The following is a 52,984-nucleotide window of genomic DNA, read 5'->3' on the forward strand; positions in this document are numbered from 1 at the left end:
TGCACGATGCGCTGCAACAGGCGCGTTTACAGATCGAGCGCTTCATCGAGTGCTACGAGCCTCGCCTGAGCCAGGTGCGGGTGAGTGCGCTGCCGCATGAGCATGACCCTCTGACCCTGAGCTTCGCCATCGACGGGTTGTTGCGCGTCGCGGACATCCACCGCCAGGTGAGCTTCCACGCGCGCCTGGATGGGCGTGGACGGGTCAAGGTCATCTAGGTCGCCGTCTGATGACTTTCAACCGGATGCACCTGCTTTGGCCGCATTACATGCGGCCGCTGCCGGCCTTCGCCATGCTCCAGTTCGAGCCGCTGCAGCGGGCTGGCGCCGTCGCCTGCGTGGCCCGTGGCACGCCGGTGGAAGCCCGTCCGCGGGACGGCGGAGCCAGGTCCTATATCGAGCGACACGGAGTCCCCCATGGTTCTTGGTAAATCACCCACGGTCCATGCCTGCCTGGCACTGTTCGCCATGACGCTGGCCGCCTGCACCAGCACGCCCTCACCACCTCGCGAGTTGGCCGGTCACTACGAACTGGCCGGTGTGATGGAGATGGGCTCGCAACTGCTGCTCCATGAGGAGGGATCGTTCGAGGCGGTGCTCTACTACGGCAGCCTCGACATCCATGCACGGGGACGCTGGTCCATGGTGGACGGGCAGATCGAGCTGGCCGTCAGGCCAAAACCCTCGCTGCCCAGGGAGACGCTGGAGCTTGGCGTCAACCGCTCCCCGGAACCTTCGGCGGCGCAGGACGATGGGCTCTACCGGCTCGACAGCTTCTCGATGTCCTTCGACGCCATCGACAGCCCTCTCGAGGTGCGTTGGGTACTCGATGACGGCAGCGAACAGCAGACGGTATGGAGCGGTAGCCTGTTCGAGGATCTGATTCTGCCGGTGCACCCTGGCAGCACCTTGAAAAGGCTCGGCGTGCGCGCCGCCGGCTCCGATGCCCGTTTCGAGTGGCTACCGGTACGGCCAGGCGAACGGCGCTTCTCGGTAGTGCGCACGCTCCAGCAGGAAGGTGAGCCGAGGGCGTTGTTCCACGGGATGAGGCTGACGCCAAGCGGCAACTGCCTGCTCGTGAGCATAGGGGCCGACAGGGCATGCTACCGCCGCCTCGCAGGCGCTGGACACGCAACGACAGGGATCGGCCACTAACGATGTCCTTCAACCGTTACTACCAGAGCGAGCTCACCGCGCTGCGCGAATTGGGCAAGCGTTTCGCCGAGCGCAACCCGGCACTTGCGCCGTTTCTCGGACAGAGCGGCAGCGATCCGGACGTGGAGCGCCTGCTCGAAGGCTTCGCCTTTCTCACCGGACGCCTGCGGCAGAAGCTGGACGACGAACTGCCGGAGCTCACCCATTCCTTGATGCACCTGCTTTGGCCGCATTACATGCGGCCGCTGCCGGCCTTCGCCATGCTCCAGTTCGAGCCGCTGCAGCGGGCTGGCGCCGCCGCCTGCGTGGCCCGTGGCACGCCGGTGGAAGCCCGCCCGCTGGACGGCGCTAGTTGCCGGTTCCAGACCACCAGTGAGATCGAGGTGCTGCCGCTGGCATTGCGCAACCTGGACTACTCGGTACGTGGCGCCGGTGCCCGTCTGGTGCTGGACCTGGCGATGACGGTGGACGGCCATCTCGGCGAGGTCGACCTGCGCCGACTGCGCCTGCACCTGTCCGGGGAGCGCTACATCAGCAGCCAGTTGCAGGTGGCGCTGCTGCGTTACCTGCAACAAATCCAGTTGCAGCCGCTGGATGATCAGGGCCAGGCGCTGCTGCTCGATGGCGAACCCGTGGCGCCGCTGCGCCTGGCCCCGGACCGCTTGCAGCCCGAGGGCTTCGCTGACGACCAGGCGCTTCTGGACTATCCGCCGAACAGTCTCAGCGGCTACCGACTGTTGCAGGAGTACTTCGCCTTCCAGGAGAAATTCCTCTTCGTTCAGTTGACCGGGCTGGAGGCGTTGCGCCAGTGGCCGGAGACGCTGCTGCAGCGCGCCCGAGGCCTGCGTTTAAGTTTCGAGCTGGAGAAATCCACGCTGCAGGGCACCCGGCCAACCCGGGACAACCTGCGCCTGTACTGCACGCCGGTGGCGAACCTGTTTCGCCACGACGCCTTGCCTATCCGCCTGGACGGCACCCAGGATGCCTACCTGCTGCGTCCCGGAGAATACGCGGCCGGGCACTGCGAGGTGTTCAGCGTGGAGCGCGTCACCGGTTGGCGCCCGGGGGTGCGCGGCTATCGCAACTACGTGCCCTTCGAGTCCTTCGAGCACGCCGACAGCGAGAGCGCGCAACCCTTCTACAGCCTCCACCAGCAGGCGTCGCCGGTCGATGGTCATCTGGAGAGCTGGCTGCGTTTCCCCCGTGGCGGCACCGAGGTCCAGGAAACCCTCTCCATCGAGCTCACCTGCAGCAACGGCAACCTGGCGCAGCGCCTGCGCGCGGGAGACATCTGCCTGCCCGCTGAGAAGACCCCCGGCTACCTGCGTTTCCGCAACATCGGCAGGGTCACCCCGAGCTACGCACCGCCGCTGCAGCATGACGTGCTCTGGCGACTGATCAGCAACATGTCTCTCAACTACCTCTCGCTGAGCGATATCGCGTCGCTGCGCCTGGTGTTGCAGACCTACGACCTGCCACGCCATCACGACCGCCAGGCGGAGCGGGTCAGCAAGCGTCTGCTCGGCGGCCTGCAGCAGTTGAGCAGCCAGCGAGCGGATCGTCTGCACCGTGGCCTGCCGATGCGCGGCATCCGGACCGAACTGGTGATGGATGCCGACGCCTACCTGGGCGAGGGCGATCTGCACCTGTTCGCCTCGGTCATCAACGAGTTCCTGGCGCTCTACGCCAGTCTGAACTCCTTCCACCAACTGCACGTTCGCACGCTCCAGGGGGAGCACTACCCGTGGAAACCGCGCATGGGCCAGCAGCCGTTGCTGTAGATCCGCCGATCGTTCGCCACAGCCTGTTCCAGGGTGTGCTGCTAGCGCTGGCCGCGCTGCGCGAGCACGACGCCGAGGCGGACGAGGAACAGCTCTACGCGCGCCTGGAGTTTCGTGCCAGTCCGGGCCTGGGTTTCCCCGGGCGCGAGTTGGAGGCGCTGGAGCTCTTCGAACACGAGGGGCATCGTCACGCGAGGCTGTGGCTAAACCCACTGGGGCTGCACGGTGTGGGCTCGCCCCTGCCGGCGTTCTACGTCGAGCAGGCACTCGGCGATGGGCCGCAAGGCAACCCGACGCGGGACTTCCTCGACCTGTTCAACGATCGCCTGCAACGCCTGCTGTTGCCGACCTGGCGCAAATATCGCTACTACGCTCGTTTTCGCAGCGACGGGCACGACAGCCTGTCGATGCAACTGCTTTCCCTCGCCGGTCTGGGAGGCCAGAACCTGCGCGCTGCGTCGGCGCTGGACTTCCGTCGCTTGCTGCCCTACCTCGGCCTGTTGGGTGTGCGCGTGCATTCTGCCGCGCTTATCGAGGCGGTGCTGCGTTACTACTTCAGGCATCCCCCGCTGCACATCGAGCAGTGCCGCGAGCGCTGGATGCGGATTCCCGAGGACCAGCTGGGACGCCTTGGCGGCGAGCAGGCACGGCTGGGCGAAAGCCTGGCCCTGGGCCGACGGGTGCGTGACCGCAGCGGTCGCTTTCGCCTCTGCCTGCGCCAGCTGGACTGGTCGCGCTTCCATGACTTCCTGCGCATCGGCAAGGACTCGGAGGTGCTGCGCGAATTGCTGCAACTGCTGCTGCGCGATCCGCTCGACTACGACATCCGCCTGGAACTGCGCGCTGACCAGTTGCGGCCCTTGCATCTTGGACGAGACAACCCCTGCCGGCTGGGCTGGACCAGCTGGCTGACCCCGGAACGGGCCGACGGCGTGGTGCTGCTCGGCCCTGGCGAAAAGGACTGAGCCATGATCCCCGTCGATTTACAACGACTGATAGGTAGCCTCGATGGCGAGGCCCGGCAATTGCTCGAAGAGGCCGCACGCCGCTGTGTGGCGCGTGGTGGTCAGCAGGTGCTGCCGGAGGACCTGCTGGGTTGCATGCTCGAGGTAACCGATGGCGTGCTGTCCCGGGCCCTGCAGGATGCTGGCATCGAGCTTACACAACTGGCCGCGTTGCTGCAGGCGCGGGGCGAACCCGGCGAATCGCGCAATCCGGTGTTTTCCCGGTCGCTGTTGCAGTGGTTGCAGGATGCGCTGTTGCTCGCTGGGTTGCAGACGGGCATTGCCCGAGTCGATCAGGCGGCGCTCTTGCTGGCGCTGCTCGCCGATCCGCAGGCCTACGTCGGCGGCGCCTGCGTGGCCCTGATGTCGCGCATCGATGCGCAGCGGCTGCGCGAATATGCCGACAGTCGCCGTCCTGCGCGAAGCGTGGAGGAAGGGCCCGCGACAGGCGCGGAGTCCGCCCTGCGGCGCTTCACCCATGACTTCACCGAGCAGGCCGCCAGCGGACAACTGGACCCGGTGCTGTGCCGCGACGAAGAGATTGCCCAGGTGATCGACATCCTCGCCCGCCGGCGCAAGAACAACCCCATCGTGGTCGGCGAAGCGGGCGTCGGCAAGACCGCCCTGGTGGAGGGCCTGGCGCTGCGCATCGCGGCTGGCGAGGTGCCCGAGGCGCTACGTGGTGTGCGCCTGCTGGGCCTGGACCTGGGCCAGCTGCAGGCGGGCGCGAGTATCAAGGGCGAGTTCGAGCGGCGCCTGCAGGGCGTGCTCGAAGAGGTGCGCAGCAGTGCGCGGCCCATCGTGCTGTTCATCGATGAGGCGCACAGCCTGATCGGTGCCGGTGGCCAGGCGGGTGGCAGCGACGCCGCCAACCTGCTCAAGCCGGCCCTGGCGCGTGGCGCCTTGCGCTGCATCGCCGCCACCACCTGGAGCGAATACCGGCGCTATTTCGAGAAGGACCCGGCCCTGGCTCGGCGCTTCCAGCCGGTGCAGGTGGCCGAGCCGAGCGTCGGCCAGGCGGTGAGCATCCTGCGTGGCTTGGCCGAGCGCTACGCGCGCAGTCATGGTGTCTACCTGCGCGATGACGCGGTGTGCGCCGCCGCCGAATTGTCCGCACGCTATCTCTCCGGGCGGCAGTTGCCGGACAAGGCGGTGGACCTGCTGGACACCGCCTGCGCGCGGGTGCGTATCGGCCTCGCCAGTCCACCGCCGGTCTTGCAACGGCTGCGCGCGCAGCGCGCCGAGCTGCAGCGCGAGTGCGCCGCCTTGCGTCGAGACCTGGGGGCCGGTGCGTTGTCGGATGGCAGCACCCTGGATGCTGGCGAGACCCGACTCGCCGCGCTGGAGGCGGAACACGAGGTCTGCGAACGGCGCTGGATGCAGCAGCGCGAGTTGGCCATGCAGGTGCTGCAGTTGCGCGATGAGGCGCCGCCCGGCGAGCCGCCAAGCCCGGCCTTGCTCGCCGCCCAGGAGGCACTGGCCAGCGCCCAGGCCGAGCAGCGGCTGGTCAGCCATGAGGTGTGCCCGCGGCTGATCGCCGAAGTGGTCAGCCAGTGGACCGGCATCCCGCTGAGCCAGCTGGCGCGCGAGCACAGCCTGCGCGTCGCCGATTTCCCCCAGGCGATACGCCAGCGAATTCGTGGCCAGGACGCGGCGCTGCAGGTGCTCGAGCGCACCCTGCGCGCCTCGGCGGCCGGCCTGCTGCGCAGCGATGCGCCGGTGGGCGTGTTCCTGCTGGCGGGCCCCAGTGGGGTGGGCAAGACCGAGACGGCGCGAGCGCTGGCCGAGCTGCTGTATGGCGGCGAGCGCTTCCTCACGGTGATCAACATGTCCGAGTTCCAGGAGCGCCACAGCCTCTCCCGGCTGATCGGCGCGCCACCGGGGTACGTGGGCTACGGGGAGGGCGGCATGCTCACCGAGGCGGTGCGCCAGCGGCCTTATCAGGTGGTGCTGCTCGACGAGGTGGAAAAGGCCGACCCGCAGGTGCTCGGCCTGTTCTACCAGATCTTCGACAAGGGCTTGGCGAACGATGGCGAAGGACGCGAGATCGACTTTCGCAATACCCTCATCCTGCTCACCAGCAACCTCGGCGATGCCATCATCGAGGCGCTCTGCAGCAGCGGCGAGCCCTCGGCGGAGGCTTTGGAAACGGCGATACGTCCGGCGTTGCTCGGCCACTTCAAGCCGGCGCTGCTGGCACGCCTGCGCGTCCTGCCCTATCGCCCCCTGCTGGGCGAGGCGCTCAATGAGCTGGTACGCCTGAAGCTGCAGCGCTTTGCCGAGCGCCTGGCGCAGCGGCAGGTGGCGTTCACCTACGACGACGAACTGGTCGCGCACTTGCGCCAAGCCTGCCAGCAGGGCGAGGGCGGTGCGCGTCAGCTCGATCGGCTGATCGACGAACAACTGCAACCGCCGCTGGTGGATCGGCTGCTGGCCGCGATGGCCGGTGGCGAGCCGGTGCGTCAGCTGCGGGCACGGCTGGATGCGAGCGGGAGCGTGCATTGTGACTTCGCCTGAGATCGACGTCGCGGCGGGCAGGTTGCTGGCCTGCTACGAGCGTCTCGCCACGATCACGGACGCCGAACGGCTGCGCGGTGAGTGGGTGCGCGCGACGGCGCAGTTGGCCGGGGTCGAACTGGTCCAGCTGTACTTGCTGGATGCGGGGGGCAGTTGTCTGCAGCGGGTGGTCCAGAGTCTCGATGGACACCTCGATGAGCCTTCCCTGAACCCCACCGGTCACGACCACAGTGCGCAGCCGCTGCTGCAGTTCAGTCTCTGCCAGGGACGTCCCTTGAGCATCGTCGAGCTCGATGAGCAACTGCATGAAGCCGGTTTCCTGCCGCCGGCGCTCCCGGCCTGGTGCAGCCTGCTGTGCCTGCCCTTGCAGGAGGGGGAGCGCACCGCGGGCCTGCTGGTCTGTGCCAGCCGCCAGCGCCGCGAACTGGCGTTGTTGCAGACCGCCCTGCACCGGCTGGGAGCGTTTGCCTTGGCACAATTGGCGCTGCGCCGCACAGCCATGCCAATGGCCAGCGACGAGCGTGCGCCCGTGCCCGTGACCGCGCTTCCGGGCCACTATGGTCTGATTGGCGACGGCCCGGCGATGCAGACGCTTTACCGGCTGCTGGCGCGGGTGCTGCACAATGATGTCTGCGTGCTGCTCAGTGGTGAGACCGGCACCGGCAAGGAACTGGTGGCGCGCGCCATCCATGAACGCGGCGCGCGTCGGCAGGGTCGCTTCGTCGCGCAGAATTGCGCGGCGTTGCCCGAAGCCTTGCTGGAAAGCGAGCTGTTCGGTTATCGCAAGGGCGCCTTCACCGGAGCCCAGCAGGATCGCCCCGGCTTGTTCGATGCCGCGGATGGCGGCACGCTGTTCCTCGATGAGGTGGGCGACATGCCGCTCGCCTTGCAGGCCAAGTTGCTGCGCGTATTGCAGGAAGGCGAGGTACGCCCGCTGGGCAGTCTGGAAGCGCACCGGGTGGATGTGCGCATCGTCGCGGCGACTCACCACGACCTGCGTCAGGCGGTGGAGCAGGGGCGCTTTCGCGCCGACCTTTTCTACCGGCTGGCGCATTTCCCCATCGCCCTGCCGCCGTTGCGTGAGCGTGGCGCCGACGTGCTGCGCCTGGCGCGATATTTCGCCGAGCAGGCCGCGCGACTGCTGCAGCGCGCTAGCTGCCGCTGGTCGGACGCGGCGCTGGAGCAGCTCTGCGGCTACGCCTTTCCCGGCAACGTGCGCGAGCTCAAGGGTCTGGTAGAGCGCGCCGTACTGCTCTGCGACGGCGGTGAACTGCTGCCCGAGCACCTCGGCCTGGTGGTCGACGGCGATGCCCAGGACAGCACCCTGAACCTGCGCCAGCGCATGGAGCGGGTGGAGCGCGGCCTGCTGCTGGACAGCCTGCGCCGCAACCAGGGCAACCAGAGCCGTGCGGCGCGCGAGCTGGGGTTGCCGCGGCGGACGCTGTTGTATCGCATGCAGCGCCTGTGTATCCGCGCGGCCGACGTCTGAGGCGCACGGTACCCACACAGGCCGTAGGGGCGTAGAATTCGCGCCCCGCCCGCCATCCGCCGACTGTCGCCATGAGTCTCCACCGCCCCGAACTGCTGTGCCCCGCCGGCACCCTCAAGTCCATGCGCTACGCCTTCGCCTACGGTGCCGATGCCGTGTACGCCGGCCAGCCGCGCTACAGCCTGCGGGTGCGTAACAACGAGTTCGACCACGCCAACCTGGCGCTGGGCATCGAGGAAGCGCACGCCGCCGGCAAGCACTTCTACGTGGTGGTCAACATCGCCCCGCACAACAGCAAGCTGAAGACCTTCCTCAAGGATCTCGAGCCGGTGGTGGCGATGGGCCCGGACGCGTTGATCATGTCCGATCCGGGGCTGATCATGCTGGTGCGCGACGCCTTCCCGGACATGCCGATCCACCTCTCGGTGCAGGCCAACGCGGTGAACTGGGCCTCGGTGGCGTTCTGGAAGCGCATGGGCCTGACCCGGGTGATCCTCTCCCGTGAGCTGTCGCTGGAGGAGATCGAGGAAATCCGCCGCGAAGTGCCGGACATGGAGCTCGAAGTGTTCGTCCACGGCGCGCTGTGCATGGCGTATTCGGGGCGCTGCCTGTTGTCCGGCTACATCAACAAGCGCGACCCCAACCAGGGCACCTGCACCAACGCCTGCCGTTGGGAGTACAAGGCCCACGAGGCCAAGGAAAACGAGCTGGGCGAGGTGGTGCGCCAGTACGAACCGATCGCCGTGCAGGCGGCCGAGCCGGCGCTGGGCGTCGGCGCCCCGAGCGCCGAGCTGCTGCTGCTCGAGGACCCGACCCGTCCCGGCGAGCTGATGACCGCCCACGAGGACGAGCACGGCACCTACATCATGAACTCCAAGGACCTGCGCGCGGTGCAGCACGTGGGCCGGCTGACGGCCATGGGCGTGCACTCGCTGAAGATCGAGGGGCGCACCAAATCGCACTTCTACGTGGCCCGCGCCGCGCAGGTCTACCGCCGCGCCATCGACGACGCCGTGGCCGGCAAGCCGTTCGATCCCGACCTGCTGCTGGAGCTGGAGTCGCTGGCCAACCGCGGCTACACCGAAGGCTTCCTGCGCCGCCACACCCATGACGAATACCAGAACTACCAGCGCGGCAACTCGCAGTCCGAGCGCCAGCAGTTCGTCGGTGAATTCAGCGGCGAGCGCCAGGGCGAGCGCGTGCAGGTGATCGTCAAGAACCGCTTCGCGGTGGGCGACGGTCTTGAGCTGATGACCCCGGCGGGCAACCTGCGCTTCACCCTGGAACAGCTGTTCGACAAGCACGGCCAGCCCACCGAGGTCGCCCCCGGCGACGGCCACCGGGTGTGGATGCCGCTGCCCGAGGGCGTTGAGCTGGACTACGCGCTGCTGATGCGCGATCTCTAGGGCCTGTTGACGTTTCGTTCACGGTCGCACCCAAACAGGCACCGACCCTCCGGGTTGTGCCAGTCCCTGTTTTGGCAGTGGTGCGGCGCTCCGCATGCGCCAGCGTGGAGCCCGGTTGTGCGGCGGGATCAGGCGTAAAACGGCTCTGGGGGAGGCGGAATCCTGGCGAGTTCTTCGGCTCGCGGGTTGTCGCCCCAAGCGCGCCACTCAGCGACCAGCGCCTGCAGTCGTGGTGTGTCACTCAGGTCGCCGAATACATCCTGCAGCGCCAGCGTTCGCTGGGCTTCGTTCTGCGTCCCGCACGGCCAGCGTGTTCCTTCCCAGCACCTGAGATGCCCTCAAGCACGCGGCCGGCGCGGCAGGGAAGGGAACGGCGAGAACCTAGCGGATCAGGCGGACCTCGCCGAGTGGCGCGCCCTGTGGGCCGAAGCTGAGTTCAGTGAGCTCGCGGCGGCCGTCGGCGTGCCAGCGCAGCAGGGTGCTGGCGCGGGTGCCGTAGCCTTCGCCGAGGATGAACGGCGCCGACAGCAGGCGTTCGAGGGCCAGGTCGACGCCGGTGTCCGGCAGGGTGTCGTCCTCGGCCTCGCGGGTATCCCTGAGCAGGCCCAGCAGCGTGGCGTCGTCCGCCGACAGCTGCGCGGCCAATGCGCTGCGACAGCGCACCAGCTTCGGCCAGGGGCTGTCCAGGCTGTCGTTGGACAAGCCGTAGACGCCCTCCGCCAGGCGCCGCGGGCGTCCTTCGCGGGCGTTGAAATGCCATAGCGTCTGACCGTCACCGAGCAATAGGTTGAAGCCGCCATAGTCCGCCGCGCGCGTTGCCAGTTGCTGCAGAAAGGCCTGCGGCGTCTGCTCGTCCCGCAGGAAGTCCAGGGCTAACTCGCCCCGCGAGCGCTTGCCGAGCGGCTGGCGCGGGTCACGGATGTTGGTCAGCGCGGCGAAGCGCTGGCCGCGCAGGCCGAGCCAAGTGCCGCCGGCCTGCAGGTCGCGCCCGGCAAGGAGTCCAGGCTCATCCGCCCATTCGCCAAGGGCGGCGCTGGGGCGGGTGTGGAATTCATCGCGGTTGGCCAGCAGCAACAGCGGTTGCGCTGCCTGCGGGCGCCAGGCGAAGACGATCAGGCACATGCACGGGATCCTTCGGGCGGGCGTTCCAGCTTATCCGCTAGCGGTACGCGCTTGAAGTTCGGCCTGCCGATTCACGCGGGCGCCGCGCGAACGGTTACCATGTCCGCCCGAGTTTGCCGGAAGCTTCCATGGAATTCGCTCTCTACTTGCTGGTTGGCGCCTGTGCCGGCGTGCTCGCCGGGCTGTTCGGTGTCGGCGGCGGGCTGATTATCGTCCCGGTGCTGGTCTACACCTTCACCGCCCACGGTTTTCCCACCGAGGTGCTGACGCAAATGGCCGTCGGTACCGCGCTGGCGACCATCGTCTTCACCTCGATCAATGCCATCCGCGAGCACCACCGACACGGCGCGGTGCGCTGGCAGGTGTTCGTCTGGCTGACCTGCGGCATCGTCTTCGGCAGCGCGCTGGGCGCGCTCACCGCGGCGCAGATCCAGGGGCCGCTGCTGCAGAAGATCATCGGCATCTTCGCCCTGGTGGTCTCCGCGCAGATGGCCCTGGACCTGCGTCCCAAGGCCAGCCGCGAGCTGCCCGGCAAGCCCGGCCTCGGTGTGGCCGGGGTGGTGATCGGCTGGGCTTCGGCGATCTTCGGCATCGGCGGCGGTTCACTGACCGTGCCCTACCTGACCTGGCGCAGCGTGCCCATGCAGCAAGCCGTGGCGACCTCCTCGGCGTGCGGCTTCCCGCTGGCGTTGTCCGGCGCGCTGTCGTTCATCGTCGTGGGCTGGGGGCGTGCCGGTTTGCCGGAATACAGCCTCGGCTTCGTCTACCTGCCGGCACTGCTCGGCATCGCCGCCGCCAGCATGCTTTTCGCGCGTTTCGGTGCACGTCTGGCGCATCGCCTGTCGCCGCGCCTGCTCAAGCGCCTGTTCGCCGTACTGCTGTTCGGCGTCGGTCTGAATTTCCTGCTCTAGGAGCCTTTACCCGCCATGCTCACCTATCCACGAATCGACCCGGTCGCCGTTTCCATCGGCCCGCTGGATATCCACTGGTACGGCCTGATGTACCTGATCGGCATCGGCGCCGCCTGGTGGCTGGCCAGCCGCCGGCTCGCGCGCTTCGATCCGACCTGGAGCAACGAAAAGCTCTCCGACCTGGTGTTCTGGGCAGCCATGGGGGTGATCCTCGGCGGTCGCCTGGGCTACGTGCTGTTCTACGATCTGGAGGCCTACATCGCCCATCCGTTGCTGATCTTCGAGGTGTGGAAGGGCGGCATGTCGTTCCATGGCGGCATGCTCGGGGTGATGATCGCCACCTGGTGGTTCGGCAAGCGCAACGGCAAGGGCTTCTTCGAACTGATGGACTTCATGGCGCCGATGGTGCCGATCGGTCTGGGCGCGGGGCGCATCGGCAACTTCATCAACGCCGAGCTGTGGGGCAAGCCCACCGACCTGCCCTGGGCGATGGTCTTCCCGCCGTTCAGCGATCCGGCGCAGCTGCCGCGGCATCCGTCGCAGCTCTACCAGTTCGCCCTGGAGGGTGTGGCACTGTTCCTGATCCTCTGGATCTACTCGCGCAAACCGCGGCCCACCATGGCGGTGTCGGGGATGTTCGCCCTGTGCTACGGCTGCTTCCGCTTCCTCGTCGAGTTCGTCCGCGTGCCGGATGCGCAGCTCGGCTACCTGGCCTTCGGCTGGCTGACCATGGGCCAGGTGCTCTGCCTGCCGATGATCCTCGGTGGCGCCGCGCTGATCGCCTACGCCTACCGTCGCGCCGCCACGCAACCCGCCTGATCCCTACGTCGCCCCGGCCTTGAGCCGGGGCCCGGACGCCTCGTACCATTCTCTTCTTTGCCCGCCGGCGCGTCCGGCCCGCACGAGTCCCGCGATGAAACAGTACCTCGACCTGATGCGCCTGGTGCGCGAGCACGGCACCTTCAAGAGCGACCGCACCGGCACCGGCACCTATAGCCTGTTCGGCCACCAGATGCGTTTCGACCTGGCCGAGGGCTTCCCCCTGGTGACCACCAAGAAGTGCCACCTGCGCTCGATCATCCATGAACTGCTGTGGTTCCTGCAGGGCGATACCAACATCCAGTACCTGAAGGACAACGGCGTCAGCATCTGGGACGAATGGGCCGACGAGAACGGCGACCTCGGGCCGGTGTACGGCTACCAGTGGCGCAGCTGGCCGGCACCGAATGGCGAGTCGATCGACCAGATCGCCAAGCTGATCGAGATGATCAGGAAGAACCCAGATTCGCGCCGGCTGATCGTCTCGGCGTGGAACCCCGCGCTGGTCGAGCAGATGGCGCTGCCGCCGTGCCACGCGCTGTTCCAGTTCTACGTCGCCGACGGCAAGCTGTCCTGCCAGCTGTACCAGCGCTCGGCGGACATCTTCCTCGGCGTGCCTTTCAACATCGCCAGCTACGCGCTGCTGACGCTGATGGTCGCGCAGGTCTGCGACCTGCAACCGGGCGAGTTCATCTGGACCGGCGGCGACTGCCACCTCTATGCCAACCACATCGAGCAGGCCGACCTGCAGCTCACCCGCGAGCCGCTGCCGCTGCCGACCATGAAGCTCAACCCGGCGGTGAAGGACCTGCTGGCCTTCAAGTTCGAGGACTTCGAGCTGGTCGGCTACGAAGCCCACCCGCACATCAAGGCGCCCGTGGCGGTCTGATCCCTCAGAGCAGCGCGCTCGACGCGATGCGCTGCACACCGGCGTCGAGCATCTGCCGCCAGGCCGCGTCCAGCGAACCGTCGAGGTCGATGGCGCGGCAGGCGTCCTCCACCAGGTAGGTGGAAAACCCCGCCGCACGGGCGTCCAGGGCCGACCAGGCGACGCAGAAGTCCAAGGCCAGTCCGCAGAGGAACAGGGTGTCGATACCGCGTTCGCGCAGGTAACTGGCGAGCCCGGTGGGCGTCTTCCGGTCGGCTTCGAGAAACGCCGAGTAGCTGTCGATCTGCGGATTGCAGCCCTTGCGCAGGATCAGTTGTGCGTGTTCCAGCGCCAGTTGCGGATGCAGCGCGGCACCGACGCTGCCCTGCACGCAATGCACCGGCCAGAGGGTCTGTTCACCGTAGTCCAGGGCGATACGCTCGAAAGGCTGGCGCCCCGGATGATTGCTGGCGAAGGACACGTGCTGTGGCGGATGCCAGTCCTGGGTCACGATCACCTGTGCGAAACGCTCGCCCAGTCGGTTGATCAGCGGCACCAGGGCCTCGCCGTCACTGACCGCCAGGGCGCCACCGGGAATGAAGTCGTTTTGCATGTCGATCACCAGCAGCGCGCTGCTGTGATGGGTGGCGAGAGCGGCGAGGTGGGCTGTGCTGGACATCGGGACTCCTGGCTAGGTCTTGGCACGCGGCGGGCTGCCCGGAATGCCGGGGGGGGCGATCCGACGCTCCCTTGCGGCCCCGACAATGTCAGCGTGACGCCAGGCCCGCAAGGGGACGTTACCTCGACGGCCTGGCCATGGCTCGCCATTACCGAGACGCACGTAACAGTCTGTGTGTAACCCGGTAACGAATCGCTCCCCCTCGAGCGGTGCGAAAAGCAGCGTAAAAATATAACTCATTGAAATATAAGTGTTTTTATAAATTGGCACGCAGAATGCTTTATCAAGCCGCACAAGAACAACAACAAATCGCAAAACCCATAACAAGAATCAGACGTAACGGCTCTAGCACAACAACGACAAGAACGCAGAGACGCAGCTAACTGATTTCTTTGGAGAGGATTGCCGGCGGGCATGCCCGCGGTGTTTCGGAGAAAAACAAGACTGCTCCAGCAGTGACACGAGACGCGATACGGCAGCATCAGCATCCAAACAAATCCGTTCGCTATTGGCTCCCGACTTGGGAGCGCCGGTCGACAAACACAAGAACAGACCGGTGCGAAGAAGAACAATACGTTCCGTTCGAAGGGGAGCCCCAGGGCTCCCCTTCTCTTTTCTAGCGCCCCGCCAGACATTCCACCAGATAGTCGATCAGCACGCGCATGCGCGGCGGCACCTGTCTGCCCGGTCGCCACAGCAGCCAGGCCGTGCCCTGGTAGGCGCCACCATAGCGCCAGTCGGCAAGCACCTCCACGACCGTTCCCGCAGCCAGTGCCGCAGCGGCGGTGAACTGTGGCAGACAGGTGATGCCCAGACCGGCCTCGGCCATCGCCAGGCGGGCTTCGCTGTGATTGCTGGCATAGCGCCCGCGTACCTCGACCATCGCCTGCTCGCTGTCGCGCGCGAAGTGCCAGTGGTTATCGTGGGCCTGTTCGGCGAGGTATAGGCAGCTGTGTCGGCGCAGTTCCTCCGGGTGGCGCGGCAGGCCGGCGCGCGCCAGGTAGGCGGGACTCGCGCAGAGCAGCTGGCGAACCTGCATCAGCGGTCGTCCGACCAGTGCCGGCGGCGGCGTGTCGGTGACCTGGATACGCAGGTCGAAACCATCGGCGATCAGGTCCGCCGGGCGGTCGTTGAGCTCCAGGTGAAGGTCCAGTTGTGGATATCGCGCGAGAAAAGCCGGCACCAGTGGGTTGATCACGAAGCGCCCGAAGGCCTTGGGCGTGCTCAAGTGCAGCAGGCCGCGCGGGGTGCCCGCCAGGTCCTCGCCCAGGGTCAGCACTGCCTCGCCGGCGGCGAGCAGGTCGCGGGCCTTGGCATAGACTTCCTCGCCGGCAGCGGTCGGGCGCAGGCGGCGGGTGGTGCGTTCGAGCAGGCGCAGCGCCAGGGCCTGCTCCAGGCGGGCGATCTGGCGACTCAGCGCGGAGGGCGTCTGGCCCACTTGGCGCGCCGCGGCGGCGAAGCTCCCGGCCTCCACCACGCGGACGAAGGTGAGCAGCAACGGCAGCAGTTGGGTGAGCTCATTCGTGCGCATGGGGAATCAATCCAGTGTCTTGGGGAGGGATTATCGCGCCCGAGCTGCCCGCCGACAATCTCGTCTCCCTTGAAATGACGGGTGTGCGAGATGCGAGGCAAAGGCGAACTCTGGGCAGACCTGGGGCTGCTGATGGTGGCGATGATCTGGGGCAGCAGCTATGCGCTGACCAAGCAGGCGCTGGTGTTCTACCCGGTGCTGGGCTTCATCGCCCTGCGCTTCGGCATCACCTTCGTCCTGCTGCTGCCGGTGCTGCTGCGCGAGTGGCGCGAGGTGGCCCCTTTAGCGTTGCCCCTGGGTGTCGGTCTGTTGGGCATCTTCCTCTGCGAGATCAACGGCGTGGCACTGACCTCGGCGAGCAACGCCGGCTTTCTGATCGCGCTGTTCGTGTTGTTCACGCCCTTCGCCGAGTGGCTGCTGCTCGGCGAGCAGCCCCGCGCGCAGGTGCTGGCCGCGTGCGCGGTCTCGCTGCTGGGTGTCTGGCTGCTGTGCGGGGGCATCGATCTGCGCCTGGGGCTGGGCGATGCGCTGATGATCGCCGCCGCACTGCTGCGCGCCGGACTGGTCTGCCTCACCCGTCGCCTGTGCCAGCGCCGCCAGGCATCCGCGCTGGCGATCACCGCTGCGCAGAGTGGCGTGGTGACGGTGGGTTGTGTGGCGCTGGCGCAGTTCGGCGGCGGCCTGCCGGCATTGCCGGTGGCGCCGGCGTTCTGGGCGGCGACGCTGTTCCTGGTGCTGTTCGCCACGCTGTTGGCCTTCGTCGTGCAGAACCATGCGCTGCGCCGCGCCAGCCCGACACGGGTGATGTTGCTGATGGGCAGCGAGCCGCTGTTCGGTGCGCTGTTCGCCACGCTGCTACTCGGCGAGCGACTCACCCCCTTGGCGTGGCTTGGCGGCCTGCTGATCGTTGTCGCCGCGCTATGGGCCTCACTCGGCCCGCTGCGGATGACCGACAAGGCCGTTGCCACCGCGTGAGCGAACCGTGGCGCAACTCTGGCGTCCTATGCCTTGCGGCCTCGTCGAGGCCTTCAAAGGAGGAGTGACCCATGCGTCGCGTTCTGTTCGTGCTCTCGCTGTCGGTGGCCACATCGCTGTCGGCGGCGCCCAAACCGTGCGAGGAGCTCAAGGAAGAAATCGAGGCGAAGATCCAGGCCAACGGGGTGCCCAGCTACACCCTGGAGATCGTCGCCAACAGTGAGGTGAGCGACCCGTCGATGGTCGTCGGCAGTTGCGACGGCGGCACCCGCAAGATCCTCTACCAGCGAAACGATGACTGAGTTCCGGGTGGTTTGAAGAAGGCACGGTGCAAGCCGTGCCTTTTTCATTTTCCGCGGGGCGCGATGGGTATCGCTGCGCTAGACCTCATCCTACTTGTTGCGCTCCCGGCAAGCTCTAGCGCAGCGCCGCGGCGAGCTGGTCGAGACGCTCGAAGTGATAGGCCGGCCGCTCGGCCTGGAGTTCTTCCTGGCTGCCGAAGCCCCAGCCCGCCGCCGCCGCCTGCAAGCCGTTGCGGTGGGCGCCGATCAGGTCGTGCTTGCGGTCACCGATCATCAGCGTGCGCTCAGGAGCCAGGCGCTCTTCGCGCAGCAGGTGAGCGATCAGTTCGACCTTGTCGGTGCGGGTGCCGTCCAGTTCGCTGCCATAGATCATGCGGAAATGCCGCTCGAAGGCGAAGTGCTCGGCGATACGCCGGGCGAATACGTGCGGCTTGGAGGTGGCGATGTACAGCGTGCGGCCCTGGGCGACGAGATGCTCGAGCAGCTCCAGCACGCCGTCGAACAGTTCGTTCTCGTAGAGGCCGGTCACCGCGAAGCGCTCCCGGTAGTGTTCGACGGCCAGGCGTGCGGTGGCTTCGTTCATGCCGTAGGCGTGCATGAACTGCTGCAACAGCGGCGGGCCGATGAAGTGCTCGAGGGCCGTCAGGTCCGGTTCGTCGATGCCCAGACGGGCGAGGGCGAACTGGATGGAGCGGGTGATGCCCTGGCGCGGGTCGGTGAGGGTGCCGTCGAGGTCGAAGAGAATGTGGGCGTGTTGCATGGCGGCCTCGCTACGGAAGGGGACTCATTCTAGCAACCCGCCGATGGTCGATTGAAATACCGCTCGGGAGCAAAGGCGCGCTGCATCGGGTCCCAAGGGTAATGCCTTCCTGCGAGGAGCCGCCTGTGCATTGTTCCCTGGAGTGTGCCGTCGATGAAGTGCTGGCACGCATCGACGGTCCCATCCTGCTCGCCATGCCGTTGGGCCTGGGCAAGCCGAATCGCTTCGTCAACGCCCTCTATCGACGGATCAAGGCGCTGCCCGAGCGGCGCCTGGTGATCCATACGGCGCTGTCGCTGGGGCGTCCCCAGGCGGCCAGCGATCTGGAGCGGCGCCTGCTGGAGCCGTTCGTCGAGCGGGTGTTCGGTGACTATCCGGAGCTGGACTACCTGCTCGATCTGCGGGCGGGCGCGCTGCCGGCCAACGTCAGCGTCGAGGAGTTCTACCTGCAGCCGGGCGCCATGCTGGGCAATGAGCAGGTGCAACAGGACTACGTCAGTCTCAACTACAGCCAGGTCGCCCGCGAACTGCAGCGCAAGGGCATCAACCTGGTCGCGCAGTTGGTGGCGCGGCGGACGTGCGAACCCGGTCGCCTTAGCCTGTCGTGCAATACCGACGTCAGCGTCGATCTGCTGCCGCTGCTGGCCAAGCGCCGCCGGCGCGGTGAGACGCTGCTCAGCGTTGCCCAGGTCCACAGCCGGCTGCCTTACATGCCTGGCGACGCCGAGCTTGCGGAAGACGCCTTCGACCTGTTGATCGACGAAGAGGAGGACAGCACCCTGTTCTCCACGCCGAACCTGCCGGTCTCGGTGCAGGACCACTGCATCGGCCTGCACGCCAGCGCGCTGGTGCGCGATGGCGGCACCCTGCAGATCGGCATCGGTGCAATGGGCGATGCGGTGGCTGCGGCTCTGCTCGCCCGCCACGCAAGCAACGACAGTTACCGCGCCGCCCTGGAGGCGCTCGGCAGCAGTTGGCAGCAGGCCGGGTTGATCGATGCGGAAGGCGGCTTGGGGCGCTTCGACCAGGGTCTGTATGGCTGCTCGGAGATGTTCATTCTCGGCATGCTGGTGCTCATGGAGCGGGGCGTGCTGCGCCGCCGCGTCTATCCCAGCGCACTGCTGCAGCGCCTGGCGAATGCCGGTGCCCTGGACGAGGAGGGGCGGCCACGCAGCCTGACCGCGCTGCTCGTCGCCGGCTTGCCGGTGCGGCCCGATGCGCAGAGCCTGCAGGCATTGCAACGGGGCGGCCTGCTCGCCGCCTCGGTGCGCCTGGAGGATGGTTGGCTGCGCGATGGTGACGAGGCCCAGCTCGCGCAACTGGACGATCCCGAAGTGGCTGGGTGGTTCGAAAGGCGCCTGAGCCAGGCCCGGGGCGTGCAGGTGCATGGCGGTTTCTTTCTCGGTCCGCAGGATTTCTACGCCCGCCTGCTGGCCATGGACGAGACCGAGCGGGAGCGTATCGCCATGACCGGCGTCGGCTACATCAATCGCCTGTACGGCGACGAGTCGCTCAAGCGCCTGCAGCGCCGCGATGCGCGTTTCATCAACAGCGCCTTCATCGTCACCTTGCTCGGTGCCGGCGTCGCCGATCAGTTGGAGGACGGCCGGATGGTCAGCGGCGTCGGTGGCCAGCACGATTTCGTCACCCAGGCCCATGAACTGGAGGGCGGGCGCTCGATCATCATGCTGCGCAGTTGGCGTGAGTCGGCCGGCGAGGTGCAGTCCAACCTGCGCTGGCAGTACGGCCATGTGACCATTCCGCGCCATCTGCGCGATATCGTCGTCACCGAGTACGGCATCGCCGATCTGCGCGGGCGCTCCGACGCCGAGGTGATCGAGGCGCTGCTGCGCATCGCCGACTCGCGCTTCCAGGACGCGCTGATCGAAGAGGCCACCGCGGCGGGCAAGCTACCGGCGGATTTCGTGCTGCCCGACGCCTTCCGCCAGAACACCCCGCAGCGGCTGGCCGAGGTTGCCCGCCGCCAGCCGGCGTTGTTCGATCCGTTCCCGCTGGGCAGCGATTTCAGTGCCGTCGAGCGCGACCTGCTGGCCGCGTTGAAATGGCTCAAGGGCAAGCTGCGCCTGGCCGAGATCGCCGATCTCGGGCGCGCCGCGCTGTTCGAGCCGGGGGATGCCGAGCGCTACGCCGAGCACCTGGCGCGGATGGACCTGGCCGATGCCGAGGGCCTGCGCGAGCAACTCTACCGGCGCCTGCTGCTCACCGGCCTGGCGGCCACCGAGGAGGATCTGCGTTGATGCCCAGTACTGCTCCCGAGCCCGAGTGTCTGTACCCTGCCGGCGACGCGGCGCTGCCGCACAGTGCGCTGCCGGTGCTGGTGTATCGCCAGCTGTCGCTCAGCGGCCCCCTGGATGAGGCGTTTCCAGCCCTGTTCGCCGCCAACCTGTGGCCGCCACGCTGGCGTGATCAGGTGTACGACTTCGCCCACTATCATGCCGATGCCCACGAGGCGCTCGGGGTGCTGCGTGGCCGCGCGCGACTCTGGCTGGGCGGGGAGGGCGGTTGCGAGCTCCAGGTGCAGGCGGGCGATGCGCTGGTGCTACCCGCCGGCACCGCGCACCGGGAAGTCGAGGCCAGCGAGGACTTCCTGCTGGTCGGCGCCTACCCGCCCGAGCAGTCGCCGGACCTGCAGCGCGCCGATCCCGAGGCATGCGCGGCAAACCAGTCACGGATCGCCCAGGTCGCGGCGCCGCTCACCGATCCGGTGGGCGGCAGCCAGGGCGCGCTGGTACGCCTGTGGCGTCAGTCCAGGAAGGCCACCTGACCGTCCGCCAGCGAGGCGACACGGGCCAGTGACTCGACGCGATAACCCTGCTGCTCCAGCAGGCCGCGGCCTTCCTGGAAGGATTTCTCGATGACGATGCCCAGGCCCGCGACGCTCGCGCCGGCCTGCTGGATCAGGTCGATCAACGCCTTGGCGGCATGCCCGTTGGCGAGGAAGTCGTCGATCACCAGCACATGGTCGCTGGCCGACAGGTGCCGCGCGGAGATGGCGATGGTGCTCTCGGTCTGCTTGGTGAAGGAGAACACCTTGGAGATCAGCAGGTCGTTCTTCAGCGTCAGCGACTGGAACTTGCGCGCGAAGATCACCGGAATGCCCAGCTCCAGGCCGGCCATCACCGCCGGGGCGATGCCCGAGGCCTCGATGGTGACGATCTTGGTGATGCCCTGGTCGCGGAAGCGCTCGGCGAACTCGTGGCCGATGTGCTGCATCAGTTGCGGATCGATCTGATGGTTGAGGAAGGCGTCGACCTTCAGCACCTGCTCGGAGAGGACGATGCCCTCGTCCCGAATCTTCTGTTTCAGCAGTTCCACGAATTCGGCCCTCTGGCGCCGGATAAAGCCGCGCATTTTCGCGCAAAGCTGCCCTGTTGGCCAAGTTCCTCTGAGCGGGAACCATTCGGAAGGTCATGGGAATCCCTCCCCCGGACGCGGGGTCAGCTTAGGCAGACCGCCAAACTCTGCAACGGGAGAAGCCCCCATGAGCATGACCGTATCGGATTTCATCGTCGAACGCCTGCACCAGTGGGGCATCCGGCGCATGTATGGTTACCCCGGCGATGGCATCAACGGCGTGTTCGGCGCGCTCAATCGCGCCGAGGGCAAGATCCGCTTCATCCAGGCCCGTCACGAGGAAATGGCTGCCTTCATGGCCAGTGCCGATGCCAAGTTCAGTGGCGAGCTGGGGGTGTGCATAGCCACCTCCGGGCCGGGTGCCTCGCACCTGGTCACCGGCCTTTACGACGCGCGCATGGACCACATGCCGGTACTCGCCATCGTCGGCCAGCAGGCGCGCACTGCCCTGGGCGGGCACTACCAGCAGGAGCTGGACCTGGTGTCGATGTTCAAGGACGTCGCCGGGGCTTTCGTTCAACAAGCCAGCGCTCCGGCGCAGGTGCGCCACCTGATCGACCGCGCCATCCGCACCGCGCTGGGCGAGCGCAAGCCGGTGGCGATCATCCTGCCCAACGATCTCCAGGAGCTGCCCTACGAGGAGCCGTCGCGCGCCCATGGCACGTTGCACTCGGGCATCGGCTACAGCGTGCCGCAGGTGCTGCCCTACGACGAGGATCTGCAGCGCGCGGCGGAGGTACTCAATGCCGGCGAGAAGGTAGCGATGCTGGTCGGTGCCGGTTGCCTGGGCGCCACCGAAGAACTCATCGCGGTGGCCGAGACGCTGGGCGCGGGCGTCGCCAAGGCGTTGCTCGGCAAGGCCGTGCTGCCTGACGAACTGCCCTGGGTCACGGGTTCCATCGGCCTGCTCGGCACCGAGCCGAGCTACAAGCTGATGAGCGAGTGCGACACCCTGCTGATGATCGGCTCGGGCTTTCCCTATGCCGAATTCCTGCCCGAGGAAGGCCAGGCGCGTGGCGTGCAGATCGATCTCAAGGCCGACATGCTCGGCTTGCGCTACCCCATGGAGGTAAACCTGCAGGGCGATGCGGTGAGTACCCTGCGTGCCTTGCTGCCGTTGCTCGAGCGCAAGGACGAACGCCGCTGGCGCCAGCGCATCGAGCGCTGGCGCGCCGACTGGGACGCGACCTTGCGCGAGCGTGCCCTGGCCTCGGCGGAGCCGATCAACCCGCAGCGGGTGGTCTACGAGCTGTCGCCGCAGTTGCCGGAGCGGGCCATCGTCACCAGCGATTCCGGCTCCTGCGCCAACTGGTACGCGCGCGACCTGATGATCCGCCGCGGCATGCTCTGCTCGCTGTCCGGCGGCCTGGCCTCGATGGGCGCCGCCGTGCCTTATGCGCTGGCCGCCAAGTTCGCCCATCCCGGCCGGCCGGTCGTCGCGCTGGTCGGCGATGGCGCCATGCAGATGAACAACATGGCCGAGCTGATCACCGTCGCCAAGTACTGGAAGACCTGGGACAACCCGCACTGGGTCTGCGCGGTGTTCAATAACCAGGATCTCAACCAGGTCACCTGGGAACAGCGGGTGATGGAAGGCGACCCGAAGTTCGAGGCCTCGCAGAACATCCCCGACGTGCCTTACCACCGCTTCGCCGAGTCCATCGGCCTGCTTGGCATCCTCGTCGAGCGCGAGGAGGACGTCGCCGACGCCTGGGCCCGCGCGCTGGCATCCGAGCGCCCGGTCCTGCTGGAATTCCGCACCGACCCGAACGTGCCGCCGCTGCCGCCGCACATCAAGCTGGAGCAGGCCCGGCAGTTCGCCAGCACCCTGTTGCAGGGCGACCCCGACCAGGCCGGCATCGTCACTCAGACCGCCAAGCAGGTGCTCGGCTCGGTGCTGCACCGTAAGCGCTGAGCGCAGCGGGCACCGTCAGGCGCGAAACGCCCACAGCGGCGGTGCTACCTGGCGGTTCGGGTAGTAGAAGGAGAGCGGGAGGCCGGGAACAGCACGCACGCGGAGCGTCTGTACTGCACAGCGGCGGGGTCTCGGCGCACCTGGGTGCGGCGCTGGCCAGCGCCGACGACGGCGGACTGACGATGCATTGACGCCACACGGGTATTCCTGGCGTGTGCATCGCGCTAGACTCGGGGCAACTTCATCCTCCTGCATCCACTCATGCCGCGCTCGCTCTGTCTGCTGCTGATCGCCTTGCTGCTCGCCCTCTCGGCCGGGCGTGGCATGGCCATGGCCGCGATGCAGCCGTGCGCGACGCCCGCGAGCGTTTCAGCACATCAGAGCGCGATGTCCGAGCACGCCATGCCGCACACGGTCGTTGCCGTGCAGTGCGAGGCGCCGCAGCAGATGGCCATGGATCATCACGTCCAGGGCCTCTGCTGCCTGGCCTGCGTGGCCTTGCCGTTGTTGCCGAGCCTGCCGCAACTGCAGGCTGCGCCGGGTGATGCCGGACCGCTGCTGTCGGCGACGGCGCTTTACCTCGACCCCTTCAGCGACCCCCTGCGCCGACCTCCCCGCGCCCTTTCCTGATCGATCCCGAACCCCCTTCGAGTTCCCGCGGACGCCTTTGCGCGCCCGCACGATTAGGACACATCCATGAACGCATCCCATCCGGCGCTCTCCCGGCGTCGTTTCGTCCAGGGCCTGGGCGTCTGCGGCGCGCTGGCCGCCAGCGGCCTGGCCCGTGGCCAGAGCCAGTCCAACCCGCTTCCTCCCGCCGATCCGGCACAGCTCAGCGGTCGTCAGTTCGACCTTTCGATCGGCGAACTACCGGTCAACTTCACCGGCCAGCCGGCCGTGGCCACGGTGGTCAACGGCAGCCTGCCGGCACCGACCCTGCGCTGGAAGCAGGGCCATGACCTGACCCTGCGGGTCACCAACCAACTGCCCGTGCCGACCTCGATCCACTGGCACGGCATCCTGCTGCCGGCGGCGATGGACGGCGTGCCGGGTCTGAGCTTCGCCGGCATCGCGCCCGCTGAAACCTTCACCTACCGCTTCCCGGCGCTGCAGGCCGGCACCTACTGGTATCACAGCCACAGCGGCTTCCAGGAGCAGACCGGGCTGTATGGCGCGTTGGTCATCGAGCCCGAAGGCGGCGAGCCGTTCACCGTGCAGCGTGACTACACGCTGATGCTCAGCGACTGGACCGACGAAGACCCGATGCGGGTCTTCACCCGCCTGAAACAGGACGCGGAGTACTTCAATCGGCAGAAACCCACGGTGCCGGGTTTTCTCGACGACGTCGCACAACGCGGGCTCGCCGCCGCCTGGCGCGAGCGCGAGATGTGGAACCGCATGCGCATGAGCCCCACGGACTTCCACGACATCTCCGCCACCACCTACACCTACCTGGTCAACGGTGCCACGCCGGCGGCCAACTGGACCGCCGTGGCGCAGCCCGGCGAGCGCGTGCGCCTGCGCTTCATCAACGCCGGCACCGCGACCTTCTTCGACGTGCGCATCCCCGGCCTGGGGCTGACGGTGATCGGCAGCGACGGGCAACTGCTCGACCCGGTGGCGGTGGACGAGCTGCGCATCGCCCCCGGCGAGACCTACGACGTCCTGGTGACCATGCCCGACGCCCAGGCCTACACCATCTTCTGCCAGTCGATGGATCGCAGCGGCTACGCCCGTGCCACCCTGGCGCCCGCCAAGGGCATGCAGGGCGCGGTGCCGCCGATGGACCCGAAGACCTGGCTGAGCATGGCCGACATGGGCATGGGCCACGACATGCCCGGCATGGCCCGCGGCGACATGCAGCATGGGATGGCCGGCAGTACGCCAGCCGAGGCGCATGCGGGTATGGTTGGAATGGCGGGAATGAGTCATGACAGGTCCGCCATGGACCACGCGGGGATGGCTCATGACATTCCCACGAGCATGGAGCCCGGCGCGCTGCCGCCGACGCAGACCAGCGCCGCCGTCGACATGCGCGTCGCCCAGCCGTCCAGCGCCCTCGACGATCCGGGCCCGCGCCTGCGCGACAATGGTCGCCGCGTTCTGACCTACGCCGACCTGCGCACGCCCGGGCCTGCGCTCGACCCGCGGGCGCCCGGCCGCGAGCTGGTGCTACGCCTGACCGGCAGCATGGAGCGCTTCGTCTGGGGCTTCGACGGGCAGAAGTTCAACGAGGCCGAGCCCCTGCGCCTGGCCTACGGCGAGCGCCTGCGCATCCGTCTGGTCAACGACACCATGATGAACCACCCGATCCACCTGCACGGCATGTTCCTCGAACTGGAACACCCCGACGGCGGCCAACTGGCGCGCAAGCACACCGTCAACGTCCAGCCCGGCAAGCAGGTCAGCCTGCTGCTGAGTGCGGATGCCCTCGGCGAATGGGCCTTCCATTGCCATCTGCTGTATCACATGGAAGCGGGCATGTTCCGCAAGGTGGTGGTCGCATGAAACGCCTGATCCCGACACTCCTGACGCTGGCCGTGGCCGGCACCGTCCAGGCCCAGGGCATGGATATGCCCATGGATATGCCGATGAGCATGCCCATGGACCACTCGCGCATGGATCACGCCGGTATGCATGCCCCCGCGCCTGCGGCGACGGCGGACGCCAGCGCCGTGCAGGCGGCCAATCGCATCCTGCCGCGCGGGGAGCAACCCGTGCCGCCGCAATTGGACATGCCGAGCATGCACCGGCATGGCGAGGGCACCCGCGCCAAGCTGCTGTTCGACAAGTTCGAGTACCAGAACGGCCGCGACGACAATGGCCTGGCCTGGGACATGGACGCCTGGTGGGGCGGCGACTTCGACAAGCTCTGGCTGCAGAGCGAAGGCGAGCACCGCGACGGCAAGGGCGAGGGTCGCCTCGAAGCGCTCTGGTCGCATGCACTGGACGCCTTCTGGGACGGCCGCCTGGGCGTGCGCCACGACTACGGCGAAGGCCCGGACCGGCAGTGGCTGGCGTTCGGCGTCTCCGGCACCACGCCCTGGTGGTTCGAGACCGAGGCGATGCTCTACCTCGGTGACGACGGCCGCAGCGCGCTGCGCCTGGACGTGGAGCGCGAGCTGCGGCTGACGCAGAAGCTGGTGCTGGTGCCGGAGCTGGAGGCCAGCGCCTACGGCAAGGACGATCCGGGCCGTGGTATCGGCAGCGGCCTGTCCGATGCCAGCTTCGGCCTGCGCCTGCGCTATGAGGTCAGCCGTCAGTTCGCGCCCTACGTGGGCGTGGAGTGGAGCCGCAGTTTCGGCGATACCGCCGACATGGCCCGCGAGGAGGGCGGTTCGCGCAGCGACCGGCAACTGGTGGCCGGCGTACGCTTCTGGTTCTGAACCAGGCGCCGCTCCGCTTCGGCTGGCGCGGCGCACTTCCCGGCGAAATGGGGCCCTAGCGCCCCATTTCGCCGTTCAGATCGGGCTGGACGATCTCGATCCAGTATTCGTCCGGGTCGCGGATGAAGGCGACGTTCTTCATCTTGCCGTCCTGGGGGCGTTTGACGAAGGGCACACCGAGCGCCTCGAAACGTGCGCAGGCGGCCATCAGGTCGGGTACCGCGAAGCAGATGTGGCCGAAGCCGCGCGGGTCCGAATTGCCGTTGTGGTAGCGGGTTTCATCGTTCTCGCTGCCCCAATTGTGGGTCAGCTCCAGCACGCTCTGGCGGCCGAAGGTGTAGCGCTGGCGCTCGCCGACGTCCTCGGGCACCTGTTCGCCACGGGTCATTGCCAGGAAGTACAGGGAGAACTCGCCCTCGGCGAAATCCAGCCGACGCAGCAGGCGCATGCCCAGTACGCGCGTGTAGAAGTCCAGCGAGCGCTGCGGATCCTTGACCCTCAGCATGCTGTGGTTGAACACGTAGTCCTGGGTGACCGCGTCCGGTTCCAGGCAGACACCGGCTTGCGTTTCGCTGTTGAAGGCCATGGGCTTTTCCCCTCGATGATGATGCCGCGCAGTCTAGGCAGCGAAGCCCGCGCGACGGTAATACCGGGGTACTACGCGCCTTGCCTCAGGCGCTCCGCCGCGCGCGCTCGCCGGGATGCGCCAGCGCCAGCAGTTGCACCGGGTCCGCGGACTGGCGGCCGTTGCCCAGGTATACGGTGCACACCACGCGCAGCAACGAGGCGAGGTTGTGCACCTCGCCGCGACGGCGCAGCACTTCGTCGTACAGCTGGTTGATGAACTGCGGTACGCCGTAGCCCTCGCCGGTGGCGATCTCCTCGAGAATCGACCAGAACTCCTGCTCCAGGCGCACGCTGGTGACCATGCCCTGGATGCGTACCGAGCGGGTCTGGCTCTCGTAGCGCTGCGGATCGGTGGAGACGTAGATGTTGCACATGACGGACCTCCTGTCGGGCGGTATGGCGCCCGCAATGCCGGCCTCTCGCGCTGCCGGTGCGGCGGCGAGGCCTGTTATTCGCTGTGGCAGCTCGCCACAGGTCTACAGACCATAACGGTGCTGCTTCGATCCGCCAAGCCTGGCGACGTAGTAACTCGCTGTTACCCATCGCCTGCCCAGCCCGCCTAGGATGGGCGCATGGCTCCCCGGTGGGCCGCATAACAAGAACAAGAGGAGAGAGTCATGAGCGATCCCGTGATCGATCGTCGTCGCTTCCTGAAGGGAACCGGCGGCCTGCTGATGGGCACCCTGCTGTTCGCCTCGGGCCCGGTGGCGCTGCTGGCGCCGAGCCAGAGCTGGGCGCTGCCGCTGAGCACGCTGGACGACGCCACCGGCCAGGGCCTGCTGGCGATGCTGCGGCGCCTGTACCCCCACGCGAACATGGAGGACGCGGTCTACGCCCTGGTGGTCAAGGACCTGGATGCCAAGGCGTCTGCCGACCCCGCGGTGGCCGAGCGCCTGACCAGCGGCATGGCCGACTTGCAGCGGCGCGCCGGCGGCGATTTCGCCGCGCAGGACGAGACCCGCCAGCAGGCTCTGCTCGAAGCCATCGAGGGCACCCCCTTCTTCGCGCTGGTGCGCTCCACCGCGGTGGTTTCGCTGTACAGCAACGAGCTGGCCTACCACCACTTCGGCTACGAGGGCGCGTCCTTCCCCAAGGGCGGCTACCTGCATCGGGGCTTCAACGACCTCTCCTGGTTGCCCGACCCGCCCGCATCCGCCAGCCCCGCGCCCTTCGCCTGAGGACTCCAGCATGACGACGACCTATTCCCACGACGACGATTCGGTGGTGGTGATCATCGGTTCCGGTGCCGGCGGTGGCACCCTGGCCAACGAGCTGTGCCAGAAGGGCATCCCCGTGGTGCTGCTCGAAGCCGGTGCGCGGCAGTCCCCGGCGACCTTCATCAACGACGAATGGCCCTCCTTCCAGCAACTGTCCTGGAGCGATACCCGCACCACCTCGGGCAGTTGGCGCATCGCCAAGGACTTTCCCAACCTGCCGGCGTGGATCTGCAAGACCGTCGGCGGCACCACCACCCACTGGGCCGGTGCCAGCCTGCGCTTCCAGGAACACGAGTTCCGCGCCCGCGACACCTACGGGCAGCTCGACGATGCCGCGCTGCTCGACTGGCCGCTGACCCTCGCCGAGCTGGAACCCTACTACGCCCGCGCCGAGGACAAGATGGGCGTGACGCGCACCAACGACATTCCCGGTCTGCCCGGCAACAACAACTTCAAGGTGATGTACGCCGGCGCGCAGAAGCTTGGCTACCAGCAATGCTCCACCGGGCGCATGGCGATCAACAGCCGGCCGCGCGCCGGGCGCGCCTCCTGCCAGCAACTGGGCTTCTGCTTCCAGGGCTGCAAGATGGGCGCGAAGTGGTCGACGCTGTACACCGAGATTCCCGCCGCCGAGGCCACCGGCAAGCTGGAGCTGCGCCCGCAGAGCCAGGCGATCCGCATCGAACACGATGCCCGCGGACGCGCCAGCGCGGTGGTCTACGCGGACGCGGCGGGTAACCTGCAGCGCCAGCGGGCGCGCATCGTTGCGGTGGCCGGCAACGCCATCGAGACACCGCGCCTGCTGCTCAACTCCGAGAGCGCGCAGTTCGCCCACGGCCTGGGCAATGGCGCGGGGATGGTCGGTCGCCACTACATGCGCCACACCACCGGCTCGGTATTCGCCGACTTCGAGGACGAGGTGCACTTCTACCGCGGCACCATCATGGCCGGTATCGTCAGCGACGAGAACCGCCACGACCCCTCGCGCGGCTTCGCCGGCGGCTACGAGATGGAGACGATCTCCCTCGGCCTGCCGTTCATGGCGGCGTTCTTCGATCCCGGCGCCTGGGGCCGCGATTTCGCCTCGGTGATGGACCGCTACACGCACCTCGCCGGCATGTGGCTGGTCGGCGAGGACATGCCGCGGGCGAGCAACCGCATCACCCTCAACGGCGCGGTGAAGGATGCCTTCGGCATGCCGGTGGCCAACGTCCACTACGACGACCATCCCAACGACGTGGCCATGCGCGAGCATGCCTACCGCCAGGGCGAGGCGCTCTACCAGGCGGTCGGTGCGAAGCAGGTGTACCGCATCCCGCCGTACCCCTCGACCCACAACCTGGGCACCTGCCGGATGAGTGCGAAGGCCGAGGATGGCGTGGTCAACAAGCACGGGCAGAGCCACGAGGTCGCCAACCTGTTCATCGCCGACGGCAGCCAGTTCACCACCAGCGCCGCGGAGAACCCCACGCTGACCATCGTCAGCCTGGCGATCCGCCAGGCCGAGTACATCGCCCAGGCGTTGCAGCAGCGTCAGGTGTGACCTTTGCCGTTCGCTTCGTCGGGCTCAGGCCGGCGAAGCCGGACGGCGCACGGGCAGCAGTTGCGCCACACCAAAGAGCAGTTCCATCAGGGTGAAGCCGAGCAACAGCAGGCTTGCACCCTGGCTTATGGCGTACAACTGCCAGGCGGCGAAGAGCATCCGTGCGAGGGCGTCGAAGCGGCCGATCTCGCGGCTCGGATGCCGCAGGCGCCACAGCGACCACACCACCACCACGCTGCCGAGCAGGTTGGCGAACAGCATCAGCGCCGTATCCGGCACGGGTACCGGGCGCGCCAGCCCTAGGGCCTGTTCCCGTTTCATTCGCGAACCGCGTTGTCGCCAGAAATGGCCTGCGGTTAGGCGCAGGACGCAGCCAATGGCCATTCCCTTGGCAAGTCCTGCAACGACAGCGCAGGCCATTTCTGGCACAACCCTACGGGCCGGTGCCTGTTTTGCCGTGATACGGCGTTACTCGTCTTGGACTTACCCCGGTAAGCCCTGTGACTCGCGCCTTGTCTCGCGGCAAAACAGGCGCCGGCGCGGCCGTGAATGAAACGGGAACAGGCCCTAGCGTGGCAGACACGCCGGCCAGGGCGGCGAAGACCCAGGCGGCGCTCCAGGGTGTCACGAAGGCGCTGGTCGCGAGCAGGTCGTAGTAGGCGCTGGCGCGCACGATGTGCAAATTTCGCTTGGTATCGAGCATGGCGATCTCTCAGAGTGGGAGCGCGCAGGCTAAAGCCTGGAGCAAGGTCCAGAGTCAAGCGAGGCGGGAATGAAGATCGGAGAGGTGGCCCGGTTGGCCGGGGTATCGGTGGATACGCTGCGCTTTTACGAGGCCCGTGGCCTGTTGCGGCCGCAGCGCGCCGCGAACGGCTACCGCAGCTACCCGGTGGAGGCGGTGCAACTGGTGGGCTACATCAAGCAGGCCCAGCGTCTGGGCTTCAGCCTTGGCGAGATCGGCGCGCGCCTGCCGCAACTGTGGGGCGAGCCGGAGGCCTCCGGCGAGCGCCTGGGGGCATTGTTCCAGGAGAAGATCGTCCTGCTCGACGAACGCATCGCGCAGTTGCAAGCGCTGCGCGATGCGTTGGCCGAACGGGCGCGGCAGGCCTGCCCGTTGCAGGTGTCGGGCTGAGGCTCAGGCGCGGATGTAGGCCCAGCCCTCGGCCTGACGCTGAGCCAGGTGCAGCACCGCCGCCGGGACGCTCTGCAAGCCGGGCGACGGTTTCAGTTCGTTGCGCGTCAGGGTGTTCCCGCACAGGCGCAGCAGTGCGTCGGTCTGCGCGTCGGGGCTGGCCAGCGCGGCAGCTACCGCCGCGGCGTTGACGACGATTTCGCACTGGGCATCCGGCGCCGCCGCCACCAGGTTGCGGGCATTCGCCCGGGCGCGTGCCAGGGAGGCGTCGTCGACGGCGTGGATCAGGACTTTCAGGCTCATTACAGGGCACTCGCAATCTGTTCGATGTATTCGGCCATCTCGTCGTGGCCACGGCGGCGCGGGCGCCCCAGGGGGATCGGCAGCTCCAGGGCGACGCGCGCCGGCTTGCCGCCCAGCACGATCACCCGGTCGGCCAGCAGCACCGCCTCGGCAATGTCGTGGGTCACGAAGATAACCGCCTTGCGGCGCAACTGCCACAGGCGCAGCAGCTCGTCCTGCAGGGATTCGCGGGTCAGTGCGTCGACCGCCGAGAAAGGCTCGTCCATCAGCAGTACGTCCGGCTGCACGGCCAGCGCGCGGGCGATGCCGCCGCGTTGCAGCTGTCCGCCGGAGAGCTCCGCCGGATAGCGCTCGGCGAGGGCTTCCAGGCCGGTCAGCGCGAGCACTTCGGCGACCCGGGCGTCCACTTCCGGGCGCGCCAGGCCGAGGCCTTCGAGACCGAAGGCGATGTTCTCGCGCAGGCGCCGCCAGGGAAGCAGACGACCATCCTGGAACACCGTGGCGCGGGGCCGTGCGCCTTCGCGCGCCTGGGCGGTGAGGATGACCTCGCCGCGCTCGGGGCGCGCCAGCCCGGCGAGCACCCGCAGCAGGGTCGACTTGCCGACGCCGGAGCCACCGACCACGGCGACGAACTCGCCCGCGTCGACACTGAGCGAAAACTCGCGCAGCACCGGCTCGGCGGCGTTGGCGTAGCGCAGGGTGATGCCTGCGGCGGTCAGGACGGGCGCCATTTCAGCAGCCTCCTTTCGATGCGGGAGAAAACCCAGTCGCAGAACGAGTAGATCGCCGAGATCACCAGCATGTACACCACCACCGCCTCGTAGGCGCCGACCCCGGCCGCGGCATTCATCTCCTGGCCCATGCCGGGCACGCCGAGCAGCTCGGCGGCGATCAGCGTCATCCAGGCCTGGCCGACACCGGTACGCAATCCGGAGAGGATGCCCGGCAGCGCCGCCGGCAGGGTAATCTTGCGGTGCAGGGTGAAGTAGCGCTGCTGGCCGAAGGCAGCGGCCAGCTCGCGCAAGCGTGGATCGACCCCGGCGACCGCCGAGGCGGTGGCGAAGTAGTTGACCCAGAACACCCCGATGGCGATGACGAAGGCGGCGCCTGCGTGGCTGACCTGGAACCAGGCGATGGCGAAGATCACCCACGCCAGCGGCGGGATCGGCCGCAGCACGCGGGCCAGCCAGGCTTGCAGGTCGTGAAAGACGGCGCTGGTGGCGGCGGCAAAACCCACCGCAATGCCCAGCAGGCTGCCCAGCAGCAGGCCCCAGACATAATGCACCAGGCTGGATTCGACGGCAGGCAGCAGGCGCCCGGCACGAATTTCCTCGAGCAGCGCCTGGGGCGTGGCGAAGGGATCGGGAAGGGTGCCGGCGGGCGCCCAGCCGAAGCTGCCGGCCGCTTTCCAGAGCGCCACGAAGAGCAGAATGCCGAGGGCGCCAAGCGCCGTCCGGCGCAGGGCGTGGGAGCTTCGATTCATGGCCTTACCGCGGCTGCCCGGCGTCGTACAGGCTGAAATCGAACAGCGTGTCGATGTCCACCGGGGTCTTCAGCGTGCCCAGCGCGGTCTGGAAGTCCTGCATGCGCGCCGTAGCCTCGACGATACGGTGCGGGTCGACGACGAAGTTGCCCTGGGAGCGGTGCAGCGCGTCCCGCACCACGGCGGCCGGCAGGCGACCGCCGCCGACGTACTTGGCGACCATCGGGGCGACGGCTTCGGGGTCTTCGTTGAGCTGCTTGGCTGCCGCCAGGTGCGCGCTCAGCAAGCCCTCGATGGCCTGCGGATGGGCGGCCAGGGCGCTGCTGCGCACCACCAGCACGGCGCCGGGCTGGTCGGGGAACATCTGCGAGCCGCTGGCCACCACGTGGGCGTCCGGCTGGCGTGCCAGCACCATGCTGATGATCGGCTCCAGCAGCGCGGCGCCGTCCACCGCCCCGGTGAGCAGCGCCTGCTGCGCCTGGGCCTCGCCCTGGTAAATGATGTTCACCGCGCCGGTGTCCACCTTCAGCACGTGCTGCAGCCAATAGCGCAGCACGGTGTCGGGCACCGAGCCGGTGGGGAAGGTGGTGAGGGTCGGCTTGCGCCCCTTGTCCTGGGTGAAGCGCTGGAAGGCACTGGCCGCGTCCTGGCCGTCGGCGAAGTAGGGCGCCAGCTCACCGCGGGCGAGGAAGGACACCTGGTCGATGATGCTCGAGGCGATCACCTTGATGTCGGCGCCACGGGCGCGAGCGACCATGGCCGGGCCGATGCCCAGGTAGGCGACGTCGAGCTGCCCGGAGAGCAGCGCCTGGACCATCGCCGGGCCATTCTGGAACTGCACCAGCTTCGGCGCGATGCCGGCCTGGGCAAGGGCGCCGTTCTCCAGTTCGACGAACAGCGGGGCGACCGGAAGGATCGGCATGTAGCCAATTTCCAGCGGCGTGGATTCGGTGGCGTTGGCAAACGCGGGAAGTGTCAGCGCGGCGGACAGCAGCAAGGCGAGTACGGCTTTCATCGGAGCTCCGTTACGGGCGGAGCGGAACCGATGACGGTGTGATCCATGGGTATCGGTCGGCGCTGCCATTGCGCCCGGCGGTTCCGCGAAAAACGGGCGCTGGCGCGCGGACGCACGCCAGGCCGGCGCGAAGTATGCCGAGTCGGTTTAATCATGCAAAAGACTAATTTTCGATTTGCTTATGCGTTTTCGTTAGGAAATGCCGGGGTGAAGCGATCCTCGGGCGCTGCGCCCAGTGCTCGCCGGAGGCATTGACGGTGGCCCGGCACCTGCAGGGGCGGATTCGATGAGGATCGCCGCGCGCACGGTGTGCCGGCCCACGAAGCCAAATTCTTGCTGAGCACAGCTCGTCTCGGGTTCAACTGCCAGGATTGGCCCAGGCCTCTTCGAAGAAATAGTCTTTCCAGGAGTCGGCGGCGTGCTTGAGCACGCCCAGTTCATGCAGACGATCGGCATAGACCTGGGTGCGCTGTGGCGAGACGGTGAACTCCACCTCGGGGTCTTCGATGATTCGTTGCAGCAGCGCCAGCGGTAGCTTCGAGTGTTCCACGTCGAGGTAGGTTTGCGCCGCCGCCGGCGTGTCCGCGGCGATGATCTGCGCGGCTTCGGCGAGGGCGGCGTAGAACGCGCGGTAGGTCTTCGGGTTGGTGTCATGGAAGCGTTCGGTGGTGTACAGCACATTGAAGCTGGCCGGGCCGCCGAGGATGTCGTAGCTGCTGACCACCTTGTGCACGTTGGGGTGCTCCAGCGCCTGGTACATGAACGGTGGGCTGGAGAAGTGCGCGGTGACTTCCGAGCCGCCGCTGATCAGTGCGGCGGTGGCGTCCGGGTGCGGCAGGCTCAGGGATAGTCGGTCGAAGTGCTGGAAGTCGGCCTTGCCGTAGCGCCGCGCCGCCTCGATCTGCAGGGTGCGCGACTGGAAGCCGACGCCTGCGGCGGGCACGGCGATGCGGTCTTGCTCACCCAGGTCGTCGAGGCTCTTCACCTCGGGGCGGTTGCTCAGCAGGTAGTTGGGCATCGAGCCGAGGCTGGCGATGGCCTTGACGTTCTGCTTGCCGCGGGTACGGTCCCAGACGGTGAGCATCGGCGGTACGCCGGCGGAGACCACGTCCAGGGCGCCGGCCAGCAGTGCCTCGTTCATCGCCGTGGCGCCCGACAGGGTCTTCCATTCCACCTGGATATCCAGGCCTTCGGCCTGACCGTGCTTTTCGATCAGCCGCTGTTGCTTGACCACGTCGAGCATCAAGTAGCCGATGCCGAATTGCTGGGCGATGCTGATGTGGCCCTCGGCCTGGGCCAGTGTCGGCAGCAGCAGGGCGCTGGCCAGCAGGGTGTTGCGAAGGTGTCGTTTCATGGATTCCCCGGATCGTGAAGGTGCGCGGTGCGCGGTGCGCGTCGTGTCTGGCGATCCGGGGGACCGGTCTCGCGGATTGTTTGGCTTAGGACTGTTCCCGTTTAGCGAACGAAGCGGGAGCAGGCCCTAAATCCGTTGCATGCCCCAGCGGCGCACGCTGAGGCGTTCGAGGGTGGCGAACACCAGGTTCTCCACCAGCAGGCCGATGAGGATCACCATCGCCAGGCCGGCGAAGACCCGGTCGGTGAACAGTTCGTTGCGGTTCTGGAAGATGTACCAGCCCAGGCCGCCCTGGCCGCTGGAGGCGCCGAACACCAGCTCGGCGGCGATCAGCGTACGCCAGGCGAAGGCCCAGCCGATCTTCAGGCCGGCGAGGATCGACGGCAGTGCGCCCGGCACCAGGATCAGCAGCACGAAGCGTAGGCCGCGCAGCCCGTAGTTGCGCCCGGCCATGCGCTGGGTTTCGGAGACGCCGAGAAAGCCCGCGTAGGTGTTCAGCGCCAGCGGCCAGAGCACCGAGTGCACCAGCACGAACACCAGGCTGCCCTGGCCCAGGCCGAACCACAGCAACGCCAGCGGCAGCAGGGCGATCGGCGGCAGCGGGTTGAGCATCGCCGTGAGCGTGCCGAGCAGATCACGCCCCAACTGGCTGGAGACCGCCAGGCTGGTCAAGGCCAGCGCCAGGAGGATGCCCAGCAGGTAGCCCTTGGAGAGAATGCCCAGCGACACCGCGGTGCGCTGCAGCAGCACGCCGTTGCCGAGGTCCTCGAACAAGGCCTGGGCGGTCTGCGTCGGGCTTGGCAGCAGCAAGTCGTTGCCCTGCAGGCGCGCCGCCAGTTCCCAGACCAGCGCCAGCAGCAACAGCAGCAATGCCTTGCGCAGCCCGTCCCGTTGCCACAGCCGGCGCGGTAGCGACAACGGACGTTGCACCGGCAGTTCGCCCAGCGGAGCGGGGATGATCTCGTATTCGTCGCGCAGCGGGGGGGTCAGACGCATGCCCGTGGCTCCTCGAACAGCAGTCGATGAATACGTGCGGCGTCGCGCTGCAACGCCTCGCCGTTGTCGTTGAGGCCGACATGGCTGTTGAGCTCGGCGCGTACCCGTCCCGGGTGGGGCGATAGCAGCAGGATGCGGTTGCCCAGCAGCAGCGCCTCTTCGATCGAGTGGGTGACGAACAGCAGGGTGAAGCGCGCCTCGTCCCACAGCGTCAGCAATTCCTCCTGCATGCGTCGGCGAGTCAGTGCGTCGAGCGCGGCGAAGGGTTCGTCCATGAGCAGGATCGCCGGCTGCATCGCCAGCGCGCGGGCGATGGCCACGCGGGCCTTCATGCCGCCGGAAAGGGTGTGCGGGTAGGCGTCGGCGAAGGCGCTCAGGCCGACCTTCTCCAGGTAATGCAGGGCGCGCTCGCGGGCTTCGCGGCGGCCCAGGGTACGGCTCGCCAGCAGCGGGAACATGACGTTCTGCAGTACCGTCTTCCAGGCCGGCAACTGGTCGAATTCCTGGAACACCACGATGCGTTCCGGGCCAGGGCCGGCGATGGGCCGTCCGTGCAGGCGAATCTCGCCGGCGGCCGGCTCGATGAAGCCGGCGATGGCCTTGAGCAGACTGGACTTGCCGCAGCCCGAGGGCCCGAGCAGGACGAAGCGGTCGGCGGGGTAGACGTCGAAACTCACCTCGTGGGTGGCGCGCACCAGACGTTGCGGCGTGCGGTATTCCAGGCCGACGCGGCTGACTTCGAGCAGCGGCTGGACGAGGGGCGACGGGGCCGGGTGGCCTTGCAGGGCGGCGTTCATCGGAGCTCCTGGGCGGGTCTGGAGGTTCATCGCAGCGGCGCTTCGCCCTGCACGGTGGTGCGGTAGAGCTTGCGCCGCAGGTGCGCCGGGCAACCGCTGGCGAGGTGCTGCAGGCAGCGGTTGTCCCAGAACAGCAGGTCACCGGCCTGCCAGCGATGCCGATAGACGTGCTCCTGCTGGGTGGCATGGGCGAAGAGTTCGTCGAGCAACGCGCGACTCTCTTCGGCCGGTACGTCGAGCAGCCGGGTGGTGAAGTTCTCGTTGACGAACAGCGCGCGGCGCCCGGTATCCGGATGGCGGCGCACCACCGGATGGCTCACTTCGCCAACCTGGGCCAACTGCGCCGGGGACAGCGCCGGACGCCAGTCGCCGGCGAACCTGGCTTCCGCATAGCGCGCGGTGTAGCTGTGTACCGCCTGCAGGTTCTCGACCCTGCGCTTGAGCGCGGCAGGCAGGCTGTCCCAGGCCGCGTACTGGTCGGCGAACAGGGTGTCGCCGCCTTCGCTCGGCAGCTCCTGGGCATGCAGCAGCGAGCCCAGGCTGGGCAGCGCCTTGTAGGACAGGTCGGAGTGCCAGAACTTGCCGGCGTCGCCCAGGCCGATCGGCCGGCCGTCCTCGATGATGTTGGAGATCACCATGACCTCCGGGTGGCCCGGCAACTGGAACTGCTCCAGCACATGGATCTGCAACTCGCCGAAGCGGCGGCTGAACGCCACCTGCTGGGCGGGCGTGATGCGTTGCTCGCGAAACACCAGCAGGCCGTGGTCCAGGTGCGCCTGGCGGACGCGCGCGAAGTCCCGCGCGTTCAAGGGCTGCGCCAGGTCCAGGCCGAAGACCTCGGCGCCGAGTGGCGCCAGCGGCTGGATCTCGAAGTGTTGCGAGGGGGGAATCAGGGCTGCCGATTGGGCCGCAGTCATGGTTTTTCTCCATAAATGCGCGACGCGCGCGCAGTGGACGTGAACGGGCGAGGCCCGGGTCGGTCGATGCGGCGCGCCGGTTGGCCGGCAGGTACGCGGGGGTGAAGCGATTCAGGCGCGGCGACTGGCCGCGCGTTCGAAGCGGCTCTGCAGCCGGTACAGCCAGGCGAAGCCCTGTTCCCAGCGCTGGTGGCCGGAGGCGACGTTGATGTGGCCGACGCCGTCGAGCACCTGTAGCGGCGCCTGCCAGTCGTGCGCCAGTTGCAGCAGGCTTGCTTCGCTCATCGCCGGGTCGTTGCTCGAGCCGACCAGTTCCACGGGAAACGGCAGCGGCTGTCGCGGAATCGGCGCGAAGTTGCGCAGGGCCGCTGGGCAGTTCTGCCGCTCGACATCCGCGGGCGCCACCAGCAGGGCACCGGCAATTAGCCGCCGTGCTTCGGGCGAGGCCTGCGCGGCCCAGTGGGCGACCGTGATGCAGCCCAGACTGTGGGCGATGAGCAGCACCGGCGTGTCGTCCTCGAGGATGTCCTGTTGCAGCTGCCAGACCCAGTCGCGCAACTGCGGCGCCTGCCAGTCGGCCTGCTCGACGCGTCGGGCATTGGGCAGCACGCGTTGCCAGTGGCTCTGCCAGTGCTCGGCCGGCGAACCCTGCCAGCCAGGAACGATCAGGTAGCGGATAGCGGACGAGAACATCGCGGGACTCCCGAAAAGGATGCGGTTGCCAGCGAGTCTAGGGGGTATCGAAATGAACAAGAAGGAATAAAAAGTAATTTATTTATTCCATAATTCTTTGTCTCTGTCAGTGCAAGGCTGGAATGATGGAGACCCGGACAAGGAGACCACCATGCTCGACAACCTCTATGCACTCTTGGCACGGGGCACCGATAACCCGCTGCTGCGCTTCGGCCTCGGCAAGGGGCACCTGGATGCCGGCGAGGCGAGCGCGGCCGTGGAGCACCTGCGCCGTTGCGTGGAGCTGGACTCCGGCTATTCGGCCGCCTGGAAGCTGCTCGGTCGCGCCTGCCTGGAGAGTGGCGATACGCCGGCGGCGCGGCAGGCCTGGGAGCAGGGCCTGGAGGTCGCCCAGGCCAAGGGCGACAAGCAGACCGAGCGCGAGCTGGGCGTATTCCTCAAGCGTCTGGCGCGCCAGGGCTGAGGCCGTCCGCACGGAAGAACTCCCCGGGCGTGGTGCCGAACAGGCGTGCGAAGGCGGCGATGAACGCCGAGGTGGAGTCGTAGCCGCAGGCCAGCGCCACGTCGGTGACCCGCTCGCCGCGTTCCAGCGGTGCGAGGGCGGCGAACAGCCGCTGGCGCTGGCGCCAGGCGCGAAAACCCAGGCCCGTCTCCTGTTGGAAGCGCCGGCTCAGGGTCTTTTCCGAGCAGCCCAGGCGCGCGGCCCAGTCGCCCAGCGCGTGGGTGCGCTGCGGATGCTGCTGTAGCGCCCGGCAGAGCTGGCGCAGGCGCGTGTCGCGGGGCAACGGCAGCACCAGCTGCTGGCCGGGGGCCTGGCGCAACTGGTCGAGCAGCACGGCCACCAGGCGCCCTTCGGCGCCGTCCTCGGGGTACTCCACCGGTAGCGCCGCGAAGGCGCGGATCAGCTCGCGCAGCAGGGGGCTGACGCCCAACACGCGGCAGCCCGGTGGCGCCCAGGCGCTCACGCTGGCGTCCAGGTAGAGGCTGCGCATCTCGGTGCGCGGCGAGCTGTAGACCTGGTGGTTCATGCCGCCCGGGATCCAGATCGCACGCTGCGGCGGCGCGACGAAGCGTCCTTCGTCGGTGACCACTTCGAGCACCCCGGCGATGGCATAGGAGAGTTGCACCCAGGGATGCGCATGGCGCTGGGTGAGGGCGCGATCGCGCAGCGACTCGGTCCGTCCGTAGACGGGCCTTGGCAGCGTGGAAAGCCCCGGCACCGGCCGTTGGAACGCTCGTGCCTGTCCGTTTCGCGTCATCGAATGGCTTCATCCCGTTAGTCGGAAATTTCCAGGCAGCGTAGGCTGCGCGCTTTCGCGCATCAACACCGATAACGAGAAATTGCCATGGCCCGCTCCCGCCTGCTGCCCGATAACTTCACCCTGAGCCTGGTCGGTACCGTCCTGCTCGCCAGCCTGCTGCCGGTCAGCGGCACGCCGGCGCAGGTCGCCGGCTGGATCACCAACTTCGCCATCGGCCTGCTGTTCTTCCTGCACGGCGCCAAGCTGTCGCGCCAGGCGATCATCGCCGGCGCCGGTCACTGGCGCCTGCATCTGCTGGTGTTCGCCTGCACCTTCGCGCTGTTCCCGGTGCTCGGCCTGTTGCTCAAGCCGCTGCTGCAGCCGCTGGCCGGCGACCAGCTGTACCTGGGCATCCTCTACCTCTGCGCCTTGCCGGCCACGGTGCAGTCGTCCATCGCCTTCACCTCGCTGGCGCGCGGCAACGTACCCGCGGCGATCTGCAGCGCGGCGGCTTCCAGCCTGTTCGGCATCTTCCTCACCCCGTTGCTGGTGGGTGTGCTGATGGGCGTGCACGGGGACGGCGGCTCGATGCTGGACGCCATCGGCAAGATCACCCTGCAACTGCTGGTGCCCTTCGTCGCCGGGCAGATCGCCCGCCGCTGGATCGGTGCCTGGGTCGACCGCAACAAGTCCTGGCTGAAGTTCGTCGACCAGGGCTCGATCCTGCTGGTGGTCTACACCGCCTTCAGCGAGGCGGTGGTCGGCGGCCTCTGGCACCAGTTGGCGCTGCGCGACCTGGCCGCGCTGGTGTTCTGCTGCGTGCTGCTGCTGGCGCTGGCGCTGTTCATCGTCTCGCGTCTGGCGCGGCTGTTCGGCTTTGCCCTGGAGGATCGCATCACCATCCTCTTCTGCGGCTCGAAGAAGAGCCTGGCCACCGGCGTGCCCATGGCCCAGGTGCTGTTCGCCGGCAGCTCCATCGGCCTGCTGATCCTGCCGATCATGCTGTTCCACCAGATTCAGCTGATGGTCTGTGCGGTGCTCGCCCAGCGCTACGCCAAGCGTCCCGAGTCGGTGGCGGAGATGATGGGCCGCGTCGATCCCTGAACTGCGGCTTCCCGCCGCGCCGCGGCGGGTTATGATCGCAGCCCATGAGCCCTGATCCGTCGATCCGCAAGGAATGCCCCCCGGGCGTTTGCGACTGTGAACGTGAGCGCCTGCTGGCCACGGCGGGTGCGGACCGGCGCATCCTGCTGCTGACCCGCGCCCAGGAGCAGGCGCTGTGCGAGCGCCTGGAGCGGGCCGACAGCCTGCAGGACCTGGAACACGTGCAGCGGCGCATGTACGAGCAGCTCGGCCTGCGCCTGCGGGTGGCGCCCGGCTTCAACGAAGTGCGCACCGCGCGCGGCTTCGAGATCGAATTGCTGCCGCAACCCGGCCTGTGCCGCCGCACCCGCCAGGCGGTGCCCGCGGCCGTGCGCCGCTGCCTGGACCGCCATCCCCAGGTGGCCTGGGCGATCCTCAACGCCAACGACCTGCTGCGCGACGCCTAGCGACCAGCGGGCTTGCCGGCCTGGTACCGAGTGAATACTGTATATATATTCAGTATTTCGAGGTCGACCATGTCCAACTTGCCCGTGCGCGGTCGCGGTACCGCCCACAATCCGCACAACCGCTATGCGCCGACTCGCAGCGAGGCCTGGGACGATGGCTGGTACGCGGAGCAGACGCCGTCCTGCGTCGCCACCGAGGTACGCGAGGAGCGCGCGAAGACCATCATCAGCCGCAACCGCTCGCCGGACGTCGGCTTCGATCGCTCGGTGAATCCCTACCGCGGCTGCGAGCACGGCTGCATCTACTGCTTCGCGCGGCCGACCCATGCGTACTGGGACCTGTCGCCGGGCATCGACTTCGAGACCCGCCTGATCGCCAAGACCAATCTCGCCGAGCGGCTGGAGGACGAGCTGTCCAAGCCCGGCTACGTGCCGGCGCCGATCGCCCTGGGCATCAATACCGATGGCTACCAGCCGCTCGAGCGCGAACGCCAACTGACCCGCCAGGCGCTGGAAATCCTGCTGCGCTACCGGCACCCGGTGAGCATCGTCACCAAGAGCGCGCTGATCCTGCGTGACCTCGACCTGCTCGAACCGCTGGCGCGACTCAACCTGGTCAGCGTGGCGTTCAGCCTGACCACCCTCGACGATGAGCTGAAACGCATCATGGAACCGCGCACGGCAGCGCCGAAGGCGCGCCTGCGCGCCATGCGCACCTTGCACGAGGCCGGTGTGCCGGTCAGCGCGCTGCTGGCGCCGATGATCCCGATGATCAACGACCATGAACTGGAAGCGTTGCTGGAGGCGGCCCGCGATGCCGGGGCGCAGAGTGCCGGCTACGTCCTGCTGCGCCTGCCGCTGGAGATCGCCGAGCTGTTCGAACAGTGGCTGCAGGCGCATTTTCCCCAGCGCGCCGAGCACGTCATGAGCCTGATCCGCCAGTCGCGGGGCGGCAAGACCTACGACAGCCGCTTCGGCTCACGCATGCGCGGCGAGGGCCAGTTCGCCGACCTGCTGGCGCAGCGCTTTCGCCTGGCGCGCCGACGCCTGGGCCTGGAGAACGGTCGCCTCGCGTCGCTGGACTGCAGCCTGTTCGCACCGCCGGGACAGCAGATGGGGCTGTTTTAGGGGTGTCGTGGGCGGGACGTCAGAGCTGTTCCTCGTCCTCCTGCGGCAGGTGTGCGTCCAGCTCCAGCCAGGGCAGTCGGCTGCGCGTCCAGATGTGTTTCTGCGCGGCGGCCTGCTCGGCGTCATCGAGGGTGGCGATGGTCAGGTCCATCGACGCCGGCGCCAGGCGCGTGTGCAGGGCCAGTTGCGCGCCACAATCGCCGCAGAAATAACGCGTGCAGGTGGCGTTGCTGTGGTACTCGCGGGGCTCGCCGCGTAGCCAGCGGAAGCTCGCCCGGGGCACGGTGATCCAGGTAGTGAGAATGCCCCCGCTGGTCCGCCGGCAGTCCGCGCAATGGCAGTGGGCGATGTCGGTCAGTTCGCCGTCGAAGGCGTAGGCGATGGCGCCGCAGTGGCAGCGGCCCTGATGGGTGCTCATGAAAACCTCCGTGATGATTGCGGTGACGGTGGCGGCTGGGCAGGATAGACGCCGACCACTACCGGGGGTGCCCGTGTCCAACCTGCTGTTGACTCTCTGGCCGCTGTTCGCGTTGATCGTCGCCGGCTACTACCTGCGCCGCCGCGGTTTTCCCAGCGATGCCTTCTGGCCCGGGGCCGAGCGCCTCAATTACTTCATCCTGTTCCCCGCGTTGCTCGCCAGCAGCCTGGCGCGGGCACCGCTGGACAACCCGGCGCTGCCGCGGCTGGCGCTGGCGGTGCTGCTCGGCCTCGGGCTGGCGTGGATCGCGCTGCTGCTGGTGCGGCGCTGGCGCGGCTGGTCGGCCGGGCGCTTCGGCGCACTGGCGCAGGGCATCCTGCGTTTCAACACCTACCTGGGGCTGGCGGTGATCGGCAGTCTCTATGGCGCCCAAGGTCTGGGGATCGCGGCGTTGATGCTGGCGCTGATGGTGCCAACGGTCAACGTCATGTCGGTCTGGGCGCTGTCCGCCGAGCGCGGCGTGAGCCTGCGCGGGCTGTTGCTGCCGGTGCTGCGCAACCCCTTGATCATCGCCTGCGCGCTGGGCGCGCTGCTCAATCTGTCGGGCATCGGCCTGCCGTTGGGCAGCGACAAGCTGCTCGGTCTGCTGGCCACCGCCAGCTTGCCGCTGGGCCTGCTCTGCGTCGGCGCCGCGCTGCAACCCAAGGAGCTTTCGGGCGAATTGCCGAGCCTTGGCTGGAACTGTGCGCTGCGCCTGCTGGCGATGCCGCTGCTGGCCCTAGCGGTGGGCTGGGGCTTGCATCTGCCGGACATGGAACGGGTCATCCTGGTGCTGTTCTTCGCCCTGCCGACCGCGCCGACGTCCTACGTGCTGACCCGCCAACTGGGGGGCGACGGGCATTTGATGGCCGGCATCATCACCCTGCAGACGCTGCTGGCGGCGGGCAGTTTGTTGTTGGTGCTGGCTGTATTAGGCGTCTAGCGCTGCAGCAGCCCCAGCCACTGGCGCAGCAGTTCCGGGCGCAGGCGCAGCAGACGTGCGGCGCGCTCCTCGGCGAGTTGCTCGCTGTCCGACGGGTCGCTGCGCAGCAGTTGTCCGGTGAGGTTCATCACCAGCGCTTCGCGGGCGAAGACGCCGCTGCCGAGTTCGTAATAGGCGGCGATCAATTCACGCAGGGTGAAGGGCAGTCTCCACTGGGTGCGCAGGCTGGCGGCCAGCGGCCCGGCATGCTGCGTGAGCGCCTTGTCCATGATGGCCTCGTCGATCGCGCCACCCAGATCGGCCCAGCGTTGCAGGACGCGCAGCACGGAAAGGTCGCCCATGTTGTGCAGCAGCCCGGCGGTGTAGCAATTCTCGGTCTCCAGGTCCAGGCGCGCCGCCAGCCAGGCGGACAGCTCGGCGGCGTGTTGCGCCTGGTGGGCGTAATGGGCGGCGCGCTCCGCGAGCAGTGGGTGCGCGAGTTGCGCCTGGGATTGCAGGGCGATGTCCAGCGCCAGGTTCAGCGACCGTAGCACGCCTAGTTGGCCGAGGGCTGCGGCCAGGCCGGTCACCGGGCGACGGTCATGGCCGCGGCTGTCGTTCGCGCGGGTGATCAGTCGCGCGGTCACCTGGGGATCGCGCAGGAACAGGTGCTCGACCTCCACCAGGTCCTGGCCGGCGGCATCCAGGCGCATGGCCAGGGCGCGGCTCATGTCGGTGAACATCGGCGCGCCCGCGCCTTCCTCACGGGCGCGCTCGATGAAGGCGTCGAGCTGCTCCACCGTCGGCGCCACGGCATTGGCCGCGTTGGCGCTGCGCAAAGAGGTCTGCAACAAGGCGGTCAGCCGGGCTTCGAGCTTCTCCGGTGCGAAGGGCGGCGCCAGATAGGCCGAAGGCGCCAGCGGCAATGCGGCGCGGACGCTGGCCGAGTCGGTCGGTCCGTCGACCAGCACGAAGGGCAGGCGACTGGTATGCAGGTAGCGGCGCAGCTCGCGGAGCAGGGCAATGCCATCCAGGCCGGGCAGATCACCGCTGGCGAGCGCCAGCACGGGGGGCTTTTCCCGGCAACGCTCGAGGGCTGCTTGGCCATCCTCGAGCGTGCGGGTCGCCAGGTCGGGGCGGCAACGCGTCACCAGTTCCGCCAGGCGCTGGGCCAGCGGGGCCTTGGCGGCGATCAATATGTAGGGGGAAGGGTCCGCCGGCATGGTCCTCTCGTACGCGACTGCATGAAACCGAGGGCGCAGTCTAGCGCCTGGACCGGCGGTGCGTCGATGCGTAGCGCAGGCGAAATGCCAGTATCCGCGTGCCGTTACGGGAGTAGCGGCGCGGGTGTGAGGTCGGCGGCGGGAAGGAACGAAAAGGCCCGCGCGAGGCGGGCCTTTAAAGACGAACGCAGGCCGGTCAGGCGAGTTCGTCGAAGCACTCGGCGAGGATCGCCAGGCCTTTTTCCATCTGCGCGTCGGGGATGGTCACCGGCATCAGGAAGCGGATGACGTTGTAGTAGGTGCCACAGGACAGCAGGATCAGCCCCTTCTCGCGGGCACGTACGACGATCTTTCCGACCAGTTCCGCCGCCGGCTTGTGCACGTCGCCACCCTCGAACAGCTCGATGGCGACCATCGAGCCCAGGCCGCGCACGTCACCGATCACGCTGTGCTTCCCGGCGATCTCGCGCAGGCTGGCCTTGAGCTTCTCGCCCAGGGCGTTGGAGCGCTCCAGCAGCTTTTCTTCCTCGAACACTTCCAGCACGGCCAGGGCCGCGGCGCAGGCGATAGGGCTGCCGGCGTAGGTGCCGCCGAGGCCGCCGGGGGCGATGACGTCCATCAGCTCGGCCTTGCCGCACACGCCGGAGATCGGGAAGCCACCGCCGACCGATTTGGCGAAGGTGGTCAGGTCCGGCACCACGCCCAGCTGTTCGCTGGCGAAGAAGGTGCCGGTACGGCCGGCGCCGGTCTGTACTTCGTCGGCGATCAGCAGGATGCCGTGCTGGTCGCACAGGGCGCGCAGGCGCTGCATGAAGGCCGGCGAGTTGACGTAGAAGCCGCCTTCGCCCTGCACCGGCTCGATGATGATCGCGGCGATGTCCGACGGCTGTGCGTCGTTCTTGAAGATACGCTCGATGCTGGCGATCGACTCGTCTTCGCTGACGCCGTGCAGCGGGCAGGGCGCCAGGGCGCGGAAGATGCCACCGGGCATCAGGCCCATGCCGGCGGAGTAGGGCACGACCTTGCCGGTCAGGCCCAGGGTCATCATGGTGCGGCCGTGGTAGGCGCCGGTGAAGGCGATCACCCCGGCGCGCCCGGTGGCGGCGCGGGCGATCTTCACCGCGTTCTCCACGGCTTCGGAGCCGGAGGTCACCAGCAAGGTCTTCTTGGCGAAGTCTCCGGGTACCAGCGCATTGATCTTCTCGGCCAGCGCCACGTAGGGCTCGTAGGCCAGCACCTGGAAGCAGGTGTGCGACAGCTTGCTCAGCTGTTCCTGCACGGCGGCGACCACTTTCGGATGCAGGTGCCCGGTGTTGAGCACCGCGATACCGCCGGCGAAGTCGATGTACTCGCGGCCTTCCACGTCCCACACGCTGGCGTTCTCCGCCTTCTCGGCGAATACCGGGTGGATCTGCCCGACACCGCGGGGTACCGCGGCCAGGCGGCGCTGCATCAGGGATTCGTTGGTCTTGCTCATGTCGTCCTCGTTGGCCACCGCGTCAGGGGGTGGCGGAACAGGACCCGCGGGTCCGGCGGCGGCGCAGCATGCGCTGATCGACTGCGCCGTCCGGCCGGGGCCGCGGGTGGGTTCAAACGGGTCGCCGCGCGCTCTTTCGCGCCTTGCCCGTGACGGAAAAGGTTATACGCCCAGGCAGAGGTACTTGATCTCGAGGTAGTCCTCGATGCCGTACTTGGAGCCTTCGCGGCCCAGGCCGGAGGCCTTCACGCCGCCGAACGGCGCCACTTCGTTGGAGATCAACCCGGTGTTGATGCCGACCATGCCGTATTCCAGCGCCTCGGCCACGCGGAACACGCGGGACAGGTCACGGGCGTAGAAGTAGGAGGCCAGGCCGAACTCGGTGTCGTTGGCCATGGTGATGACTTCGGCCTCGTCCTCGAAGCGGAACAGCGGCGCCAGCGGGCCGAAGGTCTCGTCCTTGGAGACCAGCGCGTCCTTGGGCACGTCGACCAGGATGGTCGGCTCGAAGAAGCTGCCGCCCAGGGCGTGCGGCTTGCCGCCGGTGACCACCTTGGCGCCCTTGGATACGGCGTCCTCGATGTGTTCGTTGACCTTCTTCACCGCCTTGTCGTCGATCAGCGGACCGGTGGTCACGCCGTCTTCCAGGCCGTTGCCGATCTTCAGCTTGGCCACGGCGACCTTCAGTTTCTCGACGAAGGCGTCATACACGCCGGCCTGCACGTAGAGGCGGTTGGCGCAGACGCAGGTCTGGCCGTTGTTGCGGTACTTGGAGACGATCGCACCGTCCACCGCAGCGTCCAGGTCGGCGTCGTCGAAGACGATGAAGGGCGCGTTGCCGCCCAGCTCCAGGGAGACCTTCTTGATGTCCTGGGCACACTCGGCCATCAACTGGCGGCCGATCTCGGTGGAACCGGTGAACGACAGCTTGCGCACGATCGGGTTGCTGGTCAGCTCGCCGCCGATGTCGCCGGCGCTACCGGTGACCACGCTGAACACGCCTTTGGGGATGCCGGCGCGCTCGGCCAGCTCGGCCAGGGCGAGGGCGGAGAAGGGCGTCTGCGACGCGGGCTTTAGCACCATGGTGCAGCCGGCGGCGAGTGCCGGGCCGGCCTTGCGGGTGATCATCGCCGCGGGGAAGTTCCACGGCGTGATGGCAGCGGTGACGCCGATCGGCTGCTTGATCACGATCAGCCGCTTGTCCGGCTGGTGGCCGGGAATGGTGTCGCCGTAGACGCGCTTGGCTTCCTCGGCGAACCACTCGATGAAGGAGGCGGCGTAGGCGATCTCGCCCTTGGCTTCGGCCAACGGCTTGCCCTGCTCCAGGGTCATCAGGCGCGCCAGGTCGTCCTGGTTGGCGAGCATCAGCTCGAACCACTTGCGCAGCTTCTGCGAGCGTTCCTTGGCGGTCAGCGCGCGCCAGGCCGGCAACGCCTTCTCGGCGGCCTCGATGGCGCGGCGGGTTTCCGCACGGCCCATCTTCGGCACGCTGCCGAGGATTTCCCCGGTGGCGGGGTTGTTCACGGAAAGCGTCTGGCCGTTGTCGGCATCCACCCAGGCGCCGTCGAGGTAGGCTTGCTGGCGGAACAGGGAAGCGTCTTTGAGCTGCATCGCGGTCTCCTTCGGGCCGGCGGCGTGGCGTCGGCGGCAGGCAATGGAAAAAGCCGACCCCGAAAGGCCGGCGAGGAAAGCGTTAAGGGTGGACAACGATCGTTCCGCACCTGCTCGAAAAAACTTGCGGTGCGTTTGAAATCTCGAACGAATGCTAGGGCTTGATCGGTTTACAGGCAATAGGGCGTAAAAAAAATAAAACGCCTGCCCGGATATCCGTCGCCCACACCCGCGAACACCGCGCCCCATGGACGCTTGCGCCGTGGATGCGTATGATGGCGGCCCGCAACGCATCCGTAGCTCAGCTGGATAGAGTACTGCCCTCCGAAGGCAGGGGTCGTGGGTTCGAATCCCGCCGGATGCGCCATTTTTCCTTCGCGTTTCTCTTCTCCCTCGGCTTTTTCGATTCGCCTCCTGAATCGATTGCACGGCCTACCTTCCCATCCCAGCCAATCTGTCCGGACGCACACCGTCTTCGGTTTCATTGCGCGCGTCGTTTCTCGCCAGGGCCTCTGTGTGGTTGGTCGACCGCGGGGGCGGGGCAGGCGAACGAATGTTCGTCTGGGGAGGTTACCCCGGATCACGAGGATCCGGGGTAACCGGTAGCGCGTATTACCCGCGCAGCAGTTGAGGGAGGAACAGGCTCAACTGCGGTACCAGCGTCACCAGCGCCAGGACGGCGAGCAGTGCCAGCAGGAAGGGCCAGATCGAGCGGATGATCTTCTCGATGGGCAGCCCGGATATCTGGCTGGCCACGAAGAGGTTCACGCCCAGTGGCGGTGTGAGGAAGGCGATCTGGATATTGGTGACCAGGATGATGCCGAAGTGCACCGGGTTGATTCCGAAGGCGGTCACCAGCGGCACCAGGATCGGGGCGAGGATGATGATCGCCGAGATCGTCTCCATGAAGGTGCCGACGAACAGCAGGAAGATGTTGATCCAGAGAAGGATGACCAGCGGGTTGGTAGAGACGCCGGAGAAGGCTTCGCCGATCTGTTGCGGGATGCTTTCCAGAGTGATCGTGGTGGCCAGCAGCGTCGAGCAGGCGACGACGATCATCAGCGCTCCGGCGATCCGGTGGGTCTGCTCGAAGGCGGACGAGAGCGCTCGCCGATCCAGCTTGCGATAGACGAAGCGTGCCACCACCAGGGCATAGACCACCGCCACGACGGACGCCTCCACCGGCGTGAAGATGCCCGAGTAGATGCCGCCGAGGATCAGCACCGGGAGGAACAGCGCGAACTTGCCCTTCCACACCAGCGCCGCGACGCTTTCGTTCTCCTGGTCCTCGGCGCGCGTCACCACGGCGCCATGGCGCTTGGCCATGAGGTAGGCGGTGAAGGCGAGCACCAGGCCCATCAGCAGGCCTGGGATGAGGCCCGCGGCGAAGACATCGGCGATGGAAACGTTGGCGATCACCGCGTAGATGATCATCGGGTTGCTCGGCGGGATCAGGATGCCCAGCGTGCCGCCGGTGGCCGTGACCGACGCGGCGTAGGGCGCGGGGTAGCCGTAGCGGATCATCGACGGGATCATGATCGTGCCGATGGCCGCGACCGTGCCGGGACCGGAGCCGGAAATGGCGGCGAAGAACATGCAGGAAAAGATCGTCACGATCCCCAGGCTGCCCGGGACGTTGCCGAATGCGCGGCGGAAGATCCGGATGATGTCGTGGGTCAGGCCGCCCTTCTCCATGATGTTGCCGGCCAGGATGAACGAGGGAATCGCCAGCAGCGCGAAGTTGTCCACGCCGTTGAAGATCGATTGCGACGCGAAGACCAGGCGCGCATCCATCAGATAGGCCGCGGCGAAGCCGGTCAGTCCCAGCGCCGCGTAGATGGGTACGCCCAGCAGCAGCATCAGCGGCAGGAAAATCGCCAGTACCAGTTGTACGTCGCTCATGCCGCGTCCTCCACGGAGACGGCGCGCTGGCGCCAACCGAGAACCCGGCCGATGGCCGACAGGGCGAAGGCGAACACCAGCACCGTGAACAGGTAGTTGGTGTTGAAGCCCAGCACCGGCGAGACGCTGGGGTATTTCCGGCCGTCGAGCACATTGCCGTACGAATACACCACCATCAGACAGTCGAAGATGACGAGCATGACTGTCGTCAGCAGTTGCATCGGCGCTTCGCCGATCCGCTGGCAAAGCCAGTCATGGAAGAAACCGATGCGCAGATCGGCCTTCATCAGGGACGAATAGCTGGCGCTGATGAAGACGAAGGAGACGAAGGCGAAGCGAGAGACTTCCTCGGTCCAAGACACGCCGAACTCAAGGCTGCGGGACACGATCTGGAAGAAGAGGGTAAGCACCATCGCCGACAGCAGCAGATGGCACAGCGTCAGTTGAACCTTTCGAATGATGTCGAGCATATCCACTCTCCGGCTAGGCGCTGCCAGGCAGGGAGAAGCCCATGCCTGGCCGCCAAGTGCTGGCCGTTACTTGTTGTTGTCGTGGTAGGTCTTGAGGATGTAGGCGGCGGTCTTGACCAGCGCTTCGCCATCGGCGCCAATCAGCCCGTAGTAGTTCGGCCAGATGGCCTGGGCTCGTTCACGCCACTCGCTTTCATCCTCGATGCTGTCGACCTTGAGGCCTGCTTCCTCGGCCTTTTTCCACCAGCGGGCTTCATCCAGGGGCTGCCACCAGCGCACGTACTCGGTGGTCTCCCGGCCTGCACGCAGCACGACTTCCTGAAGGTCCGGCGGCAGGTGTTGGAACCAGTGCTCCGAGACGACGATGGGGTGGGTGAGGATGGTGTAGTGCAGTCGAGTCACCCGGGAGATGACCTCGTCGAACTTCATCCCGAGGATGTCGGTGATCGGGCTGTCACCGCCCTTCACCACGCCCTGTTGCAAGGCGCTGTAGAGCTCGTTCCAGGCGATGGGCGCGGGTGACGCCCCCCAGGCCTTGTAGGTGCCGAGCATGATGGCGTTCGGTGGCACGCGCATCTTCAGCGGCGCCAGATCGGCCGGTTTGCGGATCGGTTCAGCGGCGTTGTAGAAGAAGTTTCGCCAGCCGGTGTTCTCCCAGCCGACGATCCGTACGCCCGCCTCCTCGACCACTCGCGGCACCAGGGTCGGGGTGATCTTGTCCAGCAGGTAGTTGGACTCCTCGGTGCTCTGGGTCAGGTAGGGCAACAGCAGCACGTTCAGGCTGGGCGCCAGCGGCGCCATGTTGTTGGTCGCCGGAATGGTCACCTGGATGACCCCCAGGCGAGCCTGCTGCAGCATTTCCTTCTCGCTGCCCAACTGCGATCCGGGGAAGATCTGCGGTCTGATGCGGTTGTTCGAATAGATGGCGACCAGCTCGGCGAAACGCTTGAGCGCCACGGTCTGCGAACTCCACTCCATGTTCAGGGAGTGAGCCAGGCGCATGGTTATCTGGTCGTCCTTCTTGGGTACCGAGGTCCAGTCGAACGGGTTGGGTGTCGCTGCCTGCGCCACGCCGGCGAGCAACAGCAGCACAAGGCCTGCGAGTCTTGTTGTCGTTTTCACAGCTTTAGTCCTGTCGTTATTTTTATCGAACTGCGGACCGCCGATCAGCGGCCCGAAAGCACGCAAGTGCTACCTCACCAGGCGAGGTAGGCTGATTGCTCTATGGTGTAGAACGCGGCGACCGAGGCCCCCACCGAGTAGGCGCCGACGCCGGAGGCCTTCATGCCGCCGAAGGGCATGTTCACGTCCGGTACGGTGCCGTTGTTGACGTGCAACATGCCGTGCTGGCTTTCCTGGAGGAAGCGCTGGATCAGCCGGTGAGAGTCGGAGAACAGGCTCGAGGTCAGTCCGTAGCGCGTGTCATTGAGCATCACCAGCGCCTCGTCGAAGGAGTCGTAAGGCATGACCGAGAGCACCGGGCCGAAGATTTCCTCGCGGCTGGCGGTCGCCGAGCGCTGTGCGTTGTTCAGCACGGTTGCTTCGTAGAAATAGCCGCCCGGACAGTCGTCGATGGCGACCACCTTGCCGCCAGTGATCAGTTCGGCGCCTTCCTCGACCGCCTGGGCCGTCATGGCCTGCACGGTCCGCCAGTGCTCGGCATTGCACAGTGGTCCCATGCCGGTGCCTGCTGCGGTTCCATCGCCGAGTTTCAACTGGCGCGCACGGGCCACGAGTCCGTCCACCACTGCGTCCTGGAGCTCCCGTTTGACCAGCACCCGGCTGATGCTCGTGCAGCGTTGCCCGCCGGTCTGGAAGGCAGCGGCGAAGACCTGGTCCAGGCAGTGCTGCAGATCGACGGCATCATTGATGATCACGGCGTTCTTGCCGCCCAGTTCCAGTTGCGCCGGGATCAGGCTCGTGGCAGCGGCCTGCGCGACCTTCCGGCCCACGTCCACGGAGCCGGTGAAGCTGACTCCGTCGAAGCGACCGGAAGCCACCAGTTCGCTGGCGAATCGCCCTGCGCACGGCATGACCTGCAGCAGTCCTTCAGGGAAGAACTCCGTGGCCAGCTCAGCCAGCATGAAGGCGGCAGCCGGCGTGAACTGCGAGGGTTTGATGAGCATCGCATTGCCGAACGCGATCGCCGGACACAGCTTGCGCAAAGGCGTCATCGCCGGGAAATTCCACGGGCTGATGGCGAAGATCGTGCCGCGCGGGCGGTGCAGGATCAGGTTGCGCACGTTGCGGCGCGCCGCTGCGACGGGCTGCACCTGTTGCCGAGCGGCCTCGGCGGCGATGAAGCGACCTTCCGCGCAGCCCTTCAGGGTTTCGTTACGGCCTTCGAGCAGCGTCTTGCCCTGCTCCAGCGAGATGGCTTCGGCGATCGGTTCGACATGCGCCTCCACCTTGCTCAGGTAGCGGTTCAGCAGGTCCCCGCGCTGCACGCCGGGCACCGTGGCCCATTCGGCCTGCGCCTGGCGAGCCTTGTCGATCAGTGGGTCGGCGCTGGCGAAGTCCGTAACGTCGGCATAGCGTCCCACGCGCTCCTCCGGTCGGGCAGGATTGCGTGTCTCGAAGATGCCGCCCTGCGCGGCTTCTTTCACGTAGTCGAATTTCATTTGATCTCCTCCGTAATCGCTAGCGCGGCATGCACGGGTACCGCGGTTTCTTGTTCGTTGGCCGCCCGTAGCAGCAGGTCCGCACCCTTTTCGCCGATCATCAGCGACGCGGCGTTGGTATTGGCCGAGGTCACGATCGGCATCACCGATGCGTCGATCACGCGCAGTCCGCTGACGCCACATACCCGTAGTTGCGGGTCGACGACCGCGCGTGGGTCGCTGCCCATGCGACAGGTCCCGACGCAGTGGAATACCGTGCCGCCACGTTGGCGAATCGCTTCCCAGATCTGTTCGTCGGAGGCGGCCGCCTG

The 52,984-nt window shown here is 67.4% G+C and carries 55 protein-coding genes and 1 tRNA gene (2 of these 56 running past the window's edge); 28 read left to right on the forward strand and 28 right to left on the reverse strand.

The window, feature by feature from the left end; all coding sequences use genetic code 11:
• The 8 genes from tssE to trhP form a co-directional block, all read left to right on the forward strand.
• Positions 1-218, forward strand: the 3' portion of a protein-coding gene (gene tssE, locus ACYRGX_RS03690; RefSeq protein WP_473055264.1) for a type VI secretion system baseplate subunit TssE. It extends 187 nt beyond the left edge of the window; only the last 218 of its 405 coding nucleotides appear in the window; its start codon lies off the left edge, out of view; its stop codon occupies positions 216-218.
• A 26-nt stretch (positions 219-244) separates the two neighbouring features.
• On the forward strand, positions 245-430 hold the full coding sequence (locus tag ACYRGX_RS03695) for a type VI secretion system baseplate subunit TssF (RefSeq protein WP_473056628.1): 186 nt from the start codon (positions 245-247) through the stop codon (positions 428-430).
• A complete protein-coding gene (locus ACYRGX_RS03700; protein WP_473055265.1) occupies positions 417-1,154 on the forward strand; it encodes a hypothetical protein in 738 nt (245 codons plus the stop codon). The genes ACYRGX_RS03695 and ACYRGX_RS03700 overlap by 14 nt, the downstream gene beginning before the upstream one ends.
• A gap of 2 nt (positions 1,155-1,156) precedes the next feature.
• A complete protein-coding gene (gene tssF / locus ACYRGX_RS03705; protein WP_473055266.1) occupies positions 1,157-2,935 on the forward strand; it encodes a type VI secretion system baseplate subunit TssF in 1,779 nt (592 codons plus the stop codon).
• On the forward strand, positions 2,899-3,900 hold the full coding sequence (gene tssG / locus ACYRGX_RS03710; protein ID WP_473055267.1) for a type VI secretion system baseplate subunit TssG: 1,002 nt from the start codon (positions 2,899-2,901) through the stop codon (positions 3,898-3,900). The genes tssF and tssG overlap by 37 nt, the downstream gene beginning before the upstream one ends.
• Before the next feature lie 3 nt (positions 3,901-3,903).
• Complete coding sequence (tssH, locus tag ACYRGX_RS03715) at positions 3,904-6,456, forward strand: type VI secretion system ATPase TssH (RefSeq protein WP_473055268.1); 2,553 nt, start codon at positions 3,904-3,906, stop codon at positions 6,454-6,456.
• The gene (locus ACYRGX_RS03720; protein WP_473055269.1) at positions 6,422-7,945 is read left to right on the forward strand and encodes a sigma-54 interaction domain-containing protein; all 1,524 of its coding nucleotides are present in this window, start codon (positions 6,422-6,424) and stop codon (positions 7,943-7,945) included. Before tssH ends, ACYRGX_RS03720 begins: the two co-directional genes overlap by 35 nt.
• A 71-nt stretch (positions 7,946-8,016) precedes the next feature.
• Positions 8,017-9,351 carry a prephenate-dependent tRNA uridine(34) hydroxylase TrhP gene (gene trhP, locus ACYRGX_RS03725; protein WP_473055270.1) on the forward strand — a complete coding sequence of 445 codons (1,335 nt, stop codon included), beginning with the start codon at positions 8,017-8,019 and terminating at the stop codon, positions 9,349-9,351.
• Positions 9,352-9,732: 381 nt separating this feature from the next.
• Here trhP and ACYRGX_RS03730 read toward each other — a convergent pair whose 3' ends face one another.
• Complete coding sequence (locus ACYRGX_RS03730) at positions 9,733-10,473, reverse strand: NRDE family protein (protein WP_473055271.1); 741 nt, start codon at positions 10,471-10,473, stop codon at positions 9,733-9,735.
• Positions 10,474-10,601: 128 nt separating this feature from the next.
• On the opposite strand from ACYRGX_RS03730, the gene ACYRGX_RS03735 reads away from it, so the two are divergent.
• The 3 genes from ACYRGX_RS03735 to ACYRGX_RS03745 all read left to right on the forward strand — a co-directional run bounded on the left by ACYRGX_RS03735 (position 10,602) and on the right by ACYRGX_RS03745 (position 13,092).
• Entirely contained in the window at positions 10,602-11,384 is a 783-nt protein-coding gene (locus tag ACYRGX_RS03735; RefSeq protein ID WP_473055272.1) for a sulfite exporter TauE/SafE family protein, read from the forward strand.
• 15 nt (positions 11,385-11,399) lie between these two features.
• Positions 11,400-12,203, forward strand: coding sequence for a prolipoprotein diacylglyceryl transferase (gene lgt / locus ACYRGX_RS03740; protein ID WP_473055273.1), 804 nt, complete (start codon positions 11,400-11,402; stop codon positions 12,201-12,203).
• Positions 12,204-12,297: 94 nt separating this feature from the next.
• Positions 12,298-13,092 carry a thymidylate synthase gene (locus tag ACYRGX_RS03745; RefSeq protein ID WP_473055274.1) on the forward strand — a complete coding sequence of 265 codons (795 nt, stop codon included), beginning with the start codon at positions 12,298-12,300 and terminating at the stop codon, positions 13,090-13,092.
• 4 nt (positions 13,093-13,096) lie between these two features.
• Here the strand turns inward: ACYRGX_RS03745 and pncA are convergent, their stop codons facing one another.
• Positions 13,097-13,750, reverse strand: a complete 654-nt coding sequence (pncA, locus tag ACYRGX_RS03750; RefSeq protein WP_473055275.1) for a bifunctional nicotinamidase/pyrazinamidase — start codon at positions 13,748-13,750, stop codon at positions 13,097-13,099.
• A gap of 616 nt (positions 13,751-14,366) precedes the next feature.
• The gene (locus ACYRGX_RS03755; protein ID WP_473055276.1) at positions 14,367-15,281 is read right to left on the reverse strand and encodes a LysR family transcriptional regulator; all 915 of its coding nucleotides are present in this window, start codon (positions 15,279-15,281) and stop codon (positions 14,367-14,369) included.
• A gap of 90 nt (positions 15,282-15,371) precedes the next feature.
• Between ACYRGX_RS03755 and ACYRGX_RS03760 the strand changes: the two genes are divergently transcribed.
• Positions 15,372-16,256, forward strand: coding sequence for a DMT family transporter (locus ACYRGX_RS03760; protein ID WP_473055277.1), 885 nt, complete (start codon positions 15,372-15,374; stop codon positions 16,254-16,256).
• A 71-nt stretch (positions 16,257-16,327) separates the two neighbouring features.
• On the forward strand, positions 16,328-16,558 hold the full coding sequence (locus tag ACYRGX_RS03765) for a DUF1161 domain-containing protein (RefSeq protein WP_473055278.1): 231 nt from the start codon (positions 16,328-16,330) through the stop codon (positions 16,556-16,558).
• Positions 16,559-16,673: 115 nt separating this feature from the next.
• On the opposite strand, the gene ACYRGX_RS03770 is transcribed toward ACYRGX_RS03765, so the two are convergent.
• Positions 16,674-17,318, reverse strand: coding sequence for an HAD family hydrolase (locus ACYRGX_RS03770; RefSeq protein WP_473055279.1), 645 nt, complete (start codon positions 17,316-17,318; stop codon positions 16,674-16,676).
• A gap of 101 nt (positions 17,319-17,419) precedes the next feature.
• Here ACYRGX_RS03770 and ACYRGX_RS03775 point away from each other — a divergent pair, with 101 nt between their 5' ends.
• On the forward strand, positions 17,420-19,576 hold the full coding sequence (locus ACYRGX_RS03775; protein WP_473055280.1) for an acetyl-CoA hydrolase/transferase C-terminal domain-containing protein: 2,157 nt from the start codon (positions 17,420-17,422) through the stop codon (positions 19,574-19,576).
• Positions 19,576-20,103, forward strand: a complete 528-nt coding sequence (locus ACYRGX_RS03780) for a cupin domain-containing protein (RefSeq protein WP_473055281.1) — start codon at positions 19,576-19,578, stop codon at positions 20,101-20,103. Before ACYRGX_RS03775 ends, ACYRGX_RS03780 begins: the two co-directional genes overlap by 1 nt.
• Here ACYRGX_RS03780 and ACYRGX_RS03785 read toward each other — a convergent pair.
• A complete protein-coding gene (locus ACYRGX_RS03785) occupies positions 20,082-20,654 on the reverse strand; it encodes a xanthine phosphoribosyltransferase (protein ID WP_473055282.1) in 573 nt (190 codons plus the stop codon). The two genes, ACYRGX_RS03780 and ACYRGX_RS03785, sit on opposite strands and share 22 nt — an antisense overlap.
• A 166-nt stretch (positions 20,655-20,820) precedes the next feature.
• Between ACYRGX_RS03785 and ACYRGX_RS03790 the strand changes: the two genes are divergently transcribed.
• From ACYRGX_RS03790 to ACYRGX_RS03805, 4 genes are all read left to right on the forward strand, one after another.
• Positions 20,821-22,608, forward strand: a complete 1,788-nt coding sequence (locus ACYRGX_RS03790) for a thiamine pyrophosphate-requiring protein (protein ID WP_473055283.1) — start codon at positions 20,821-20,823, stop codon at positions 22,606-22,608.
• A 261-nt stretch (positions 22,609-22,869) separates the two neighbouring features.
• Entirely contained in the window at positions 22,870-23,238 is a 369-nt protein-coding gene (locus ACYRGX_RS03795; RefSeq protein WP_473055284.1) for a hypothetical protein, read from the forward strand.
• Positions 23,239-23,304: 66 nt separating this feature from the next.
• Positions 23,305-25,116, forward strand: coding sequence for a copper resistance system multicopper oxidase (locus ACYRGX_RS03800; RefSeq protein ID WP_473055285.1), 1,812 nt, complete (start codon positions 23,305-23,307; stop codon positions 25,114-25,116).
• The gene (locus ACYRGX_RS03805; protein WP_473055286.1) at positions 25,113-25,994 is read left to right on the forward strand and encodes a copper resistance protein B; all 882 of its coding nucleotides are present in this window, start codon (positions 25,113-25,115) and stop codon (positions 25,992-25,994) included. The genes ACYRGX_RS03800 and ACYRGX_RS03805 overlap by 4 nt, the downstream gene beginning before the upstream one ends.
• A gap of 55 nt (positions 25,995-26,049) precedes the next feature.
• Here ACYRGX_RS03805 and gloA read toward each other — a convergent pair whose 3' ends face one another.
• Together gloA and ACYRGX_RS03815 are read right to left on the reverse strand one after the other, a co-directional pair.
• Entirely contained in the window at positions 26,050-26,580 is a 531-nt protein-coding gene (gene gloA, locus ACYRGX_RS03810; protein ID WP_473055287.1) for a lactoylglutathione lyase, read from the reverse strand.
• Between the two features lie 85 nt (positions 26,581-26,665).
• Positions 26,666-26,995 (reverse strand): ribbon-helix-helix domain-containing protein, encoded by a 330-nt coding sequence (locus ACYRGX_RS03815; protein WP_473055288.1) that lies wholly within the window; start codon positions 26,993-26,995, stop codon positions 26,666-26,668.
• Positions 26,996-27,238: 243 nt separating this feature from the next.
• Here ACYRGX_RS03815 and ACYRGX_RS03820 point away from each other — a divergent pair, with 243 nt between their 5' ends.
• Complete coding sequence (locus ACYRGX_RS03820) at positions 27,239-27,799, forward strand: twin-arginine translocation signal domain-containing protein (RefSeq protein WP_473055289.1); 561 nt, start codon at positions 27,239-27,241, stop codon at positions 27,797-27,799.
• 10 nt (positions 27,800-27,809) lie between these two features.
• Positions 27,810-29,381, forward strand: a complete 1,572-nt coding sequence (locus tag ACYRGX_RS03825) for a GMC family oxidoreductase (protein ID WP_473055290.1) — start codon at positions 27,810-27,812, stop codon at positions 29,379-29,381.
• Between the two features lie 24 nt (positions 29,382-29,405).
• Here the strand turns inward: ACYRGX_RS03825 and ACYRGX_RS03830 are convergent, their stop codons facing one another.
• On the reverse strand, positions 29,406-29,702 hold the full coding sequence (locus ACYRGX_RS03830; protein WP_473055291.1) for a hypothetical protein: 297 nt from the start codon (positions 29,700-29,702) through the stop codon (positions 29,406-29,408).
• 112 nt (positions 29,703-29,814) lie between these two features.
• The gene (locus ACYRGX_RS03835) at positions 29,815-30,084 is read right to left on the reverse strand and encodes a hypothetical protein (RefSeq protein ID WP_473055292.1); all 270 of its coding nucleotides are present in this window, start codon (positions 30,082-30,084) and stop codon (positions 29,815-29,817) included.
• Between the two features lie 69 nt (positions 30,085-30,153).
• On the opposite strand from ACYRGX_RS03835, the gene ACYRGX_RS03840 reads away from it, so the two are divergent.
• On the forward strand, positions 30,154-30,513 hold the full coding sequence (locus ACYRGX_RS03840; RefSeq protein ID WP_473055293.1) for a MerR family transcriptional regulator: 360 nt from the start codon (positions 30,154-30,156) through the stop codon (positions 30,511-30,513).
• A gap of 3 nt (positions 30,514-30,516) precedes the next feature.
• On the opposite strand, the gene ACYRGX_RS03845 is transcribed toward ACYRGX_RS03840, so the two are convergent.
• From ACYRGX_RS03845 to ACYRGX_RS03885, 9 genes are all read right to left on the reverse strand, one after another.
• Positions 30,517-30,816 (reverse strand): DsrE family protein, encoded by a 300-nt coding sequence (locus ACYRGX_RS03845; RefSeq protein WP_473055294.1) that lies wholly within the window; start codon positions 30,814-30,816, stop codon positions 30,517-30,519.
• Positions 30,816-31,547, reverse strand: coding sequence for an ABC transporter ATP-binding protein (locus ACYRGX_RS03850; RefSeq protein WP_473055295.1), 732 nt, complete (start codon positions 31,545-31,547; stop codon positions 30,816-30,818). Before ACYRGX_RS03850 ends, ACYRGX_RS03845 begins: the two co-directional genes overlap by 1 nt.
• The gene (locus ACYRGX_RS03855) at positions 31,532-32,299 is read right to left on the reverse strand and encodes an ABC transporter permease (protein ID WP_473055296.1); all 768 of its coding nucleotides are present in this window, start codon (positions 32,297-32,299) and stop codon (positions 31,532-31,534) included. The genes ACYRGX_RS03850 and ACYRGX_RS03855 overlap by 16 nt, the downstream gene beginning before the upstream one ends.
• A gap of 4 nt (positions 32,300-32,303) precedes the next feature.
• On the reverse strand, positions 32,304-33,314 hold the full coding sequence (locus ACYRGX_RS03860; RefSeq protein ID WP_473055297.1) for an ABC transporter substrate-binding protein: 1,011 nt from the start codon (positions 33,312-33,314) through the stop codon (positions 32,304-32,306).
• A gap of 358 nt (positions 33,315-33,672) precedes the next feature.
• Positions 33,673-34,668, reverse strand: a complete 996-nt coding sequence (locus tag ACYRGX_RS03865) for an ABC transporter substrate-binding protein (RefSeq protein ID WP_473055298.1) — start codon at positions 34,666-34,668, stop codon at positions 33,673-33,675.
• Between the two features lie 126 nt (positions 34,669-34,794).
• Complete coding sequence (locus ACYRGX_RS03870; RefSeq protein ID WP_473055299.1) at positions 34,795-35,664, reverse strand: ABC transporter permease; 870 nt, start codon at positions 35,662-35,664, stop codon at positions 34,795-34,797.
• Positions 35,655-36,461, reverse strand: a complete 807-nt coding sequence (locus tag ACYRGX_RS03875) for an ABC transporter ATP-binding protein (RefSeq protein ID WP_473055300.1) — start codon at positions 36,459-36,461, stop codon at positions 35,655-35,657. The genes ACYRGX_RS03870 and ACYRGX_RS03875 overlap by 10 nt, the downstream gene beginning before the upstream one ends.
• A 26-nt stretch (positions 36,462-36,487) precedes the next feature.
• Complete coding sequence (locus ACYRGX_RS03880) at positions 36,488-37,378, reverse strand: TauD/TfdA dioxygenase family protein (protein ID WP_473055301.1); 891 nt, start codon at positions 37,376-37,378, stop codon at positions 36,488-36,490.
• Between the two features lie 111 nt (positions 37,379-37,489).
• Entirely contained in the window at positions 37,490-38,071 is a 582-nt protein-coding gene (locus ACYRGX_RS03885; protein ID WP_473055302.1) for an alpha/beta hydrolase, read from the reverse strand.
• A gap of 151 nt (positions 38,072-38,222) precedes the next feature.
• Between ACYRGX_RS03885 and ACYRGX_RS03890 the strand changes: the two genes are divergently transcribed.
• Positions 38,223-38,534 (forward strand): tetratricopeptide repeat protein, encoded by a 312-nt coding sequence (locus ACYRGX_RS03890; protein ID WP_473055303.1) that lies wholly within the window; start codon positions 38,223-38,225, stop codon positions 38,532-38,534.
• On the opposite strand, the gene ACYRGX_RS03895 is transcribed toward ACYRGX_RS03890, so the two are convergent.
• Complete coding sequence (locus ACYRGX_RS03895; RefSeq protein ID WP_473055304.1) at positions 38,509-39,330, reverse strand: AraC family transcriptional regulator; 822 nt, start codon at positions 39,328-39,330, stop codon at positions 38,509-38,511. The two genes, ACYRGX_RS03890 and ACYRGX_RS03895, sit on opposite strands and share 26 nt — an antisense overlap.
• An 87-nt stretch (positions 39,331-39,417) precedes the next feature.
• Here ACYRGX_RS03895 and ACYRGX_RS03900 point away from each other — a divergent pair, with 87 nt between their 5' ends.
• The 3 genes from ACYRGX_RS03900 to ACYRGX_RS03910 all read left to right on the forward strand — a co-directional run bounded on the left by ACYRGX_RS03900 (position 39,418) and on the right by ACYRGX_RS03910 (position 41,990).
• Positions 39,418-40,416: a bile acid:sodium symporter family protein gene (locus tag ACYRGX_RS03900; protein WP_473055305.1), complete on the forward strand. Its 999-nt coding sequence runs from the start codon at positions 39,418-39,420 to the stop codon at positions 40,414-40,416.
• A gap of 44 nt (positions 40,417-40,460) precedes the next feature.
• Positions 40,461-40,862 (forward strand): hypothetical protein, encoded by a 402-nt coding sequence (locus ACYRGX_RS03905; RefSeq protein WP_473055306.1) that lies wholly within the window; start codon positions 40,461-40,463, stop codon positions 40,860-40,862.
• 69 nt (positions 40,863-40,931) lie between these two features.
• Entirely contained in the window at positions 40,932-41,990 is a 1,059-nt protein-coding gene (locus ACYRGX_RS03910) for a PA0069 family radical SAM protein (RefSeq protein WP_473055307.1), read from the forward strand.
• A 19-nt stretch (positions 41,991-42,009) separates the two neighbouring features.
• On the opposite strand, the gene ACYRGX_RS03915 is transcribed toward ACYRGX_RS03910, so the two are convergent.
• Complete coding sequence (locus ACYRGX_RS03915) at positions 42,010-42,408, reverse strand: GFA family protein (protein ID WP_473055308.1); 399 nt, start codon at positions 42,406-42,408, stop codon at positions 42,010-42,012.
• Positions 42,409-42,421: 13 nt separating this feature from the next.
• On the opposite strand from ACYRGX_RS03915, the gene ACYRGX_RS03920 reads away from it, so the two are divergent.
• Positions 42,422-43,390 (forward strand): AEC family transporter, encoded by a 969-nt coding sequence (locus ACYRGX_RS03920; RefSeq protein ID WP_473056629.1) that lies wholly within the window; start codon positions 42,422-42,424, stop codon positions 43,388-43,390.
• On the opposite strand, the gene ACYRGX_RS03925 is transcribed toward ACYRGX_RS03920, so the two are convergent.
• From ACYRGX_RS03925 to gabD, 3 genes are all read right to left on the reverse strand, one after another.
• Positions 43,387-44,592, reverse strand: a complete 1,206-nt coding sequence (locus ACYRGX_RS03925; RefSeq protein WP_473055309.1) for an HDOD domain-containing protein — start codon at positions 44,590-44,592, stop codon at positions 43,387-43,389. The two genes, ACYRGX_RS03920 and ACYRGX_RS03925, sit on opposite strands and share 4 nt — an antisense overlap.
• 196 nt (positions 44,593-44,788) lie before the next feature.
• Entirely contained in the window at positions 44,789-46,069 is a 1,281-nt protein-coding gene (gabT, locus tag ACYRGX_RS03930) for a 4-aminobutyrate--2-oxoglutarate transaminase (protein WP_473055310.1), read from the reverse strand.
• Between the two features lie 162 nt (positions 46,070-46,231).
• Positions 46,232-47,680, reverse strand: a complete 1,449-nt coding sequence (gene gabD, locus ACYRGX_RS03935; RefSeq protein WP_473055311.1) for an NADP-dependent succinate-semialdehyde dehydrogenase — start codon at positions 47,678-47,680, stop codon at positions 46,232-46,234.
• Between the two features lie 290 nt (positions 47,681-47,970).
• On the opposite strand from gabD, the gene ACYRGX_RS03940 reads away from it, so the two are divergent.
• Positions 47,971-48,047 (forward strand) — tRNA-Arg (locus tag ACYRGX_RS03940).
• A 245-nt stretch (positions 48,048-48,292) separates the two neighbouring features.
• Here ACYRGX_RS03940 and ACYRGX_RS03945 read toward each other — a convergent pair.
• The 5 genes from ACYRGX_RS03945 to ACYRGX_RS03965 form a co-directional block, all read right to left on the reverse strand.
• Positions 48,293-49,582 carry a TRAP transporter large permease gene (locus tag ACYRGX_RS03945; protein WP_473055312.1) on the reverse strand — a complete coding sequence of 430 codons (1,290 nt, stop codon included), beginning with the start codon at positions 49,580-49,582 and terminating at the stop codon, positions 48,293-48,295.
• Positions 49,579-50,052 (reverse strand): TRAP transporter small permease, encoded by a 474-nt coding sequence (locus tag ACYRGX_RS03950; RefSeq protein WP_473055313.1) that lies wholly within the window; start codon positions 50,050-50,052, stop codon positions 49,579-49,581. The genes ACYRGX_RS03945 and ACYRGX_RS03950 overlap by 4 nt, the downstream gene beginning before the upstream one ends.
• 66 nt (positions 50,053-50,118) lie before the next feature.
• On the reverse strand, positions 50,119-51,174 hold the full coding sequence (locus tag ACYRGX_RS03955) for a TRAP transporter substrate-binding protein (RefSeq protein WP_473055314.1): 1,056 nt from the start codon (positions 51,172-51,174) through the stop codon (positions 50,119-50,121).
• Positions 51,175-51,248: 74 nt separating this feature from the next.
• Positions 51,249-52,673, reverse strand: a complete 1,425-nt coding sequence (locus ACYRGX_RS03960; protein WP_473055315.1) for an aldehyde dehydrogenase family protein — start codon at positions 52,671-52,673, stop codon at positions 51,249-51,251.
• A protein-coding gene (locus ACYRGX_RS03965; protein ID WP_473055316.1) for a GMC family oxidoreductase crosses the window boundary here: on the reverse strand, positions 52,670-52,984 show its end. Its footprint extends 1,344 nt past the window's final position; the window shows 315 of its 1,659 coding nt (coding positions 1,345-1,659); its start codon lies off the right edge, out of view — the gene reads right to left on this strand; it ends in the stop codon at positions 52,670-52,672. Before ACYRGX_RS03965 ends, ACYRGX_RS03960 begins: the two co-directional genes overlap by 4 nt.

This window comes from Pseudomonas sp. R4-15 (assembly GCF_055768815.1).

What these genes read in the sequence shown, in the direction of transcription:
- gabT (WP_473055310.1), bottom strand. Translation starts at nt 46,069, where the DNA reads ATGAGCAAGACCAACGAATCCCTGATGCAGCGCCGCCTGGCCGCGGTA.
- gloA (WP_473055287.1), bottom strand. Translation starts at nt 26,580, where the DNA reads ATGGCCTTCAACAGCGAAACGCAAGCCGGTGTCTGCCTGGAACCGGAC.
- ACYRGX_RS03885 (WP_473055302.1), bottom strand. Translation starts at nt 38,071, where the DNA reads ATGTTCTCGTCCGCTATCCGCTACCTGATCGTTCCTGGCTGGCAGGGT.
- ACYRGX_RS03905 (WP_473055306.1), top strand. Translation starts at nt 40,461, where the DNA reads ATGAGCCCTGATCCGTCGATCCGCAAGGAATGCCCCCCGGGCGTTTGC.
- ACYRGX_RS03820 (WP_473055289.1), top strand. Translation starts at nt 27,239, where the DNA reads ATGAGCGATCCCGTGATCGATCGTCGTCGCTTCCTGAAGGGAACCGGC.
- ACYRGX_RS03755 (WP_473055276.1), bottom strand. Translation starts at nt 15,281, where the DNA reads ATGCGCACGAATGAGCTCACCCAACTGCTGCCGTTGCTGCTCACCTTC.
- ACYRGX_RS03790 (WP_473055283.1), top strand. Translation starts at nt 20,821, where the DNA reads ATGAGCATGACCGTATCGGATTTCATCGTCGAACGCCTGCACCAGTGG.
- ACYRGX_RS03960 (WP_473055315.1), bottom strand. Translation starts at nt 52,673, where the DNA reads ATGAAATTCGACTACGTGAAAGAAGCCGCGCAGGGCGGCATCTTCGAG.
- ACYRGX_RS03815 (WP_473055288.1), bottom strand. Translation starts at nt 26,995, where the DNA reads ATGTGCAACATCTACGTCTCCACCGATCCGCAGCGCTACGAGAGCCAG.
- ACYRGX_RS03760 (WP_473055277.1), top strand. Translation starts at nt 15,372, where the DNA reads ATGCGAGGCAAAGGCGAACTCTGGGCAGACCTGGGGCTGCTGATGGTG.
- ACYRGX_RS03840 (WP_473055293.1), top strand. Translation starts at nt 30,154, where the DNA reads ATGAAGATCGGAGAGGTGGCCCGGTTGGCCGGGGTATCGGTGGATACG.
- ACYRGX_RS03830 (WP_473055291.1), bottom strand. Translation starts at nt 29,702, where the DNA reads ATGAAACGGGAACAGGCCCTAGGGCTGGCGCGCCCGGTACCCGTGCCG.
- ACYRGX_RS03730 (WP_473055271.1), bottom strand. Translation starts at nt 10,473, where the DNA reads ATGTGCCTGATCGTCTTCGCCTGGCGCCCGCAGGCAGCGCAACCGCTG.
- tssH (WP_473055268.1), top strand. Translation starts at nt 3,904, where the DNA reads ATGATCCCCGTCGATTTACAACGACTGATAGGTAGCCTCGATGGCGAG.
- pncA (WP_473055275.1), bottom strand. Translation starts at nt 13,750, where the DNA reads ATGTCCAGCACAGCCCACCTCGCCGCTCTCGCCACCCATCACAGCAGC.
- ACYRGX_RS03860 (WP_473055297.1), bottom strand. Translation starts at nt 33,314, where the DNA reads ATGAAAGCCGTACTCGCCTTGCTGCTGTCCGCCGCGCTGACACTTCCC.
- ACYRGX_RS03695 (WP_473056628.1), top strand. Translation starts at nt 245, where the DNA reads ATGCACCTGCTTTGGCCGCATTACATGCGGCCGCTGCCGGCCTTCGCC.
- ACYRGX_RS03945 (WP_473055312.1), bottom strand. Translation starts at nt 49,582, where the DNA reads ATGAGCGACGTACAACTGGTACTGGCGATTTTCCTGCCGCTGATGCTG.
- ACYRGX_RS03795 (WP_473055284.1), top strand. Translation starts at nt 22,870, where the DNA reads ATGCCGCGCTCGCTCTGTCTGCTGCTGATCGCCTTGCTGCTCGCCCTC.
- ACYRGX_RS03745 (WP_473055274.1), top strand. Translation starts at nt 12,298, where the DNA reads ATGAAACAGTACCTCGACCTGATGCGCCTGGTGCGCGAGCACGGCACC.
- ACYRGX_RS03700 (WP_473055265.1), top strand. Translation starts at nt 417, where the DNA reads ATGGTTCTTGGTAAATCACCCACGGTCCATGCCTGCCTGGCACTGTTC.
- ACYRGX_RS03950 (WP_473055313.1), bottom strand. Translation starts at nt 50,052, where the DNA reads ATGCTCGACATCATTCGAAAGGTTCAACTGACGCTGTGCCATCTGCTG.
- ACYRGX_RS03895 (WP_473055304.1), bottom strand. Translation starts at nt 39,330, where the DNA reads ATGACGCGAAACGGACAGGCACGAGCGTTCCAACGGCCGGTGCCGGGG.
- ACYRGX_RS03925 (WP_473055309.1), bottom strand. Translation starts at nt 44,592, where the DNA reads ATGCCGGCGGACCCTTCCCCCTACATATTGATCGCCGCCAAGGCCCCG.
- ACYRGX_RS03780 (WP_473055281.1), top strand. Translation starts at nt 19,576, where the DNA reads ATGCCCAGTACTGCTCCCGAGCCCGAGTGTCTGTACCCTGCCGGCGAC.
- ACYRGX_RS03855 (WP_473055296.1), bottom strand. Translation starts at nt 32,299, where the DNA reads ATGAATCGAAGCTCCCACGCCCTGCGCCGGACGGCGCTTGGCGCCCTC.
- ACYRGX_RS03845 (WP_473055294.1), bottom strand. Translation starts at nt 30,816, where the DNA reads ATGAGCCTGAAAGTCCTGATCCACGCCGTCGACGACGCCTCCCTGGCA.
- lgt (WP_473055273.1), top strand. Translation starts at nt 11,400, where the DNA reads ATGCTCACCTATCCACGAATCGACCCGGTCGCCGTTTCCATCGGCCCG.
- ACYRGX_RS03765 (WP_473055278.1), top strand. Translation starts at nt 16,328, where the DNA reads ATGCGTCGCGTTCTGTTCGTGCTCTCGCTGTCGGTGGCCACATCGCTG.
- ACYRGX_RS03850 (WP_473055295.1), bottom strand. Translation starts at nt 31,547, where the DNA reads ATGGCGCCCGTCCTGACCGCCGCAGGCATCACCCTGCGCTACGCCAAC.
- ACYRGX_RS03775 (WP_473055280.1), top strand. Translation starts at nt 17,420, where the DNA reads ATGCCTTCCTGCGAGGAGCCGCCTGTGCATTGTTCCCTGGAGTGTGCC.
- ACYRGX_RS03720 (WP_473055269.1), top strand. Translation starts at nt 6,422, where the DNA reads ATGCGAGCGGGAGCGTGCATTGTGACTTCGCCTGAGATCGACGTCGCG.
- ACYRGX_RS03880 (WP_473055301.1), bottom strand. Translation starts at nt 37,378, where the DNA reads ATGACTGCGGCCCAATCGGCAGCCCTGATTCCCCCCTCGCAACACTTC.
- ACYRGX_RS03735 (WP_473055272.1), top strand. Translation starts at nt 10,602, where the DNA reads ATGGAATTCGCTCTCTACTTGCTGGTTGGCGCCTGTGCCGGCGTGCTC.
- ACYRGX_RS03770 (WP_473055279.1), bottom strand. Translation starts at nt 17,318, where the DNA reads ATGCAACACGCCCACATTCTCTTCGACCTCGACGGCACCCTCACCGAC.
- ACYRGX_RS03805 (WP_473055286.1), top strand. Translation starts at nt 25,113, where the DNA reads ATGAAACGCCTGATCCCGACACTCCTGACGCTGGCCGTGGCCGGCACC.
- ACYRGX_RS03900 (WP_473055305.1), top strand. Translation starts at nt 39,418, where the DNA reads ATGGCCCGCTCCCGCCTGCTGCCCGATAACTTCACCCTGAGCCTGGTC.
- ACYRGX_RS03800 (WP_473055285.1), top strand. Translation starts at nt 23,305, where the DNA reads ATGAACGCATCCCATCCGGCGCTCTCCCGGCGTCGTTTCGTCCAGGGC.
- ACYRGX_RS03915 (WP_473055308.1), bottom strand. Translation starts at nt 42,408, where the DNA reads ATGAGCACCCATCAGGGCCGCTGCCACTGCGGCGCCATCGCCTACGCC.
- ACYRGX_RS03870 (WP_473055299.1), bottom strand. Translation starts at nt 35,664, where the DNA reads ATGCGTCTGACCCCCCCGCTGCGCGACGAATACGAGATCATCCCCGCT.
- ACYRGX_RS03910 (WP_473055307.1), top strand. Translation starts at nt 40,932, where the DNA reads ATGTCCAACTTGCCCGTGCGCGGTCGCGGTACCGCCCACAATCCGCAC.
- tssF (WP_473055266.1), top strand. Translation starts at nt 1,157, where the DNA reads ATGTCCTTCAACCGTTACTACCAGAGCGAGCTCACCGCGCTGCGCGAA.
- ACYRGX_RS03875 (WP_473055300.1), bottom strand. Translation starts at nt 36,461, where the DNA reads ATGAACGCCGCCCTGCAAGGCCACCCGGCCCCGTCGCCCCTCGTCCAG.
- ACYRGX_RS03825 (WP_473055290.1), top strand. Translation starts at nt 27,810, where the DNA reads ATGACGACGACCTATTCCCACGACGACGATTCGGTGGTGGTGATCATC.
- trhP (WP_473055270.1), top strand. Translation starts at nt 8,017, where the DNA reads ATGAGTCTCCACCGCCCCGAACTGCTGTGCCCCGCCGGCACCCTCAAG.
- ACYRGX_RS03890 (WP_473055303.1), top strand. Translation starts at nt 38,223, where the DNA reads ATGCTCGACAACCTCTATGCACTCTTGGCACGGGGCACCGATAACCCG.
- ACYRGX_RS03865 (WP_473055298.1), bottom strand. Translation starts at nt 34,668, where the DNA reads ATGAAACGACACCTTCGCAACACCCTGCTGGCCAGCGCCCTGCTGCTG.
- ACYRGX_RS03920 (WP_473056629.1), top strand. Translation starts at nt 42,422, where the DNA reads ATGATTGCGGTGACGGTGGCGGCTGGGCAGGATAGACGCCGACCACTA.
- gabD (WP_473055311.1), bottom strand. Translation starts at nt 47,680, where the DNA reads ATGCAGCTCAAAGACGCTTCCCTGTTCCGCCAGCAAGCCTACCTCGAC.
- ACYRGX_RS03835 (WP_473055292.1), bottom strand. Translation starts at nt 30,084, where the DNA reads ATGCTCGATACCAAGCGAAATTTGCACATCGTGCGCGCCAGCGCCTAC.